52 protein-coding genes (1 of these 52 running past the window's edge) are annotated in these 57671 nt (G+C 31.1%); 26 read left to right on the top strand and 26 right to left on the bottom strand.

Annotated features, from left to right (window positions below; translation table 11 throughout):
- Positions 1-693: 693 nt before the first annotated feature.
- The 9 genes from ppnP to BUB70_RS00045 form a co-directional block, all read right to left on the bottom strand.
- Entirely contained in the window at positions 694-975 is a 282-nt protein-coding gene (gene ppnP / locus BUB70_RS00005; protein WP_073117640.1) for a pyrimidine/purine nucleoside phosphorylase, read from the bottom strand.
- A gap of 170 nt (positions 976-1145) precedes the next feature.
- Positions 1146-2921, bottom strand: coding sequence for a cytochrome c oxidase subunit I (locus BUB70_RS00010; protein WP_073117641.1), 1776 nt, complete (start codon positions 2919-2921; stop codon positions 1146-1148).
- Positions 2922-2963: 42 nt separating this feature from the next.
- Positions 2964-4022: a cytochrome c oxidase subunit II gene (locus tag BUB70_RS00015; protein WP_073117642.1), complete on the bottom strand. Its 1059-nt coding sequence runs from the start codon at positions 4020-4022 to the stop codon at positions 2964-2966.
- Positions 4023-4061: 39 nt separating this feature from the next.
- Complete coding sequence (locus BUB70_RS00020; protein WP_073117643.1) at positions 4062-5462, bottom strand: DUF4779 domain-containing protein; 1401 nt, start codon at positions 5460-5462, stop codon at positions 4062-4064.
- A gap of 23 nt (positions 5463-5485) precedes the next feature.
- On the bottom strand, positions 5486-6037 hold the full coding sequence (locus tag BUB70_RS00025; RefSeq protein WP_073117644.1) for a c-type cytochrome: 552 nt from the start codon (positions 6035-6037) through the stop codon (positions 5486-5488).
- Positions 6038-6043: 6 nt separating this feature from the next.
- On the bottom strand, positions 6044-6571 hold the full coding sequence (locus BUB70_RS00030; RefSeq protein ID WP_073117645.1) for a DUF3341 domain-containing protein: 528 nt from the start codon (positions 6569-6571) through the stop codon (positions 6044-6046).
- Positions 6561-7961: an NrfD/PsrC family molybdoenzyme membrane anchor subunit gene (gene nrfD, locus BUB70_RS00035; protein WP_073117646.1), complete on the bottom strand. Its 1401-nt coding sequence runs from the start codon at positions 7959-7961 to the stop codon at positions 6561-6563. Before nrfD ends, BUB70_RS00030 begins: the two co-directional genes overlap by 11 nt.
- A gap of 31 nt (positions 7962-7992) precedes the next feature.
- A complete protein-coding gene (locus BUB70_RS00040) occupies positions 7993-11046 on the bottom strand; it encodes a TAT-variant-translocated molybdopterin oxidoreductase (protein WP_073117647.1) in 3054 nt (1017 codons plus the stop codon).
- Positions 11047-11107: 61 nt separating this feature from the next.
- Positions 11108-12313, bottom strand: a complete 1206-nt coding sequence (locus BUB70_RS00045; RefSeq protein ID WP_073117648.1) for a c-type cytochrome — start codon at positions 12311-12313, stop codon at positions 11108-11110.
- Between the two features lie 209 nt (positions 12314-12522).
- Between BUB70_RS00045 and BUB70_RS00050 the strand changes: the two genes are divergently transcribed.
- Together BUB70_RS00050 and BUB70_RS00055 are read left to right on the top strand one after the other, a co-directional pair.
- Positions 12523-12870, top strand: coding sequence for a hypothetical protein (locus tag BUB70_RS00050; RefSeq protein ID WP_143155204.1), 348 nt, complete (start codon positions 12523-12525; stop codon positions 12868-12870).
- A gap of 2 nt (positions 12871-12872) precedes the next feature.
- Positions 12873-13649 (top strand): helix-turn-helix domain-containing protein, encoded by a 777-nt coding sequence (locus BUB70_RS00055; protein WP_073117650.1) that lies wholly within the window; start codon positions 12873-12875, stop codon positions 13647-13649.
- Positions 13650-14037: 388 nt separating this feature from the next.
- Here the strand turns inward: BUB70_RS00055 and ettA are convergent, their stop codons facing one another.
- From ettA to BUB70_RS00110, 11 genes are all read right to left on the bottom strand, one after another.
- Positions 14038-15729, bottom strand: coding sequence for an energy-dependent translational throttle protein EttA (gene ettA / locus BUB70_RS00060; protein WP_073117651.1), 1692 nt, complete (start codon positions 15727-15729; stop codon positions 14038-14040).
- 208 nt (positions 15730-15937) lie between these two features.
- Positions 15938-17968 carry an esterase/lipase family protein gene (locus BUB70_RS00065; protein WP_073117652.1) on the bottom strand — a complete coding sequence of 677 codons (2031 nt, stop codon included), beginning with the start codon at positions 17966-17968 and terminating at the stop codon, positions 15938-15940.
- A gap of 2 nt (positions 17969-17970) precedes the next feature.
- Positions 17971-18873, bottom strand: a complete 903-nt coding sequence (locus BUB70_RS00070; RefSeq protein ID WP_143155205.1) for a hypothetical protein — start codon at positions 18871-18873, stop codon at positions 17971-17973.
- A 405-nt stretch (positions 18874-19278) separates the two neighbouring features.
- Positions 19279-19719: a MarR family winged helix-turn-helix transcriptional regulator gene (locus tag BUB70_RS00075; RefSeq protein WP_073117654.1), complete on the bottom strand. Its 441-nt coding sequence runs from the start codon at positions 19717-19719 to the stop codon at positions 19279-19281.
- Between the two features lie 4 nt (positions 19720-19723).
- Complete coding sequence (locus BUB70_RS00080) at positions 19724-20263, bottom strand: NADPH-dependent FMN reductase (RefSeq protein WP_073117655.1); 540 nt, start codon at positions 20261-20263, stop codon at positions 19724-19726.
- A 122-nt stretch (positions 20264-20385) separates the two neighbouring features.
- Positions 20386-22362 carry a TlpA family protein disulfide reductase gene (locus tag BUB70_RS00085; RefSeq protein ID WP_073117656.1) on the bottom strand — a complete coding sequence of 659 codons (1977 nt, stop codon included), beginning with the start codon at positions 22360-22362 and terminating at the stop codon, positions 20386-20388.
- A 66-nt stretch (positions 22363-22428) separates the two neighbouring features.
- Positions 22429-23235, bottom strand: coding sequence for a hypothetical protein (locus tag BUB70_RS00090; RefSeq protein WP_073117657.1), 807 nt, complete (start codon positions 23233-23235; stop codon positions 22429-22431).
- A 142-nt stretch (positions 23236-23377) separates the two neighbouring features.
- On the bottom strand, positions 23378-24139 hold the full coding sequence (locus tag BUB70_RS00095; RefSeq protein ID WP_073117658.1) for a LytR/AlgR family response regulator transcription factor: 762 nt from the start codon (positions 24137-24139) through the stop codon (positions 23378-23380).
- A gap of 4 nt (positions 24140-24143) precedes the next feature.
- Positions 24144-26159: a sensor histidine kinase gene (locus BUB70_RS00100; protein WP_073117659.1), complete on the bottom strand. Its 2016-nt coding sequence runs from the start codon at positions 26157-26159 to the stop codon at positions 24144-24146.
- Between the two features lie 121 nt (positions 26160-26280).
- A complete protein-coding gene (locus tag BUB70_RS00105; RefSeq protein WP_073117660.1) occupies positions 26281-27042 on the bottom strand; it encodes a LytR/AlgR family response regulator transcription factor in 762 nt (253 codons plus the stop codon).
- A 2-nt stretch (positions 27043-27044) separates the two neighbouring features.
- A complete protein-coding gene (locus BUB70_RS00110; RefSeq protein ID WP_073117661.1) occupies positions 27045-28925 on the bottom strand; it encodes a sensor histidine kinase in 1881 nt (626 codons plus the stop codon).
- A 226-nt stretch (positions 28926-29151) separates the two neighbouring features.
- Between BUB70_RS00110 and BUB70_RS00115 the strand changes: the two genes are divergently transcribed.
- From BUB70_RS00115 to BUB70_RS00145, 7 genes are all read left to right on the top strand, one after another.
- Positions 29152-30780 (top strand): acyl-CoA carboxylase subunit beta, encoded by a 1629-nt coding sequence (locus tag BUB70_RS00115; RefSeq protein ID WP_073117662.1) that lies wholly within the window; start codon positions 29152-29154, stop codon positions 30778-30780.
- 65 nt (positions 30781-30845) lie between these two features.
- A complete protein-coding gene (locus BUB70_RS00120; RefSeq protein ID WP_073117663.1) occupies positions 30846-31559 on the top strand; it encodes a YebC/PmpR family DNA-binding transcriptional regulator in 714 nt (237 codons plus the stop codon).
- Positions 31560-31643: 84 nt separating this feature from the next.
- Positions 31644-32432: a DNA/RNA non-specific endonuclease gene (locus BUB70_RS00125; protein ID WP_073117664.1), complete on the top strand. Its 789-nt coding sequence runs from the start codon at positions 31644-31646 to the stop codon at positions 32430-32432.
- A 30-nt stretch (positions 32433-32462) separates the two neighbouring features.
- Entirely contained in the window at positions 32463-32750 is a 288-nt protein-coding gene (locus BUB70_RS00130; protein WP_073117665.1) for a hypothetical protein, read from the top strand.
- Positions 32743-33108: a hypothetical protein gene (locus BUB70_RS00135; RefSeq protein ID WP_073117666.1), complete on the top strand. Its 366-nt coding sequence runs from the start codon at positions 32743-32745 to the stop codon at positions 33106-33108. The genes BUB70_RS00130 and BUB70_RS00135 overlap by 8 nt, the downstream gene beginning before the upstream one ends.
- A 17-nt stretch (positions 33109-33125) precedes the next feature.
- Entirely contained in the window at positions 33126-33458 is a 333-nt protein-coding gene (locus BUB70_RS00140; protein ID WP_073117667.1) for a hypothetical protein, read from the top strand.
- 11 nt (positions 33459-33469) lie between these two features.
- Positions 33470-33847, top strand: a complete 378-nt coding sequence (locus BUB70_RS00145; RefSeq protein ID WP_073117668.1) for a nuclear transport factor 2 family protein — start codon at positions 33470-33472, stop codon at positions 33845-33847.
- Here BUB70_RS00145 and BUB70_RS00150 read toward each other — a convergent pair.
- From BUB70_RS00150 to alaS, 3 genes are all read right to left on the bottom strand, one after another.
- A complete protein-coding gene (locus BUB70_RS00150) occupies positions 33834-34943 on the bottom strand; it encodes an AMP-binding protein (RefSeq protein ID WP_073117669.1) in 1110 nt (369 codons plus the stop codon). The two genes, BUB70_RS00145 and BUB70_RS00150, sit on opposite strands and share 14 nt — an antisense overlap.
- Positions 34936-35886 carry a GSCFA domain-containing protein gene (locus BUB70_RS00155; protein WP_073117670.1) on the bottom strand — a complete coding sequence of 317 codons (951 nt, stop codon included), beginning with the start codon at positions 35884-35886 and terminating at the stop codon, positions 34936-34938. Before BUB70_RS00155 ends, BUB70_RS00150 begins: the two co-directional genes overlap by 8 nt.
- Before the next feature lie 93 nt (positions 35887-35979).
- The gene (gene alaS / locus BUB70_RS00160; RefSeq protein ID WP_073117671.1) at positions 35980-38589 is read right to left on the bottom strand and encodes an alanine--tRNA ligase; all 2610 of its coding nucleotides are present in this window, start codon (positions 38587-38589) and stop codon (positions 35980-35982) included.
- A 125-nt stretch (positions 38590-38714) separates the two neighbouring features.
- On the opposite strand from alaS, the gene BUB70_RS00165 reads away from it, so the two are divergent.
- The 9 genes from BUB70_RS00165 to BUB70_RS00205 all read left to right on the top strand — a co-directional run bounded on the left by BUB70_RS00165 (position 38715) and on the right by BUB70_RS00205 (position 45531).
- Positions 38715-39686, top strand: a complete 972-nt coding sequence (locus BUB70_RS00165; protein ID WP_073117672.1) for a M23 family metallopeptidase — start codon at positions 38715-38717, stop codon at positions 39684-39686.
- Positions 39686-40015, top strand: coding sequence for a MerR family transcriptional regulator (locus BUB70_RS00170; protein ID WP_073117673.1), 330 nt, complete (start codon positions 39686-39688; stop codon positions 40013-40015). The genes BUB70_RS00165 and BUB70_RS00170 overlap by 1 nt, the downstream gene beginning before the upstream one ends.
- Before the next feature lie 72 nt (positions 40016-40087).
- Positions 40088-40666, top strand: coding sequence for a LemA family protein (locus BUB70_RS00175; RefSeq protein ID WP_073117674.1), 579 nt, complete (start codon positions 40088-40090; stop codon positions 40664-40666).
- A 2-nt stretch (positions 40667-40668) separates the two neighbouring features.
- Positions 40669-41106 (top strand): TPM domain-containing protein, encoded by a 438-nt coding sequence (locus BUB70_RS00180; protein ID WP_073117675.1) that lies wholly within the window; start codon positions 40669-40671, stop codon positions 41104-41106.
- 5 nt (positions 41107-41111) lie between these two features.
- The gene (locus BUB70_RS00185) at positions 41112-41822 is read left to right on the top strand and encodes a Bax inhibitor-1/YccA family protein (protein ID WP_073117676.1); all 711 of its coding nucleotides are present in this window, start codon (positions 41112-41114) and stop codon (positions 41820-41822) included.
- 6 nt (positions 41823-41828) lie between these two features.
- Entirely contained in the window at positions 41829-42635 is an 807-nt protein-coding gene (locus tag BUB70_RS00190) for a TPM domain-containing protein (protein ID WP_073117677.1), read from the top strand.
- Positions 42636-42818: 183 nt separating this feature from the next.
- Positions 42819-44483 (top strand): sensor histidine kinase, encoded by a 1665-nt coding sequence (locus tag BUB70_RS00195; protein WP_073117678.1) that lies wholly within the window; start codon positions 42819-42821, stop codon positions 44481-44483.
- Positions 44476-45105, top strand: a complete 630-nt coding sequence (locus BUB70_RS00200; RefSeq protein WP_073117679.1) for a response regulator — start codon at positions 44476-44478, stop codon at positions 45103-45105. Before BUB70_RS00195 ends, BUB70_RS00200 begins: the two co-directional genes overlap by 8 nt.
- 132 nt (positions 45106-45237) lie before the next feature.
- Positions 45238-45531 carry a hypothetical protein gene (locus tag BUB70_RS00205; protein WP_073118530.1) on the top strand — a complete coding sequence of 98 codons (294 nt, stop codon included), beginning with the start codon at positions 45238-45240 and terminating at the stop codon, positions 45529-45531.
- Positions 45532-45626: 95 nt separating this feature from the next.
- Here the strand turns inward: BUB70_RS00205 and BUB70_RS00210 are convergent, their stop codons facing one another.
- A complete protein-coding gene (locus tag BUB70_RS00210) occupies positions 45627-45917 on the bottom strand; it encodes a rhodanese-like domain-containing protein (protein WP_073118531.1) in 291 nt (96 codons plus the stop codon).
- A 213-nt stretch (positions 45918-46130) separates the two neighbouring features.
- Here BUB70_RS00210 and BUB70_RS00215 point away from each other — a divergent pair, with 213 nt between their 5' ends.
- The 4 genes from BUB70_RS00215 (at position 46131) to BUB70_RS00230 (ending at position 49490) form a co-directional block, all read left to right on the top strand.
- Entirely contained in the window at positions 46131-47234 is a 1104-nt protein-coding gene (locus BUB70_RS00215; RefSeq protein WP_073117680.1) for a PAS domain-containing sensor histidine kinase, read from the top strand.
- A gap of 44 nt (positions 47235-47278) precedes the next feature.
- The gene (locus tag BUB70_RS00220) at positions 47279-48136 is read left to right on the top strand and encodes an AraC family transcriptional regulator (protein WP_229742997.1); all 858 of its coding nucleotides are present in this window, start codon (positions 47279-47281) and stop codon (positions 48134-48136) included.
- 103 nt (positions 48137-48239) lie between these two features.
- Entirely contained in the window at positions 48240-48953 is a 714-nt protein-coding gene (locus BUB70_RS00225) for a pirin family protein (RefSeq protein WP_073117681.1), read from the top strand.
- An 18-nt stretch (positions 48954-48971) separates the two neighbouring features.
- Entirely contained in the window at positions 48972-49490 is a 519-nt protein-coding gene (locus BUB70_RS00230) for a YceI family protein (RefSeq protein ID WP_073117682.1), read from the top strand.
- A 72-nt stretch (positions 49491-49562) separates the two neighbouring features.
- On the opposite strand, the gene BUB70_RS00235 is transcribed toward BUB70_RS00230, so the two are convergent.
- Together BUB70_RS00235 and BUB70_RS00240 are read right to left on the bottom strand one after the other, a co-directional pair.
- Positions 49563-50066 (bottom strand): DUF6702 family protein, encoded by a 504-nt coding sequence (locus BUB70_RS00235; protein ID WP_143155207.1) that lies wholly within the window; start codon positions 50064-50066, stop codon positions 49563-49565.
- 5 nt (positions 50067-50071) lie between these two features.
- Positions 50072-50656, bottom strand: coding sequence for a HupE/UreJ family protein (locus BUB70_RS00240; RefSeq protein WP_073117684.1), 585 nt, complete (start codon positions 50654-50656; stop codon positions 50072-50074).
- A 101-nt stretch (positions 50657-50757) separates the two neighbouring features.
- Here BUB70_RS00240 and BUB70_RS00245 point away from each other — a divergent pair, with 101 nt between their 5' ends.
- The 4 genes from BUB70_RS00245 to BUB70_RS00260 all read left to right on the top strand — a co-directional run.
- Positions 50758-51897, top strand: a complete 1140-nt coding sequence (locus BUB70_RS00245) for a hypothetical protein (protein ID WP_073117685.1) — start codon at positions 50758-50760, stop codon at positions 51895-51897.
- A gap of 171 nt (positions 51898-52068) precedes the next feature.
- The gene (locus BUB70_RS00250; RefSeq protein ID WP_073117686.1) at positions 52069-53373 is read left to right on the top strand and encodes a rhamnogalacturonan acetylesterase; all 1305 of its coding nucleotides are present in this window, start codon (positions 52069-52071) and stop codon (positions 53371-53373) included.
- 43 nt (positions 53374-53416) lie between these two features.
- On the top strand, positions 53417-56248 hold the full coding sequence (locus tag BUB70_RS00255) for a glycoside hydrolase family 2 protein (RefSeq protein WP_073118534.1): 2832 nt from the start codon (positions 53417-53419) through the stop codon (positions 56246-56248).
- A gap of 15 nt (positions 56249-56263) precedes the next feature.
- Positions 56264-57671 carry the 5' portion of a rhamnogalacturonan acetylesterase gene (locus BUB70_RS00260; protein ID WP_073117687.1) on the top strand. It continues 113 nt past the right edge of the window, so the window shows 1408 of its 1521 coding nt (coding positions 1-1408); it begins with the start codon at positions 56264-56266; its stop codon lies beyond the right edge, outside the window.

Genomic DNA, 57671 nt, shown 5'->3' on the forward strand with positions numbered 1-57671 from the left:
ACTTCACGCATCGCGTGTCTTGTTTTCACTAACTCAGTTATGAGTTAACAACCTAGCTGCTTCGCTAAGCGGATGCAAATATAAGAACTTTATTTCTTCTAAAACAAATAAAATTTAAAATTTTTTTTAAATCTTTTTTTGCCTTAAATAGTAAACTTAATTACCAATAAAACCCCTAATGTATCTGAACTTTTTCGCTCCTTTAAACAGTTACCTGATCGCCGTTGCGGGTGCAAAGATACGCACCTTTTAACTTTATCTCCTAATATATCTTTAACTATTTTTTGACTTTTTTTAACCAAGCATCTTAACAACCTTATTTATCGATTATTACATCCTAAATTATTTTTATTATTAGCATCATTTTAGGAATTAAAACCCTTTAATAACTCCTATATATCATACTCAAACTTCTCTTAGTAATCCATAACCTCCTCTGAAGACATTTAATCAGTACCTAAAAACTATATCACTTACTAAATGAAAACTACCATCTTTCTTATAAAAACATCCCTAAAACAAAAAAAGAGACCTATTATAGAAGTCTCTTTTTTTGTTTTAAACCACTGCCTGGCGGATGTAGTCCTCGTATTCATACCAAAATAATTCGAACTCTGGCATCGTACCGTTGAAGAAAAAAGCTCTACTAACAAATTGCTAGCAGAGCTTTTTAAATATTTTGACTTATTTCAATTATTTATATTGACATAAATAAGAAGTTTGTCCAGATACTTTTACTTGAAACTTTTGATTAGCTTCAATTTGGTAAGCTTCACCTGCCTTGTATGTAACCCATTCAGAAGATCCTGGTAATAAAACCGTCATCTCTCCTTCTACTACATTCATTGTTTCATGTAAACTTGTTGCGAACTCATAAGTTCCAGCTTCCATTACTCCTAAGGTAGATTTACCTGTAGCTGATTCATATCCTAAAGATTTAACATTACCGTCAAAGTACTCATTTGCTGATATCATATATTATGTTTTAATTATTTGAATACAAAAATAAGAAATTGTGTAGAGCTGACCATATCAATATATAAGAGCTTTAGAAAAACTGTAAAATAACTTCATTACAGTAAATCCTGTATAAAATAAAAAAGCCTTACTAGTTCTAGTAAGGCTTTTTTATTTTATAATATATATTATGATTCTTGTTCTCCTGCTTTTAAAGGAACTGTTTGCATAATATAGTCTTCTCCAAAAATGTATTCACCATTTTCATCTACTTTACTATAGTCATATGGCCAACGATATACTTCAGGGATTTCTCCTGGCCAGTTACCATGAATGTGCTCTACTGGAGTTGTCCACTCTAGAGTGTTTGAACGCCATGGATTTTGAGATGCAACTTTTCCTTTGTAAATACTCATAAAGAAGTTTACTAAGAAAACAATTTGTGCAGCTCCACCAATTAAAGCAAAAACAGTCATTACTTGGTTTACATTTGCTAAATCATCAAATAATGGGAAGTTTGTGTTTGTATAATATCTACGTGGTAAACCTGCTAAACCGATAAAGTGCATTGGGAAGAAAACTCCGTAAGCAGCAATCGCTGTAATCCAGAAGTGAATGTAACCTAATGTTTTATTCATCATTCTTCCATACATTTTAGGGAACCAGTGATAAATACCTGCATACATACCATAGATAGCAGATACCCCCATTACTAAGTGGAAGTGAGCAACTACAAAGTAAGTATCATGTACGTTAATATCTAATGCAGAATCTCCAAGAACAATCCCTGTTAATCCTCCTGTAATAAACGTAGAAACCAATCCAATAGAGAATAACATTGCAGGGTTAAACTGTAAGTTACCTTTCCATAAAGTAGTAATGTAGTTAAATGCTTTTACAGCAGATGGAATTGCAATTAATAAAGTTGTAAATGTAAATACAGACCCTAAGAATGGATTCATTCCTGAAATGAACATGTGGTGTCCCCAAACGATTGTAGATAAAAATGCAATTGCCATAATAGATCCAATCATTGCACGGTAACCAAAGATAGGTTTACGTGAATTTGTAGAAATAATTTCAGATGTTAATCCTAATGCTGGTAATAATACAATATATACTTCAGGGTGACCCAAGAACCAGAATAAGTGTTCAAATAAAACTGGAGATCCTCCTTGATAGTTTAATACTTCTCCCCCAATAAAAATATCAGATAAGTAGAAAGAGGTACCAAAACTTCTATCAAAGATTAATAACAATGCAGCTGAAAACAATACTGGGAAAGATACAACACCAATAATAGCTGTAATAAATAAAGCCCACATAGTTAATGGCAATCTAGTCATTGTCATTCCTTTTGTTCTTAAGTTCAAAATTGTAACAATATAGTTTAACGAACCTATTAAAGATTGTGCAATAAATATAGCCATAGAAACTAGCCATAATGTCATTCCTGTTCCTGAACCTGGAATTGCTTGTGGTAATGCAGATAATGGAGGGTAAATTGTCCATCCTGCAGAAGCTGGTCCTGCTTGAACAAATAAAGAAATAACCATAATTACTGATGATATAAAAAACAACCAGTAAGAAAGACAGTTCATAAATCCTGAAGCCATATCACGAGCTCCAATTTGCAATGGAATTAATAAGTTAGAGAAAGTACCACTTAAACCTGCTGTTAATACAAAGAATACCATAATAGTACCGTGAATAGTAACCAAGGCTAAGTAAATATCTGGTTTCATAACTCCTGCTTCAGATTGAAAACGCTCTGGCAAGAAAGCCTCAATAATAGAGAAAGAATGCTCTGGCCATGCTATTTGTAATCTAAATAACAAAGACATTAATACTCCAATAACTCCCATGATCATACCAGTTACTAAAAACTGCTTTGAAATCATTTTATGATCTAAACTAAAAATATATTTAGTTACGAATGTTTCTTTATGGTGGTGTGCTGACATAATAAATTTTATCTTTTTATGATTCTAAAACGGTTTTAATAACTAAAATAATTCTTTAGCCGTCTTTTGTTGGTTTAACCAAATCAAGTAATCCTTCTCTGATTCAACAACAATTTTCATTTGCATATTATAATGAGATGGTCCACAAATTTTATTACATAATAATAAGTAATCAAATTCATAAGGTTCTTCTCCATTAGCTTCTCTTGCAGCATTTACACTTGCTACTTTTAGAATTACATCTTCTTGTTGACGCATTTCTTCAGTAGTATATTTTGGAGTAAATCCAAATTCTGTAACCATTCCTGGTACACAGTTCATTTGTGCTCTAAAGTGAGGCATATATGCTGAGTGTAATACATCTTGAGAACGGAATTTGAATACTACTTTTTTACCAACTGGTAAGTGTAATTCTCTAACAGGAATATCATCAGCTGCATGTTCATCGCTCATGTCAATTCCCATGGTATTAGCTCCACTAATGTTTCTTACGTTTCCACGTCCTAATTCATTATCTCTACCTGCATATCTTGCTTCCCAAGCAAATTGTTTTGCATATACTTCTACAACAATGGCTTCATCTCCTTCTAAATCAGTTACATCATTCCATATTGACAATCCATATAAGATTAATACAGCCAAAACAACTGTAGGAATAGTTGTCCAGATTAATTCCAATTTATGAGAATCTGCAAAGAAAGTAGCTTTTCTTCCTTTAATTCCTCTGTATTTATATGAGAAAAAGTATAATAATGCTTGAGTGATAAATTGTACGATTCCAATTAACCAAAAGGTTATAATATATAAGTTATCATAATCTTCACCTTCAATTGATGCCGCATCTGGTAGCATCAAATCATGTAAGTAAATTAAACAATATCCCATAAAAAGGTAAAAACCTACTAAGAATATTAAAAATAATTTACCTTGAATATCATTGTCTTTTTCAGTAGCGATAGGGTTATTATCGTTTTCAAAAGTAATGATCTTTTTTCCATCTTTAATTTCTTTAAAGATTACTCTGTAAGTAAGTAGTTTGTTTACTTGCCAAACTCCAATGGCAAACGCAACAGCTACGAAAAAATAAAATAATGCTAACATAATTTTGTTTTAAATTTTTTGCAAATGTAATGATATATATTAATAATGGAAATGTTCACTTTCGTGTAAGAAAGGGTTTCCTTTTGCAATTAATGGAGCTTTACTAATAGTGGTAAATACTGCATAAATAAACAATCCTAAAAAGAATAAAACACTTCCTATTTCACCCCATCCAAATCCCCATTGATCACCAACTGTTGCTGGCATAATCATTACGAAAACATCAATATAGTGACCTATTAAGATAATAGTTCCTGCTCCTAATACAATTTGAGGAATACGCTTAAAGTCACTGTTAACTAACATTAAGATTGGTAAAATAAAGTTCAAAGGAATCATTCCTAAGAATAAGAATTTATATTCATCAAAACGCTGTACAAAATATGTAGTTTCTTCTGGCATATCTGCATACCAAATTAACATAAACTGTGCGAACCATAAATAAGTCCAAAAAATAGAGAAACCAAACATAAATTTAGCTAAATCATGTAAATGGCTATTATTTACTATTTCTAAGTATCCTTTAGATTTTAAATAAACAGTTACCATTGCAATTACTGTTAAAGCAGAAACTACTCCCGTTGCAAATACATACCATCCAAATAAAGTAGAGAACCAGTGCGGATCTAATCCCATAATCCAGTCCCAAACAGACATAGATTCTGTAAAAATAAAGAATGCTAAAAAGGCAACTCCTAATTTATAGTTTTTATAGTAGTGTTTTAAATCTGATGCATTGTCTTGTAAAACAGAGTTTTTTCTATTTAAGTAAACAAAAACATTCCACCCCACTAAATAGATAATACTACAAATTAACCATCTTGGTACGTTTAACCATCCTGATTTGTTAGCGATGATTGGATCAAAGTTTGGTGATGAAGGATCTACTGTTCCTTCTGCCATCCATACAAACAAGTGATTTCCATGAAAAGCAGTTATTACGATGAATGCTAAAAATATTACAGATACATATGGTAAAAATCCTGAGATTCCTTCCATAACTCTAAACAAAACAATTGACCAACCTGCTTGAGCAACTCTTTGAATGTTTAAGAAAGCAAAAACAACAACTGTTACAAAAGTAAAGAAGAATAATGCAACATAAAATGCCGCCCATGGTCTGTTTTGTAATTGATGAAAAACATGTGCTAAATGACCACTATCATGTCCTTCTTCTGCATGATGATCTGCATGTTTTTCGTGAGTAGTGTCTACGTGATGAGCGTCTTTATCTGCATGTTCATGAGTTTCATCATGAGCAATTGTTTTTGTTGCGTGAGCTTCACCATGAGCACCGTGTGCAGCTTCTTGGTGAGCTAATATTTCAGCAGCTTCAGCCTCTGTACTTGGAGCAGATGCAAAACTGATGATAATACCTATTAAACCAATTACCATTAAGGCAATAGCTCCTATTTTTAATTTACTTGAAAATTGATACATAATTTATCTAAGTGTTTTGGTAATTATTTTAACAAGTTGTTTCTTAATTCCTGAACGTGTTTAGTAATTAACCAACGTTCTTTCTCAGTTAATTGAGAGGCATGAGAACCCATCATGTTTTTACCATACATAATTACATGGTAAATACTTCCTTCTGTAATATCTCTATCCTTGTAATTTGGAATTCCTAAAAACTTCTCTCTTTTAACTAACTCACCTTGTCCATCACCTTTTTTACCGTGACATACTGCACAATAGATATCAAATAATTGAGCTTCTTTGTTACTATCAAAGTCCTCAGCTGTTAAAGGAGATTTTAAATTCATCTTAGCCTCTTCATAACCTTCATTCGTATCAGGATATTCATAAGGAATGTGTCCTCTTGAAATTGATCCTGTTACAGGTTGTTGTGCTTCTATTCCGTTTGGAAATACATTACTCTCTTCATAAGGCTCCCCTGAAACTGACTGATACATATCTGGCATGTATTGTAAGTTACGTTTGGTTTTGTCGCATGAAGTAAAGACTAATGTTACTATTGCTATAACTGTTGTTATTTTAAATAATCTACTCATGAGTTCTTAGTGCTTTTCAATTACTTTAATCTCAACAGCATTAGTTGTATTTAACAAAGCTGTTAATTCTTCTTCATTATCTTCAACAGGAATTTCCATTAAGAAAATATCATCTGTAGTTCTTGGATCAGGATTTTCTGCTTCTTTAAAAGGCCATAATCTACTTCTCATGTAAAAAGTAATTACCATTAAGTGAGCTGCAAAAAATACTGTTAATTCAAACATAATTGGCACAAAGGCTGGCATGTTGTAAATCCAAGCAAAGTTAGGTTTACCTCCAATATCTTGTGGCCAATCTTCAATCATCATATAGTTAGTCATCCAAATTGCGAATGATAAACCACATAATCCATATATGAAAGCACAAATAGCTAAACGCGTATGTGGCAATCCTAATAATTTATCTAAACCGTGAACTGGAAACGGTGTAAAAACTTCTTCAATATGATGATTTGCTTCTTTTACTGTTTTAACGGCATCCATTAAAACATCATCATCATTATATAATGCGTGTATAACTTTATTAGTGCTCATTTTTTCCGTCTCTTAATTGTTTATAATGTTCTCCTGAAGATTTCAAAATTGTTTTTACTTCTGCCTGAGCAATTACAGGGAAAGTTCTAGCATATAACAAGAACAATACAAAGAAGAATCCTATTGTTCCAACAAATACACCAACATCAACAAACGTAGGTTCAAAACGAGTCCAAGTTGATGGTAAGTGACCTTTACTTAATACAATAGCAATAATGTCAAAACGCTCAAACCACATTCCTATGTTAATTGCAATAGAAATAATGAAAGACCAAATAAAACTTCTTCTAACTTTAGTAATCCACAATAATTGAGGTATTGCAATGTTGAACAAGATTAATGACCAGAATGCCCATCCATAAGGTCCTGTTGCAGCACCTACAGACATATAAGTATAGTTTTCGTAAGGAGAACCTGTGTACCATGCAATAAAGAATTCAGAAGCATATGCAACTGCTACAATACCTCCTGTAACAATAATTACAATGTTCATGTATTCAACATGTAAACGAGTGATGTAGTTTTCTAAATTTGATACTTTTCTCATAATTCCTAATAACGTTTGTACCATTGCAAATCCTGAGAAGATTGCCCCAGCAACGAAATAAGGGGGGAAAATTGTTGAGTGCCAACCTGGGTTAATAGAAGTAGCAAAGTCCATAGATACAATTGTGTGTACAGAAAGTACTAATGGAGTAGCCAAACCAGCTAATACTAAAGAAACTTCTTCAAAACGTTGCCAATCTTTTGCTCTACCAGACCATCCGAAAGATAACAAAGCGTATATCTTTTTTTGGAAAGGCTTTACAGCTCTATCTCTAATCATTGCAAAGTCAGGTAATAAACCAGTCCACCAGAAAACTAATGATACTGATAAATACGTTGAGATTGCAAATACATCCCATAATAAAGGTGAGTTAAAGTTTACCCATAAAGATCCAAATTGGTTTGGAATAGGTAAAACCCAGTAACCATTCCAAGGACGTCCCATGTGAATTAATGGAAACAAACCTGCTTGGAAAACAGCAAAGATTGTCATTGCTTCTGCAGAACGGTTAATCGCCATTCTCCATTTTTGACGGAATAACAATAATACTGCTGAAATTAAGGTACCAGCGTGACCAATACCTACCCACCATACAAAGTTGGTAATATCCCAAGCCCATCCAATGTTCTTGTTTAATCCCCAAACTCCAATTCCTGTTCCGATGGTATATAGAATACATCCAACTCCCCATAAAAAGGCAGTTAATGCAATTCCAAATGCGATATACCAATTTTTATTTGCCTTACCCTCTATTGGTTTTACGATATCCATTGTGATATCGTGGTAACTCTTTTCCCCTAAAACTAAAGGTTCTCTGATGGGTGCTTCGTAATGAGACGACATATAATCAATTTTAAATTTTAGTTATTCCTTTTTAAGCTTCGTTTGTGTTTCTGATTTTAGTTTGATAAACAACATTGTTATCAGTTCCAATGAACTCTAATAATCTGTATGCACGTTTATCTTTACGTAAAGCAGTTACTTCATCTTCTGGGTTATTGATATCTCCAAACTTGATAGAACCTGTAGCACAAGCACTAGAACAAGCAGTAGTGAACTCATTAACATCAACTGGTCTACCCTCTTTCTTAGCATCAAGAATAGTTTTTTGAGTCATTTGAATACACATAGAACATTTTTCCATAACTCCACGAGAACGTACTACTACATCTGGGTTTAATACCATTTTACCAAAGTCATCATTCATATGGAAATCAAACTCATCATTGCTATTGTATTTAAACCAGTTGAAACGACGAACTCTATAAGGACAGTTGTTAGCACAGTAACGAGTACCAACACATCTGTTGTAAGCCATTTGGTTTTGACCTTGACGACCATGAGAAGTTGCAGCCACAGGACAAACTGTTTCACAAGGTGCGTGATTACAGTGTTGACACATAATAGGTTGGAAAGCAACTTGTGGGTTTACTGATTCTACTGTTTCTAAAGATTCGTAGAATCCAGCATTATCATGTGTAGTTGGAGCTGTGTTAGATTTTTTAGTTTCTAAAGTAGCATCTCCTTCTGATGTATAATATCTATCAATACGCAACCAGTGCATATCTCTACCTACACGAACTTCATGTTTACCAACAACAGGAACATTGTTTTCAGAGTGACATGCAATTACACATGATCCACATCCTGTACAAGAAGTTAAATCGATAGATAAGTTAAAGTGATGTCCTATAGAACGATCTTGATCCTCCCATAAGTCAACAGTTGTAACATCAACTTCTTGGTGTTTTAATGAAACTTCTGGTCTAGCATTCCACTCTTCTACTTTACCGTGAGTATACTCATGTAAACTAGTTTCTTTTAAAATATCGTGACGACCAGCAATAGTATGTTGTAATTGTTCACAAGCAAATAAATGCTCACCTCCAGCGTTAGTTACCGAAGCAATTTGAGAACCTCCAAAAGCAACCGCATAAGCATTTACCCCTACAAGCATTTCTTTTTTCATTGCTTTGGTTTTACCATATCCGTAAGATAATGCTAAAGTACCTTGAGCTTGACCTGGTTGAATTAAAACCGGTACATTTTCAATAGTAGCTCCATTAACAGTAATAGTAGCATACTGTCCATTAATAGCTCCGTTATCTTGAACTGGGTTGGTAAATCCTAATGTATTTGCATCTGCTTGAGAGATTAACAAATAGTTATCCCAAGATGCTCTTGTTAATGGATCTGGTAACTCTTGTAACCATGGGTTATTTGCTTGTTGACCATCACCTAAAGCAACTGAAGAATATAATGTTAATTCAAACTCTCCTGTTTTTGTATTTCCTTTTAAAGCTTTTGCAGCAGCACTAACATCAATTGAGTTTCCTGTTAATGCAGATGCATTTACTAAAGCAAAACCATCATGTAAAGCTTTGTTCCAAGAACCTCCATTTAAAATTGTTGATTTAGCAAAAGAAGTTAAATAGTCATAGTAAGAAACTGAAGAACCAGTCCACGCTAACAAACAGTCTTGAAATTGCTTAGTATCAAATAAAGGTTTGATTGTTGGCTGTGTTAAACTATATTGATTTGCAGTGATTTTAACATCTCCCCAAGCTTCTAAATAACTTGGAGTTGCTAATGCATATTGCATCTCGCTTAACGTTTCATCTTCTTTAGAAGAGAATCCAACAGTTAATTTTGTTTTAGCCAATCCTGCTTTAAAATCTGCAGCATTTGCTAAAGTATAAACTGGGTTAGTGTTGTAAGTAATTAAAGCACCTACTTTACCAGCTTTTAATTCTTTAACCAATCCTGCAACCTCAGCATCATTTCCTCCACGTACATACTTTACGTTTGTAGTATCTAAAATTTCTGAGTTTAAGTAGTTGTTGATTGCTAAAGCAATTAATTGAGCATTTTTATCTTGAATTCCAGTAACGACAACCGCTTTGCTTCCAGCTTTTTTCAATTGAGCAGCAGCTTGTTTGATAGCAGCATCTCCTGGAGTTTTCTTAGAAGTTAAGTTTTGACCAGTAATAGCATTGTATAAATTGATCAAAGCAAAAGCTTGTTCAGATGGTTTTAATACCACACGCTTATCAGCATTTGCTCCTGTTAAAGAGTAATTCGCTTCAAATTGAATGTGACGAGAAAACTTTCCAGCTTTTACATCTCTACCAGCAGCATAAGCAGCTTCAAAACCACCACCTTGCCAATCACCTAAAAAGTCTGCACCAATAGATACAATTGTTTTAGCTTCAGATAAATTATAGTTAGGTAAAGCTCTTTCTCCATAAGCCTCTTCAAATGCATCTAATGCAGCAGATTCTGAAACAGCATCGTAAACTACGTGAGATACATTGTTATATTTTTTTGAGAAATCAGCAATAAGAGCATCCGTAGATGGACTTGCCATAGTTCCTGTTAAGAAAACTATTTTCTCACCAGCATTAGAAAGTTGTTCTAATTGTGCTGTAATTTTTGAATTTACATCTGACCAAGAAGCTGTATTTCCTTTTACTTTAGGACCTCTTAATCTTAAACTATCATATAAAGACAACACAGATGCGTTTACACGAGCATTTGTAGTTCCTTTAGCCTCTTTGTTTGGTAAAATAAAAACAGGACGTCCTTCTTTTGTTTTTACCAATACGTTTGCAAAGTCAAATCCATCTGCAATTGTAGATGCATAATAATTTGCAATACCTGGAGTTACCTCCTCTGGTTTTACAACGTAAGGAATCGATTTGATTACCGGACCTTCACATGCCGCTAAAGATGCAGCTGCTGTTGTAAACCCAACATATTTTAAGAAATCACGTCTTGTTGTACTAGACGCTTCTAAAGTTTCTTTATCACCTAAAAACGATTCAGGAGATTGTCCTTCATTGAATTCGTTTTGTTCAAGCGAAGCAACAATAGAACTATTTTCATTTAGTTCCTCAACACTTTTCCAGTATTTTTTGTTTGATGCCATGGTTAATTTTGTTTTATCTATAATTGATGCTAACTATAACTTAGCTTAAAATCCTTTACTCTTAGTAGTGACACTTACCACACTCTTTACCTCCTAATTGAGCGATGGTAACTTTATCCACCCCGTATTTTTGAGATAATTGTTCGTGTATTTTTTTGTAGTATCCATTACCTGCAATGTTCACTTCAGTTTCTTTGTGACATTCAATACACCAACCCATTGTTAATGGAGCATATTGATATAACTCATCCATCTCTTCAACTGGACCATGACATTTTTGACACTTTACTCCTGCAACTGTTACGTGTTGTGAATGATTGAAATAAGCAAAGTCTGGTAAATTATGAATACGAACCCATTTTACTGGTTTTGTTTCACCTGTATACTTTAAGTTTTCTGAATCCCATCCAGCAGCCTCGTATACTTTTTGAATTTCTTTATCTAAATATGCTTTTCCTTTAGTATCTATTTTAGTATCATCAGCAACTTCAGAAATATTTTTATGACAGTTCATACAAACATTTACAGAAGGAATTCCTGATGTTTTAGAATGTTTAGCTGACGAGTGACAGTATTGACAATCTATCTTATTATCTCCTGCATGTATTTTATGAGAAAAAGCAATAGGCTGTACTGGCTGATAACCTTCATCAACCCCCACAGACATTAAAGCTGTAAATCCAAAATAAACACCTAAGAAAACTAAAACAATCGTAGATACTATCTTTAAGAAACCATTGTTACTTTTTAAGAAAACCCACCCTATTAAGGCTAATAAAACCAACGTTACCACTACTGTAGCAATCATAGGTAATACTTGACTTGGAGTTGATTCTGCCTCTACCGCTTGAACTGCCGTAGCTGCTCCTGCTTTTTTAACGTCACCAACAGTTGTATAAGCAATAATATCTTCTATCTGCTCATCAGATAAAAACTCAAAAACACTCATCGCAACACCACCATATTCTTCATAAATTGCTTTTGCATCAGCATCTCCAGAAGCTCTTAATTTGTTGTTGTTTTTGATCCATGCTTTAAGCCAATCCATATCTCGGCGTTCTGCTACACCTGACAATGCAGGACCTGTTGATTTTTTGTCTAACTTGTGACAAGAGGCACAATGCATGTTAAACAATGCTTTTCCTGCTTTTACCTGCTCATCTGACGGCTTATCTTGTGCAGATAAACTTAAAGAAAAAGAGAAGAAAAGCGCTAGACTTAACTTTAAAACACTAGATAATTTTCTGTGTAATTTCACAATTTTCATACAGTTGTATAATAAGTTTTAAATATATTCTAAACGTGAATTTATAAGACATGATAAAAATCACTTAAATTTCACGTTAGGCAAAAGTAATATTATGCATTCAATTGGAGAACAGATATAGCGTCTAAAAGTTAATTTATAGATATTCTAAATAAGGTTTTTTTAGGATTACTTTTATTATATTTGTATCTATTTTAAACAAGTTATTCATGCATAATAAAATATTTTTTATTTTTACCTTAACAATAAGCATGTGCTTTACAAAGTTGATGTATTCACAAGAAAACAAAACTTCTTTGGAACATTTTATAGAAAAAAAACGTAACTATAACAAAACCAGTAAAAAAGGTTATAGTGTTTTACTTTACAACGGTAACGAAGAGCAAGCTTTAAGCATTTATAGTTCATTTGAAGAAGATTATAAAGACATAAAAATTAAGCTAACCTATGTGAGTCCTGACTGGAAAGTGATTACAAAAGCATATGGTACAAAAATTGAGGCTGAACGTATATATTTAATTCTTAAAGAGAAGCACCCAAACGCAAAAATTTTATAAAATTGAATGATCAACAAAACATAGACATTTATCAAGAAGTATTTAATACGATTAAAGACTACAATAAAGGAATTGTAGATACTCATATCAAAAAACTTAAAGATTTAGATGCTTTTTTGTTACCTACACAGTCATTTTTTATACTAACAAACACCATTAACAACACTTACGAATTCATTAGTAAAAACTTTGAACAAACACTAGGTCTTAGTATTGATAAAATGATGAGTGAAGGAGTTCCTTATTGGTTTGATCATCACCATCCTAAAGATTTAGAAATTTGGTTAAATATTTTAAACGAATTGATGTCTTTTACCATGGCTGAAATACCAGTTGAAGATAGAAAAAAACTATCATACACCTGGAACCTAAGAATTAAAAACGCTAAAGGAGTTTATGTTAACTTACACAAACATCAAACCCCAATTGCATTTGATGAAAGTGGAAAACCTATTGTAGGAATTAGTCACAATACTATCACTTCAGAAAATGTTGAACTTCCAATTATTGCCTCAATAAAAATGTTGAATGACAATGATGAATACGAAACATTGTTTTACAAAAACTACAGTCAAAGCTTACTTACAGATGGTTTATCTAATAGAGAAAAAGACGTTCTTCGATTGTTAGCCTTAAATCATACTAGTAAAGAAATAGGTGAGAAACTTTTTATTAGTCCGCATACTGTTGATGGACACAGAAGAAAAATCATAAAAAAAACTGGCTTAAATTCTACTGGAGAAATTATTCAATATTGTAAATCACAACAATTGTTTTAAACATTTTAAAAAAGCATATTACACAAAGTTGTAATATGCTTTTTTGCTTTATTACAAATCCCATAAACACTCAGATTGAGTGTTTCATAAAACACAGAAGTAACCTATTTTTGCACTACATTAAAAACTTCTTCATGTTTTTTTCATGAAAAAGAAAGTTTCTATTTAATGATAACTAAAAAAAGTAACTGAGTGTATTTCAAAACACTCAATTTGAGTGTTTTGAAATACACTCATGTTTACTAAATTTATGATGCTAAAAATATAAGAATATTAAAAACTTAATATATACAAGAGAGTTTAATCGTTGAAAAGGAAATAGTTGTTAAAAAAAAGACGTTACTTGCTATGGTAACGTCTTTTTATTTTTATTTATAAAATCAATTATTTATCTAATTAACTTTTTATACTTAATTCTCTTAGGCATATTATCTCCTCCAAGTCTTTTAATTTTATTTTCTTCATATTCAGAAAAAGATCCCTCAAAGAAATATACTTGACTATCTCCTTCAAATGCTAAGATATGAGTACAAACCCTATCTAAAAACCATCTATCGTGAGAAATTACTACTGCACATCCTGCAAAATTATCAAGCCCTTCTTCTAAAGCTCTTAATGTATTTACATCTAAATCGTTAGTAGGTTCATCTAATAACAACACGTTTCCTTCTTCACGCAAAGTCATTGCTAAATGTAAACGGTTACGTTCACCACCTGATAAAGTAGATACTTTTTTATTTTGCTCTGATCCAGAAAAATTAAAACGAGATAAATAAGCTCTTGAATTTACCATTCTCCCTCCCATCATAATCAACTCTTGACCTTCAGAAAAATTTTCCCATATAGATTTATCAGCATCAATATTAGAGTGTGTTTGATCTACATATGCAATTTTAGCAGTGTCTCCAACCACAAACTCTCCTCCGTCAGGAGTTTGTTCTCCCATGATCATTCTAAAAATAGTTGATTTACCAGCTCCGTTAGGCCCAATAATTCCAACAATTCCATTTTGAGGTAAATTAAATTCTAAATTATCATATAATAATTTATCTCCAAAAGCTTTTGAAACTCCTTTAGCTTCAATTACATTAGTTCCCAAACGAGGTCCATTAGGAATGTAAATCTCTAATTTTTCTTCAACTTGTTTTTGGTCTTGGTTCATCAACTTGTCATAGTTCTTTAAACGAGCTTTTGATTTTGCTTGACGACCTTTAGCTCCTTGACGAACCCATTCTAATTCTCTCTCTAACGTTTTTTGACGTTTAGAAGCGGTCTTTTCTTCTTTTGCCAAACGTTGCCCTTTTTGATCTAACCAAGAAGAATAGTTTCCTTTCCAAGGAATCCCTTCTCCTCTATCTAACTCTAAAATCCAACCTGCAACATTGTCTAAGAAATACCTATCGTGCGTAATAGCAATTACTGTTCCTTTGTATTGTGCCAAGTGATGTTCTAACCAATGTACAGATTCAGCATCTAAGTGGTTCGTAGGTTCATCTAATAATAATACATCTGGTTCTTGTAACAACAATCTACACAATGCTACTCTTCTTCTTTCCCCTCCTGATAAGTTCTTTATTGGCGTATCTCCTTCTGGAGTACGTAAAGCATCCATGGCAATTTCTAACTTGGTATCTAATTCCCATGCATTAGATGCATCTATTTGATCTTGTAATTCAGCTTGACGAGCCATTAACTGATCCATTTTATCTGCATCAGAATACACCTCTTCTAAACCAAACATATCGTTAATTTTGTTGTACTCTTCTAAAATAGCAACTGTTTCTGCAGCACCTTCTTTTACAACATCCATTACCGTTTTATCATCATCTAATTGAGGTTCTTGCTCTAAATAACCTACTGAATATCCTGGCAAAAAAGTTATATCCCCTTGATAGTTTTTTTCTACTCCAGCTATAATCTTCATTAAAGTAGATTTACCTGAACCATTTAAACCTAAAATTCCAATTTTAGCTCCGTAAAAAAAACTTAAATGAATATTTTTTAATACTTGTTTTCCTGTTGATTGGTAAGTTTTACTCAATCCAGACATGGAAAAAATTACTTTCTTATCGTCTGACATATTTTTTTTAATTTTTTGATGATTACAAAAATACTTCTTTTTTAACAAAGCATTACATAAAAAAGCCAGTTGAAATTTCAACTGGCTTTAAACTAACTAAACTTAATATACTAAATTTCAAACTTGTTGAAAAAAGATTCTTAATTTCTAATTATATCTAAAAAATACTCCTTATATTTTATTTAAAACACCAACTAATATTCTAAAATTAATTAATAATTAGTATTGCAAAACTGCAACTATAAACCCCATTAATATCAAAAGACATATAAACAGGCTGTGAATAATTTAAACTTCCTTTGTTAATTATTAACGATTCATTATTTGTATAAGTCTTTGAAATAGTATTATTATTAATATCTACAACAGACAGATTTAAGTTTTCATACTCAATATCAACATTAAAATTAATATGTAAGTCACCACCTATAATATCCACATATAAACTATTCTTAAACGCTTCGTCTACATCAATTTCTAATACAACTTCTTCATCTTCATCGAAAGTTTTATAACTAACAGATGAGTTTTCTAATTCAGTAACATTATCAGCTATGACATGTGGATTATATTCTGATTTTTGTTTAATAAACCCTGTTGATTTTATTTTTGCTGAAAATTCTCCACCTTGAGCTACACTAAATCCGTTTTTAAGAGTAATACTATTACCAGATGTTACTCTTTTTGCTCCATTTATAATTACATCGCCAATTATTGTGACATTCTCTTTGGCTACAAAAACACTACTGTTTTCAAAATCAATATTACTAAGTATCAAATTATCATTTACATACCTATCTACAATTACATTATTGTTATTAATATTACTCATTATAAAATCAACTTGTGAATTATAAATATTATTATGCTCTCCATTAAATTCATTTAATATAAAATCATCAAAAGATGATCTTTCGTGAAATAATTCTCTGGAAACCCCTGTATAAAACTCTGAAGGATCAATTGTATAATCTAATGAACTAATTGTTGGAATAAAACAAAAATCTTCACCTATTGTATACTCAAAATCATCTAGTACATTTAATTTGGTTTCTAAATTACTTAAGAGAAAACTTGTAGACCCTGCAACATTATCATAACTTAAATTTTCATCCGAGAAGAAAACATCCTCACCTCCTTTAATAATACCTTTATACATATTAATACTATACGATGATAAAAATTCATCTGAAACAAAGCCCTTATTAACACTCCCTAAAACGGTATCATCAACCCAATAAAACGTCTTGGTGCAGCCTTTAAATTTATACCACGCTGGACATCCTGACCATCCCTTACTTACTACCCAAGGAAACCTCTCAGTCGTCGGAGTATTTTCTTTTCTATACTCTATACTAAATACCTCTTCTCCTTCGCTTCCAACTTTAAGTTGACTAGAACCATTCGATAACGCAATTTTATAAGGTATAGATGGAAAACCATTATTATTTGGGTTTAAATTATACATTTCTTCAAAAAAATCATGTTTTAATAGTGAAGGCATAGCAACTCCATTAAGAGATGCTTTTTCTGAATAAACAAGCAATTGTTCAAAAGCAGGAAAGGATTTATAAACACTTAACAAAGCTAATGACAAAGGAAAACTTGCTAAACCTGATTTTGTACTAACTGAACGAATAAGATGTTGAATTCCTAAAGGAACATTGGCTCCTTTGTGAGGAGCATCATGAGAAACATATAACCTTGTATGGTGATTTATGTTATTTTTTTCCATCCAAGTCAATCCATATCTAGTAACAAGTCCTCCCATACTGTACCCCATGACTACGGTATTGTTTTCATTAGGATTTTCTTTTAAGTTATTAACTGTAGTTAAAAGTTCTGTAAAAAGTCTTGCATTTTTTTGAATTTCTATAGTACTTTTATCATAATCTAATATTATGATATCATATCCTAAACTCAATAGTTGATCTATTAAACTATTTTCTTCCCTATCTATACTATTGTTATTGTTATATAATCCAATATGAGTTGGAAACTCTTGATCCTCTTCAAAGTCTATTCCTTCAGCAATTATAAATGGCTTTGTTAACTTAGTATTATTGTCTCCTAAAATCACTAGAAATTCACCTGTTATTAATTCATTTTCATAATTTACTGAAACGGAAAAAACATCACAGGGAGAGCCATTAAAATTAATAGTTCTAATTGAGTTTTGTGCATTAATATTTTGTGAAATAGTCAAGAAAAAAGCCAATAATATTATTAATTTTCTCATAACTACTCTTTATTTAATTGAGCCTTTAAAGACTTAACTTCTTTACTCAACTCTATTAAATACAAAGTCAATTCCTCTATTTTTTCTTGTTGTTTAATGGTTACTTCTTTTAAGTTTACACCTTCTTTTACAATTTCTTTTTCAGATTTAAACCCTTCTAGGTGACCATTACTTTTAATATAATCTTCTACCTGGGACAACGGTTTTAAATTGTAATTTTCTTTAAAAACATAATCAGCAAAAATATTAGTATCTACCAAAACCTCTGTAGCATGTATTTTACCATTTACTGTTAATAGTGAGTCTGGATTAAGTGTTCCTATTCCTACCTTCATATTATCTTTAACTATCATTGTAGGTGAAAGAGTCCCTCCTCCAGACCAGCTAGTACCTCCTCCAAAATATAAATTTCCATTTGCTCCATATATAGCTGCAGGATTATTAACCCCACCTCCATTTTGATTACCTAATAAAATAGCACTAGACCCTGAAGCACCTGTTACAGATAGCCTTGCATTTATTCCATAAACAGATAAATTCTCCTTAGGAGTTGTTGTTCCAATACCAACTTTACCACCTTGTGGGTTTATTAAAAAAGTTCTGTTTTGTGAATAATCTATTGGGTTTTTAGCTTGAATATACCCTGCATAATCGTAGATATAATCATTTATAATTCCTGATAAAATCTCAGTACCACCCCATGATCTTTGGATGTATCCAATTCTTAAAAATCCATTTGGCGTGCTTCCAGATGTAGCAGGTAATCCAAAAGAATCAGAAGCTATATCTAATTTAACCGTTGGACTAGTAGTCCCAATACCAACATTACTGCCCGTATCTGTTATTTGAGCATTAAGGCCAAAAGTTATTCCAATAAAAGCAATTAATAAAATTCTTTTTTTCATAATATTTTTTTGTTTAAAATTTTCAGAAAAATACAACTCTTTAGTATATGAAAAAAGTAATTATTTATATTTTTAGCCTGTTACAATTTTTGTAACAAGCTTTTATTAATTGTAAATATCTTTATCAGAAAACACTTTTTATTTTCATTAATTCTTAAAGTATTTAATTTTATTTGTTTGGATTGAACACTTTACTTACTATAGAAAGTCCATAAAAAAAATCGCCATCAAATTGGATTTGTAGACCCTTTATATTTTCTAGAATTTTTAAATCTTATATAGGTAAATCTCCTAGAGATTACAAAAAGAGTCAACAAAAATAAAAGCCAGTTGAAATTTCAACTGGCTTTAACTAACTAAACTTAACTTAATATACTAAATTTCAAACTTGTTGAAAAAAGATTCTTAATTTCTAATTTTATCTAACAGGTAACAAAGTTGACTAGCTTCTTCTTCTGTTAAACGCTCTATTTGCTCCATGGTTTTATTAAAAGATACTTTTTCTAAAAGTTGTAATCCTTTTTCTGTAATGGAAACGTATACCACTCTTCTATCTTCCTTACATCTAACTCTCTCAATAAGTTCTTTATCTAATAACTTATCTGTTAAACGAGTCGTATTAGGTGATTTTTCTATCATTCTCTCTTTGACCAATTTCATTGTAATTGGCTTTTTAGCCCCTCTTAATATTCTAAGAATATTATACTGAGGAGTAGAAATTTGATAAGGCTCCAATTCCTTATTTCCTAAAGCGCTAAAAAAATTGGCTGTATATTTTAAATTCAAAACAGCTTTTAGGTGTTGTGAATCAAAAACAGTATTTACTTCTTTAGAAAATTCAGTCATAGCATTAGGCTTCTAATAATTCTTTATGAAATTTGTTTACCAACTTGGTTAATTCATTATTTAAATCCTCATTCACTATAACTCCATCTTTAAAATTATCCCCAAATGAAGCTAAAGAAAAAGTACCTACAACCATTGCTCCATGATATGGCATTCTACCTGCTGCAATTTCTAATACTGTAATTCCACCTCTTTCTCCAGGAGATGTTGCCATAAAAATTACTGGCTTATCTTTCCAAACATTCCCATCAACTCTAGAAACCCAGTCAAAAATATTTTTAAAAGCTGTTGAATAAACACCATTGTATTCAGCAAAAGAAACGATGAATCCATCAGCAGTAGCCATTTTCGCATCAAAGTCTTTAGCCAATTGAGGGATTCCAGATTCACTTTCTCTATCTAAACTATAAATAGGCATTTCGTAATCGTTCAAATCAAGAGTAGTAATTTTAGCATCGCTTAATTTACTAGCTGCATATTCTGCTAATTGTTGATTGATTGAGTTTTTACTATTACTTGCTCCGAATACTATTACATTTTTCATTTTACTGTCTATATTTTATTTGTTCTTACTGATACAAATGTACAAATAATATTTACCATGGTAAATAAAACCATGTTAATTAATTTATTATTATGTAACAATATTTATTTTATTGAAAAGTTTTATTCTTTTTCTAAATAACTATCTAAAATTGGTTTTAAACTCTCTGGGCTACGTAAATCGCTAGTATTTTGTTTTACAACTTCTCCTTCTTTATTTACCAACAAATAATGAGGAATACCAGAAATATTAAACTTACTTTTTAGGTAATTCCATTCATCTTTAGATACCCTGTAATGCTCTCCTTTAATATCAGGAATCATGTTGTTATAAGTAGCTTCTGGAGATGATGGACTTGAAATATATACAAAAACAACCTCTTCATCTTTATACAATTCTTTAAAAGGTTTCATTTTTTTAATTCCACTTCTACATGGACCACACCATGTTGCCCAAAAATCTACAAACACCACTTTGCCTTTATATTTGGAAATAATGGTTTCAAAAATTTTATCAGCTTCTTTATTTGATGTTGTATTGAACACCGCACCCGTCTTTGTTTTATTGGCTTCAATTTTTGCCATCAGTTTATCGTTTTCAATATTTATGACATTGGCTACAAAAGCATTTTTTACTTCTTTTTTTGCCTCTATTAATTCTGATTCTGAAAAAGGAATATAATCATTAATTAATGTTCCTAAAATTTCTTGAGCTATAATAACATCTGTAGAAAAAGTCTCCCCAAGATTTTCTTTATACTTTTCAATTCCTTGTTTATCTAACTCTTTGTGAATATATTTATCTATATAACTTTTATACTTGTCATTAAAAGCTCTATTTTTTTTCTTATTCTCTTCAGAAAAAAATAATTCAGCACGTTTTTTCTCTTCTTTTGTCCATAAATTTTCTGACTCTTTTCGGTATTCTTTTTCAGCTTCTGTAAAAACAATATCTAAATTGTTTTGTTTTATATATTTAGTAATCTCTTCTAAAGAACGATTTTTACCAAAATATTTTTTACGCTCCTCTTCAGACATATTGGTATATAACTCAGTATATTTTTTATTAATATCACTAGCTACTTCTTTATATTTATCATTAAACTCTTTTGATCTTTTTATAGCCTCTGCATTTTCTTTATTATAAGTTTTGTACATTTCTATTAAAGTCATTTCATCATCAGTAAATGTAACTCCCTGATTCTTTATTATATTCGCCAATTCCATAAAGTTAGGATACGTTACACTAATTCCTTCTCTAAAATGCTTCAAAAATTTTAAACGGTTTATAAAAGAAGAGTAACTACTAGTTTCAACTGCCGATTTATTATTTAGAACCTCTGGGGTAATAAACTTAATATACTTTACTGTTACGTTAGCGCTATCTTTATATGAAGCTCCGTTATACATATCGTAACTAAGTATGTTCTCATAACTTCTATAAATTAATTCATTACGCATAATTTCATAAGCTTTTCGGCTTAAAAAACGTCTTCTAGAAATACTATCTAATTTTAGCAACTGCTTTTTTTGTATATTAAAACAAGTAGCTTTGTATGCTTGCGGTGTGATGTTTTTTATGTTATTCCTATTATCAGAATAATCTTGATGATCAAATAACATTCCGTTTAAACTAACAATATCTGTATTTAATTGCTTTAAATCTCCCGCAAAAAAACCTTCACTTCTATTAGAACTATTAACAAAATGCCATGTTGTTTTTCCAGGAGCTACATACAAAGCAGAATAGATTTTGGGAAATTCAACATACACTCTCTCTAAATGGTAACAGGGAAAACTTACAGAAAAAGTCCCATCATGGTTAATATTAATTAAATGAGAATCTTGATCTCCTGTAAAAATATTGTTAACATGAATCATTCCTGTTTTTTCAGTACTTTTTTCATCAAAATTTTTAATGATACCCGAATAAGTTGCTATTCCTGCTTTAAATATTGTTGTATCTAAAACAGAATTTGTATCATCTTCTAAATTAACATTTGGTTTATTCTTTTTTTCTAAGCTGTAAGGTAAAAGTTCTCTTTTTTTAACACCAAAACTAACGGTATTGTCTTTATTTGGTCTTGCAAATATTATCATTTCTTCACCATCTTTCTCCAAACTAATTTTATATTTCCCACCTTTCTTTTTAATAGATTTATAGTTTCATTTTGTTTTATCTAATACAGCAAAATTATAGTATAAGGTATGAGACCATAAATTACTCCCATCTGTTTTTAACCAATTTCCTTGTAATTCTTTTGGAACAATAGTGATTAAATAGGCATCTACATTTTCTGTTCTATTATTTGGATAAGCTTTATTGGCTTTATATAAATCTCCATACTGTCCATGAAAACCTATCTGTATATATCCATCTGTGTACCAATCCTTAAAATAAAACATTTTATAATCAAGCCCATCTTTAACCGTAAACCTAAATTGTTTGGAATCTGTGTAATTTACCACTTGTTCTATTTCATATTTTTTACCATTATAAATAAACTCATCATCTGTTAAAGAAAATTCAATTTTATTATTTCCATTCGTCGTAAACCATGTTTTCTTTAGGAATTCAGGACAGTCTTTTAAGGTTGTATAACTAGATTTCCTTGGAGTTTTTTGCCTAAAAAAAGTTTTAAACCCTTCTCCTCTATCAACAGACAAAGTATCCTGACTAATAACTTTAATTTTAAATTCTTTGGTATCATTATTGTCATTTGTAGCTGTAAATGAATAAAGATTGTCTATTACTTCAAAATCTTTATTATACACATATGCTTGCCAGTAACTTTCTATAAAATGTTTGTGTAGGGTAAATTCTGTAAATCTATTTTTATCGAGAACTGTAGTCCATTCTCCAAAAACAGACTCTGGCAAATCAGTTTTAGTATTACTGATATTTTGTGCAGATATTTGAGTTGCTAAAAGCAACAGAAATAAATAGAAAGATTTAATAATGTTTTGTTTCATTTTCATAGTATTTTTTTTTAAAAATTTTATTTTCTAGTTTACAATTTATTATTTAAAACATACTTACTGCTAATAATTACGTTTTTACGCAGGTAAACCTAAATTAATTTTATAATGCAGCCACATATTTCTTTTTAATTTTTTAAACTCCCATCCATTCTTTTATAGCCTCATGATAACTTCTACCAGTTGTAATACTACTTTTTTTAGAGTTATTTAAAGTGATAACAAACCTACTATTAAAGTATTTTTGAACTTCTTTTATAAAATCCGTATTAATAATAACTCCCCTGTGCACTCGTAAAAAATTATCTGGTAATTTTTCTTCTAACTGAGTTAAAGTGTCTTCTATTAAATAGTTTTCTTCTTTTGAATTAACAGAAACATATCTTTCATCTGCATTAAAATGACTAATCTCTTCTAACTTTAGAAAAATAAGCTTGTCTCCTTTTTTAACTGTTAAAGAAGTCATCTTTTTGATTTCTTTTTTGGATGACAAATCCGTTAACATTTGCATTATATTCTGAGAGGCTTTGTTATCACTAAACAATTTTAATTTATCAACTGATTGTTGCAAACGTTCTAAACCCACTGGTTTTAACAAATAATCTACACTATTGGTTTCAAAAGCTTTTAATGAATATTGATCATATGCCGTACAAAAAATAACTATCGGAATTGTTTTTAACCGTTTTAGCATGTCAAAACCTGATACTTCTGGCATTTCTATATCTAAAAAAATAAGATCTGGATTTAATGTCTCTATTTTTTCTTGTCCTTCCACGCCGTCTTCTGCAACTCCAATGACTTCAAATATATCTGGAAAGTTTCCTAACAACTTCAATAATCTTTCTCTAGCGGGTGGTTCATCATCAATAACAATAGTTTTGTATACTTTATTCATTATTTTAACTTTTTGTAATTAAAATTGAAATCTTCTTCTCCGGAGTATTTTCCCATTTTAAAGAAGCTTTATCTCCATAGCTTAATCTTAGTAAATCATAAACTGTTTGCAAACCATGTCCGCTTACCAAACCATTTGGAAAATTAGGTCCGTTATCACTCACTATTATTAACAGATTAGCTGATTCTTTTTTTATTTCTAAAGTAATCATCCCTTCTCCCCTAACTTCAGAAACACCATGTTTGATAGCATTTTCTACCAGTGGCTGAATTAAGAACATAGGAATCTCTTCATTTTCTAAAGTTTCATCAACTTGCAAAGTGAATTTTAAACGGTCTCCAAAACGTATTTTTTCAATTTCTAAATAATTCTCTACCATTAAAACTTCTTCTTTAACAGTACTCATTTTTTGTCCTTTTTTATTGATGGAATACCTAAATAAGTTAGATAAAGACAAAGCCATTTTTTCTGTTTTATCTGGATTACTATGTGCCAATCCAGCAATAGAGTTTAAGGCATTATATAAAAAATGTGGATTGATATGCGACTGTAATAACTTCAATTCAGATTGTGCATTGGCTTCTTTTAATTTACTTAACTCTACATCTTTTTCTTTTATTAAAGAATCTGAAAAGTGGTTAAGGTATATCAGTATACCTCTGGCTACTGTAAGTCCAATTGTAATAAACAAAAATTGAAAATCATTTAAAGCCCTATTATAACTATTGCTATGAATGATATTTCCACTTTCATTATAAGTAATAATAATATTAGGAAAATATAAAAAGGCAAATGTTAATAATAGTTTGAAGAACAGTTGAAACCCAAAACCACTTTTATTAGGAAGAATTCTTTTTTCTATTTGCCAAAAAACAAAAGATGAAACCAAAGCAATTAAAGATGTAAAAACAAAAGATAGTACAATTCCCAATACTGCATTGTTTACATTATCTATACCAACTAGGTACACATATATTTTCTTTAAAGATGCAAGACTCGTCATATAAATAACTATAGGTAAAAAGTAATTCCAAAAAGAAAGTTTGAATTTTCTGTTCCAAAAAAGACTACAACTTAAAATGAGAATCAAAAAACCCATAAAGACTACTACTGCAATTGCATCTTGTTTTGATTTCTCTTTATCTAAAAAAATGTTTGCATATCTCCAAGGATACGTTTGATACATATAATCTTCAAACTGAGTTTTGAAATCTTTTGAAAACATTTTTTCTATCAAGAACTGATGATCTTGAATAACACCACGAAAGTCATTATGAATAATAGAAGATGAATGTTTAGAATATTCCACATCCATGGTTAAAACTCTTCTTATGAATGGATCTATAGCTGTTTTCGTTTCAATATTCTTATAATAAGATTTCCAAAAAAGTTTAAAAAACCCTTCATTTATATAAACTTGTCTTTTAGCTACAGAAACATCATCTTCAAAATCAAAAACAAGATTTGTTATGTTATAAAGTATATTCCAGCTATTTTTATTTCGGAGTTGCCCATAATCTTGCGAAAGATCTTTGATATTAAAAGCAACACTTCTATGTTGGGTATATTGTAGTTTTTCAAATGAAATATGAGTAGTGTAAGACTGAATTTCATCAAAAGACTTATTCACCAATGCAGATGTTGGTTTTCTCTCTTTAGTATAAGATGTAAAATCTTTTCCTACATAATCAGAAAAATAAGCTACTTCTTTTAAAGGAAAAATCCTTCTCAATTCTTTTATTAAACCTTCAATAGCTATACTATCTTTAGGAGTTGCATTTGTTACATTAATTAAAATAGGCTCTTTAAACTTCTCAGCATAATTAACATTCAAATCAATCTTTCCTTCTTCAAACTCATCCTTTACAAATTCCCACAAAGAGTCTTTGGGTTGCTTGCTATAGTTTTCATGCTCAACCCTCTTTAACAATGGTTTTTTATTGCTTTCAGAAATAGCCAAAACAAATGGAATAAGGATAACAATTACAAGCAGCACAATTTTTAAAACATCTTTTTTCATCATAGTAAATTTAATTATTTATACCACAAAAGAAGTTTAAAAGCTATTTAGGTAAAATGAGTTTCGGTTAAACTGCAATATGGATGTAATGAGTTGCATTTTTTTAAATAAAGTCATTTTATTAAATATTCATCCATTCTTTTATAGCCTGATTATAACTTCTCCCAGTGGTAAGACTACTCTTTTTAGGGTTGTTTAAAGTGATGACAAACCTACTGTTAAAATATTTTTGAACATCGTTAACAAAATCTGTATTAATAATTACAGCACGATGAACACGCAAAAAGTTATCTGGTAATTTTTGTTCTAATTGGGTTAAAGATTGTTCGCTTAGATGGATTTCATTATTGGTATGTACATTTACATATTTATCTCCTGCCTCAAAATGTGAAACATCTTCTAATTTTACAAAAACAAGCTTATCCCCTTTTTTAACCGTAATAGAGGTCATTTTTTTAGCTTCTTTTTGAAATGACACTTGTTTTAAAAAACTAGAAAAATTTTGAGTTGAAAAATGCCTATCCAGTAATTTTAACTTTCCAATTGTTTTTTCTAAACGCTCTAAACGGACAGGTTTCACTAAATAATCAATACTATTGGTCTCAAAGGCTTTTAGAGAATATTCGTCATATGCCGTGCAAAATATTACAATAGGAATCGTTTCCAATGCTTCTAACAGTTCAAAACCAGTAAGCCCTGGCATTTCTATGTCTAAAAAAATGAGATTGGGTTTTAAATCTTCTATTTTTTGTTTGGCTTCTCGTCCGTTTTTAGCGGTATCTAAAACATTAAAAGTTTCAGGAAAATTCCCTAATAATTTTAACAAACGATCTCTTGCTGGCGGCTCGTCATCTATAATAATAGTGCTGTATTTTGTACTCATTTTTAAGCTGTTTTATCAATTAAAATACAAATGCTTTTTTGTGGTGTGTTTTGCCATTTTAAAGCTGCTTTGTCTCCATAACTCAAGCGCAATAAATCATATACTGTTTGCAAACCATGACCACTCACCAAACCTTCAGGAAAATCTGGTCCATTATCTGTCACTTCAATCTCTAAATTTTTATCCGTTTTTATAATATTAAGTTTTATAACGCCTTTATCTTCAATTTTAGACACACCATGTTTTACCGCATTTTCCACCAAAGGTTGTAATAAAAACATAGGAATTTCTTCTTGTAACACCTCGTCTTCAACATCTATGACAAACTCTAAACGATCGCCAAAACGGGTTTGCTCTATCTCTAAATAACTACGCACCATTTCTAATTCTTCATTTACGGTACTTATTTTTTTATCTTTTCTGTTGATGGTATATTTAAACAAATCTGATAACGACAAGGCCATTTTTTCTGTTTTATCGGCATTGGTATGTGCCAAACTTGCAATAGAGTTTAAGGCATTGTATAAAAAATGTGGATTGATTTGTGATTGTAAGGATTTTAATTCTGATTGTGCATATGCTTCTTGTAAACGACTTAATTCTACATCTTTTTCTTTTACTAAAGAATCTGAGAAATGATTAAGATAAATAAGTAGTCCTCTACCTACAGATAGAAATATTGAAATGAGAAACCATGGATGGTAAAAATCTGAAAATCCTGATAGCGAAGAATATATTATAGCCACTACAAAATATGGCGTGTTAAAAGCTAAAAAAGTAAGAGATGTTTTTGAAACTAATTGAAAACTAAAGTTTTTAATTAGTTTGATAATCATTTTTTCTCCAAAATAAAGAACTACTGAAACAACTACTCCTAACAACACACAAACTGTCCAACCAAATTTTATATTTTTTTCCCAATCTATAAAACCACCACTAAAATCTGTTAAATAAATATATATCCATGAAAGATTAAGCCCCTGAAATAAGACGAGTAAAATTGGAAACAAATAATTTAAATAAGTATATCTAAACTTTCTGTTTTGAAAAAAACTAAAGAGTAAAAGGAATACTAAAACTCCAAGAATACTGATAAAAGAAGTTGCCAAAAATTTCATTTTTTCTTTACTCAAAAAAGAATACGCATAACGCCATGGATAATAAGTATATAGGTAATCTTCAAGCTGATCTTCGAAATCTTCAGCATATACTTTTTTTAATAAAAATTTATCTGACTCTTCTAAATAAACAGGATTAATAAAAAGCCAAGGTCTGAAATTAAAAATTCCTGAAGGGAATTGATCATCATATTTTTTATTAGTTGATTTTGTAGAAAAAACAGCTCTTAGCAGTTCCTGTCTTAAATATAACTTTCTATGTTTATCTTCAATGTCTTTTTCAAAATCAAAATATAATCCTGTGTAGCTGTTTTTACCAGAAGCGAATGTGAATTTTTCTTTATTTCTATAAATCATTGCCCTGAATAAGCCATCTCTTGTTTCTGTATGTTCTTTAAATAAGGATGGATTTTTACCAAAACTTAGATTCACATAATGAAATGGAGTTTTTGTTTTTTCATCAAATTCAAAACCAATCTTAATTGATGGTACTATATTTTTAATTTTCTTTATAATATCAACAACAATTAAGCTGTCTTTTAAAGAGCTATTTTCTAATGTAATTAAAACAGGTTTGTTATATCCTTTAACTAAAACCTCATTTTTATCAAATGCTCTGGCTTTTACATATTCCCAATTGGCAGTTTTTGGGTTTTTTGAGTTCGCTTCCTCTATTTTAGTAACCTTTTCTGTTATAGGTTCGTTAGAAACCACAAAAAATGGTGTAATTATTAAAATTAGAATAAGTACTATTAGTTTTTTCATCACAGTAAATTTAATTATTTATACCACAAAAGAACTTTATTAGTCTCTTTGGTAAAATACTTTTCTGACAAACGGCACTATAAACAATTAAACTGCTTTTATTCTTTTCAAAAAATACATTCTTATAAACAAAAACAACAAAACGAATTCCTAAAATCATCTTAGCTCTTTATTAAACAAAAAAATGTGATCGTTTTTGTACATTTGACACTGCAAAAAATAGACTATGAACATCAATTTTAATAAAAACGAAGACCATAACAAATTAGCTTTATCAGACTTAAGATCTAGATTTACTAAAGTTGCTTTGGGTGGTGGTTTAAAAAGAATAGAAAAGCTACACCAAAAAGGCAAATTGACTGCTAGGGAACGAATTGATTACTTATTTGATGAAAACAAAAAATCAATTGAAATAGGGGCTTTTGTTGGTGATGAAATGTATCAGGAACATGGTAGATGTCCTTCTGGTGGTGTGATTGTTAAAATAGGATATGTTAGCGGAAAACAATGTATTGTAGTTGCTAATGATGCTACAGTAAAAGCAGGAGCTTGGTTTCCTATTACCGCTAAAAAAAATTTAAGAGCACAAGAAATTGCCATGGAAAACAGAATTCCAATTATCTACTTGGTAGATAGTGCTGGGGTTTATTTGCCTATGCAAGATGAGATTTTTCCTGACAAAGAACATTTTGGTAGAATATTTAGAAACAATGCCCAAATGAGTAGTATGGGAATTACTCAAATTTCTGCTGTGATGGGAAGTTGTGTTGCTGGTGGTGCTTACTTGCCTATTATGAGCGATGAAGCCTTAATTGTAGACAAAACAGGAAGTATTTTCTTAGCAGGTAGTTATTTAGTTAAAGCAGCTATTGGAGAAAGTATTGATAATGAAACTTTAGGAGGAGCTACCACTCATTGTGAAATTTCTGGAGTCACAGATTATAAGTCTAAAGATGATAAAGATTGTTTAGACACTATTAAAAACATCATGGATAAAATTGGTGATTTTGACAAAGCTGGTTACAGTAAAAAAGAAGCCTTACCACCAAAAGAAAACCCTAAAGAAATTTTTGGAATTTTACCTAAATCTCGTTCGGATCAATATGACATGAACGAAATCATCAAACGTTTGGTTGACAATTCTGATTTTGAAGCTTATAAAGATGGCTACGGAGAAAGCATTATTTGTGGCTATGCTCGCATAGAAGGTTGGGCAGTAGGTATTGTAGCCAATCAACGTAAAGTCATCAAAAACAAAAAAGGAGAAATGCAATTTGGTGGAGTGATTTATTCAGACTCTGCTGACAAAGCTACTCGTTTTATTGCCAATTGTAATCAAAAGAAAATTCCTTTGGTCTTTTTACAAGATGTAACCGGATTTATGGTAGGAAGTAAAAGTGAACATGGTGGAATTATAAAAGATGGTGCCAAATTGGTAAACGCTGTTTCCAATTCTGTCGTTCCTAAATTTACCGTTATCGTAGGAAACTCTTACGGAGCAGGAAACTATGCCATGTGTGGAAAAGCATTTGATCCTAGATTGATTTTTGCGTGGCCATCAGCAAGATTAGCGGTCATGGGTGGTGCTCAAGCAGCAAAAGTATTGGCACAAATAGAAGAAGCTACTTTACAACGTAAAGGAGAAGAAATTACGCCAGAAAGACATGCCGAAATTTTAAAAAATATTGAAGAACGTTACGACAAACAAACCTCTCCATACTATGCAGCGGCAAGATTATGGACAGATGCAGTGATAGACCCTTTAGAAACACGTACTTGGATTGGCATGGGAATAGAAGCTGCTAACCACGCTCCTATCGAAAAACCTTTTAATTTAGGAGTCATTCAAGTTTGATAAAAACACTTGGAGCAGAATATAAAAAATAATAATTTTACGGCAATTTAATAATATACATAGAAATGGGTAGAGCATTTGAATTTAGAAAAGCTAGAAAGATGAAACGTTGGTCTGCAATGGCAAAGACGTTTACAAGAATCGGTAAAGACATTGTCATGGCGGTGAAAGAAGGAGGACCAAATCCTGATGCTAATGCTAGACTTCGTGCTGTTATTCAAAACGCCAAGGCAGCTAACATGCCTAAAGACAATGTAGAAAGAGCCATTAAAAAAGCAACTGATAAAGACACTGCTAACTATAAAGAAACTTTGTTTGAAGGATATGCTCCACATGGTATTGCTGTGGTGGTAGAAACAGCTACAGACAACAATAACAGAACGGTAGCCAATGTTCGTGCTGCTTTTAACAAGTGTAATGGAAACTTAGGAACTTCTGGTTCAGTAGTTTTTATGTTTGATCATACTTGTAATTTCCGCATCAATGCAGAAGGAAAAGAAGTTGATTTAGAAGAATTAGAACTTGATTTAATGGACTTTGAAGTGGAAGAAGTTTTTAAAGATGAAGACGGAATTTTAATCTACGGTCCTTTTAATCAATTTGGAGCGATTCAATCTTATTTAGAAGAAAATGAATTTGAAATTTTATCTTCTGGGTTTGAAAGAATTCCAACAACTACGACAGAGTTAACTGAAGAACAACAAGCAGATGTTGAAAAATTATTAGAAAAATTAGAAGATGACGATGATGTACAAAACGTATATCACTCAATGGCATAATTTTAATTACTAACATAATTTACAAACCCTCTGCAATTTTTGTAGAGGGTTTTTATTTATCATTATCTATCTAACTCAATAGCTATGAAAAAAAATCAAAAAATAATTTTACTACTATTTTTAGCAATTTGTGTCATTATTGCTTGTAGTACCCTTATTCAAAAAAATCAATCTGTCCCAAAAGTTGATCCTGTAAATCAAACAAATAAAACTTATAACTTTCAGAAGTTTTTACCGACTGCAAACAATAAAATCTACCATCATACTTATTATTCATTGTCTTATAATGAAAAACACGAACAAGCAGATTGGGTATATTACCTATTAACCAAAGATTTTGTTAATGGAACAGCTAAAAGAAAAGATAATTTTAGAGAAGATGATATAATTACTACCAAATCTGCTTCTTTAAAGGATTACAAAAACAGCGGATATGATAGAGGTCATTTATGTGCTGCTGCCGACATGAAATTAAATGAAATCGCTATGTCCGAAACCTTTTTCATGTCTAATATGTCACCTCAACTTCCTGGTTTTAACAGAGGAGAATGGAAAAAATTAGAAGCCAAAGTAAGAGATTGGGTCATTCAGGAAGATTCTATTATAGTGGTAACGGGACCTATTTTTAAAAACAACATCGAAAACATTGGAGAAAATAAGGTTACCGTTCCTGGATATTATTACAAAGTAATTTACGATGTAACCAAACCACAAAAAATGATAGCTTTTATTTTGCCTCATCTATCAAAACCGGAACCTTTTACAGATTATCAAACTTCTGTTAACGAAGTAGAAAAACAAACGGGTATTGATTTTTTCTCCATTTTAGATGATGAATTTGAAGAGCAACTAGAAGCAAATCAAAATTGGTAATTAGTATCTTTGCAAAAACAAATAGTATACATGACTGTACAACAATTTAGAGAACAATACATTTTAGGTTTTGGTTATGAAAAAGGAGCCAAAAGCAAAAGATTCCGATTAATGGTTTTAGATCGCAACAGCATGCAAGTAATGAATGAAGTTTTAGAAAATGAAAACAATACTTGCTTTAAACAATTTTTGGAAGGAAAAGACCTTAACAAAGCCATTTTAAAATTTAAGATTGATGCTTTAGAAGAAGTATTACAAGTTCACAATGTAACAGACATAAATTTATCAGAAAACGAAATCAACAAATATTTTGAGTAATCACGAACATCACCACCACGATCACGATCATGACCACAAACATGACGAGCATCATCACCATCATCACGATGATGAAGGAATTATGACTATTGAAGAATATCATAAAGCCAATATGATGTTATTCAACATTAAAGATTTAAGGACTACCGATACTGTACTTTGTACTTTAACATCAATTGATAGAATGAGTTTTTTACCCAATGGCATTGAACATCATGAATGCAAAAGATCAGAATTAACAGAACATTTTACCGAAGTGATCAAAAGAAACCTTATTTTGGCCTTCTTTGAAAAAATAGAAATAGAAGAATTTGATGTTTTAGATATAAATACCAACATCGACTTTTTATTTGAATAACCTAAAAAACAACATACATGGATATTAAAGAGTTTAACAAAAAATTTATCTTAAATTTTAACGTAAACGAATCTCACCCAGAGAATATAGAATTTACTTTAGAAACTATAGATAGAACTACTTTACAACCTACTTTAGACTTTAAAAGATTAAAAAATGAAACGCCTGTAGAGTGGTTATCTGACAAAATTGGAGAAGAAATTTTAGCCGGTAGAAGTCCTGCTCAGTTTCAAACTAGTTTTTACGAAAATGTAAAGCGTAAGTTGATTAACACCTTAATTATTAAAAATAATATTAAAGGATTTAATGCTTTAGATACTGAAGCTTCTGTTGATTTTTTATTTAGATAAAACATCATGTTATGACAATGATTATCTCAAATCCCAATTGTGGAAATTCTCCAAAAATGGCCTTTTTAAAAGATTTTAATATTGCATTCGCTAAGAACGATATTCCATTTCTTCTTAAAAGTGTAACAGATGATATTGTTTGGAATATGATAGGTAAACAAAAAATTACTGGAAAAGAAAATTTTGCTACGGCCTTGGAACAAATGAAAGATTCTAAAGCCAAAGAATTAGTTCTTGAGCAAATATTATCGCACGGAAAAGAAGGAGCTGCTAACGGAATTTTTAAAATGACTGATGGAAAAAACTATGCTTTTTCTGATTTTTATCTTTTTAAAAGTGCAAAAGGAAATCAAATAAAACAAATTACCTCTTATCTTATTGAAGTTTAACATCTATCAAATCCAACGTTTTTTTTCGTTGGATTTTTTTTGTTTCCGTTTCTACAAACTGTTCAACAAAATAAGTTTGCTTAGGAGTTTGATATTTTGATAATGCTAAAGAACTAAAATCATATGCTCTATTTTCTCCCTCAATTAGCAATATTAATTTTTCACCTAAAATTTCATCAGGGATTCCTGCTACAAAAAAACGTTCTGAAATAATTTTTGAAAGCTCTTTTTCTATGGCTTCGGGGTGTAATTTTACTCCTCCTGAATTGATCACATTATCAACACGACCTAACCATTCAAACTCGTTATCAGAAAGAATGGAAACCACATCGTTTGTCACCACTTTTTCTTCAGACAACAAAGGAGCGTCAATTACCAAACAATCTCTATCATCTTTAGAAATGGAAATGTTAGGCAACAGCTTGTAATAACTTCTCGACTCCACTTCGACTCCGCTCAGTGACCACGCTCTAAGACTTTTTTTCTCATCACTACTCGTAACTACATCTTGACTATGCTCGGTTACCGAGTTTAATTTTTTAACCGCAATATGACTCACGGTTTCCGTCATTCCATAAGAGGCATAACATTCCGTAGACAAGTCTTGTAAGCTCTCTTGTAAATTTTGCGACACCACACCTCCACCAATCAATAACTTTTTTACCAAATACAAATTCAATAAACTAGCCTGTACTTGCATAGGTACCATGGCACAAAAATCATATTCTTTAAAAGTATTTTCTAACGGATTGCTAACTGGTTCTGACACATCCAATTCCCATCCCAAAGTTAAGGCACGAATCACCATCATTTTACCAGCAATGTAGTTTATAGACAAACAACACAAAGCTTTGGTTCCCGCTCCTAAATCAAAAAAAGCACCGGTAGCTTTTGCTGAGTTTTGCATCAGCTCTTTTTTTATTGATATTAATTTTGGAACTCCTGTAGAGCCTGATGTTTGTACTATTAAGGTTTCTGCATCAGAAAACCATTCTTGTAAAAACCAATACAATTCATCTGACACCGTTTTAGAAAACGAAATTAACGCTAACGGATCTTGGAATGATTGTCCTTGAAGTTTAAAACTTTTATGCATCAAAACGGATGTTTAATTCTTGCTCTAACTGTGCTTGTTTTAGCTTTAATTTTTCTAAAAAATCTTGATGTGATTCTGAATCAGGCTGAAATGGTTTGTGCAATTTACTTTGCTGTACAGAAGCTATTCTTTTAAAATAACTTTGTGAGTTTTCACTAACCCAAACCTTGGAGAATTGTTCCCAAATATAATCGATAGCAACTTGATTTGGATGAATCATGTCCGATTCATAAAATCGATAATCACGTAAATCATCCATCATCATTTCATAACTTCCAAAATAGGTGGTATCGCCACCATTAGTTATTTTTCCAACAGCACTCAATAACTGTGCTTTGCTTAGAGAATTTTCTATCATGCCATCTTTAAGATGTCTTACAGGACTTACCGTAAAAATAATTTGAGCAGATGAATTTACTTTTCTAATATTTTTAATAATTTCTTCTAAAGCAACTTCAATTTCTTGAATAGTCAACATTCTTTTATCAAATTCTGTTTGTGGAATTTTATGACAATTAGCCACCAACTGATTGGTTAAAACATGTCCATACACCCAAGAAGTTCCTAAAGTTATAATTACATGAGTAGCTGATACTAATTGGTTCAAACACTTTTGCTGAGCTTGATGAATATTTTCGATAACTTCAGCTGTTTCAATTCCCGATAAATCAGAATGATGATGTAAAGAATGAAAAAACTCTCCTTGTTTTACCAAGTCACTAGCTGAATGTTTTTTTTCATACACAGTATCTTCTAAAACTTTAGCAATGGCAGTTGGACTAAACAGAGTCCCAAAAGGATTTATCAAAGTATCAAATTGATAGAAAGAAAGTTTATTTCCAATATTTCCAGAAAAACAAGATCCCAACAACAAAATCTTAGACTTGTAATCTATTTGATTTTGTTGTTGGGATCCTAATTTTATTTCTGTTCTAAATTTCAAATTATTGGTTTTTGGTTCATGGTTTTTAGTTTTTGGTCACTCTATACTGTTAAAAAAACAACCAATAACTAAGCACTAAAAACCAACAACTAACTATAAATATTCTTTTACTTTTTCAATAGCTTCAGATAAACCTGCTGGATTTTTACCTCCTGCAGTAGCAAAGAACTTTTGTCCACCACCACCTCCTTGGATGTATTTTCCTAACTCCCGAACAATTTTACCAGCATCATATCCTTTTTCTTCTACCAAGTTTTTAGCAATGTATGAAGTTAAAGTTGCTTTACCCTCATTTTCAGCTCCTGCAAAAAAGAATAAATTTTCTACCTCACCTCCTAATTCGTGAGCAATATCTTTAATAGCACCAGCATTCATATCAATTCTAGTCGCTAAGAAATTGATTCCATTTACTTCTTTGATACTTGCTTTTAAATCACCCTTAATATTTTTGGCTTTTTCTTTTAATAAAGATTCTATTTCTTTCTTTAAAGCTGCATTTTCATCTTGTAAACTTACAATAGCTTTCAAAGGATCTTTTGCGTTTTTTAAAGCTTGCTTAACTTCAACCAAAGCTTTGTCTTGTTTGGTAAAGAAGTCTTTAGCTACATCCCCTGTAATCGCTTCAATTCTTCTTACTCCAGCCGCTACTGCACTTTCGCTAGTAATTTTTAAATGCCAAATGTTTCCTGTATTGGCAACGTGTGTACCACCACATAATTCTTTTGAGTTTCCAAACTGAATTAAACGAACGGTATCTCCATATTTTTCTCCAAACAAAGCCATTGCTCCTTTATCAATAGCTTCTTGCATTGGAATATTTCTAAACTCTTGCAAGTCTAATTTTTCACGAATACGAGCATTTACAAAAGCTTCTATTTCTTCTATTTCTTCATTAGTTACCTTTGCAAAGTGAGAAAAGTCAAAACGTAAATGTTTCGCATTCACCAAAGATCCTTTTTGCTCAACATGCGTTCCTAAAACAGCTCTTAATGCTTGATGCAATAAATGCGTTGCTGAGTGATTATTGTTAGATAACTCTCTGTTTTTAGCATCTACCACCGCTTTAAAACTATCAGAAGGATTGGTTGGTAAATCTTTAGCAATGTGCATTACTAAATTATTTTCCTTTTTAGTATCTATAATATGTAACACATCACCATTACTAGCTTCTAAAAATCCTCTATCTCCAACTTGACCTCCTCCTTCAGGATAAAACGGCGTTAAGTTAAATACCAATTGATATAACTCCCCATCTTTTTTAGAAGTCACTTTACGATATCTTGTAATTTTCACGTTGGTTTCCAAATAATCATAACCTACAAACTCTTGTTGATTATCATCTTTTAAAATTACCCAATCATCCATATCCATTTCTGCAGCAGCTCTAGATCTATTTTTTTGTTTTTCTAAAGCAGCTTCAAATTCAGCTTCATTTAAAGAAAATCCTTTTTCACTTAAAATTAATGCTGTTAAATCGATAGGAAAACCAAAAGTATCATACAATTCAAAAGCTTTGTCTCCAGAAACTTCTTCCCCTTTGGTTTCAGCAATCACATTGTCTAACAATCCTAATCCTTGTCCTAAAGTTCTTAAAAATGACGATTCCTCTTCTTTAATTACATTCATCACCAATTGTTTCTGAGCAGTAATTTCTGGGAAAAATGCTCCCATTTGATTACTCAACACTTCTACTAATTGATAAATAAATGCTTCTTTTTGATTTAAAAACGTAAACCCATAACGAATAGCACGTCTTAAAATTCTACGAATTACATATCCTGCTCCTGTGCTAGATGGCAGCTGACCATCAGCAATAGCAAATGCAACAGCTCTTACGTGATCTGAAATAACACGAATAGCAATATCTATTTCTTCTTTTTTTCCGTATTCAAATCCTGTCTTAGATTCTAACTCATGGATTAACGGTGTAAATACGTCAGTATCATAATTAGATTGAACTCCTTGTAAAACCATACAAAGACGCTCAAATCCCATTCCCGTATCAATGTGTTGGTTTGGTAAATTCTCTAAAGAACCATCTGCCTTTCTATTGAACTGCATAAATACCAAGTTCCAGATTTCTACTACCTGAGGGTGATCCATATTCACCAACTCTGCTCCAGGGGTTTTTGCCTTTTCTGCTGCTGAACGAATATCTACATGAATTTCTGAACAAGGTCCACAAGGTCCTTGCGCTCCCATTTCCCAGAAATTATCTTTTTTATTTCCCAATAAAATTCTGTCTTCAGGTACGTGTTTCTTCCACATATCATATGCTTCCATATCTTTTGCTAAGCCTTCAGAATCATCACCTTCAAAAATAGTCACATATAAAATGTCTTTGTCTATTTTAAAAACTTCAGTTAACAATTCCCATGACCAATCAATCGCCTCTTGCTTAAAGTAATCTCCAAAAGACCAGTTTCCTAACATTTCAAATAAAGTATGGTGATAAGTATCAATTCCTACCTCTTCTAAATCATTGTGTTTTCCTGAAACTCTTAAACATTTTTGTGAATCTGCTACTCTAGTATTTACAACTTTACGTTGACCTAAAAAGAATTCTTTAAAAGGAACCATACCTGCATTTACAAACATCAGCGTAGGATCATCCTTTAAAACCATGGGTGCAGATGGTACCGCTTTATGTTGCTTAGATTCAAAAAATTCTAAAAATGTCTTTCTAATATCCTGAGATTTCATATAATAAATTGGGTTAAGTAATCATCAATAGTTACGTTAGTAAAACATTTTGTAATTTTGTACGTTAGTAACATCAATTAAATTACTTTATTTAATTAGGTCACAAAAATAGTTATTTTAGATTCATGGCGAAAGCAAAATTTTATTACGATTCTGACACTCTTTCTTATCAACCGATAGAGAAGAATACTAAAATAGTTTTAAGAAACACCATTCTATATACTTTTGCTATTTTTTTAGTGGGACTAATTGGTTTTGTGGCGTTTAGTGCTATTTTAAAATCCCCTTCTGAAAGAGCTACTTTAAAAGAATTAAACAATTTAAAGTTTAATTATGAACTGTTAGAAAAAAGAATGGAAGAGTCTGATGCTATTCTACAAGAAATTCAACAAAGAGATAATAACGTATATAGAGTCATTTTTGAAGCCAAACCTATTTCTGATGATGAACGTAGTGCAGGTTTTGGTGGAGTGAACAGATACAAAAACTTGGATGGATTTAAAAATAGTGAACTTGTAAAAGAAGCTACTAAAAAAATGGATGTTTTAGCAAAACGTTTGGTAATTCAATCTAAATCTTTAGATGAAATTGTAAAACTGGCAAAAAACAAATCAGAAATGCTGGCTTCTATTCCTGCCATTCAGCCCGTAGCGAATAAAGATTTAAAAAGAATGGCTTCTGGGTACGGAATTAGAATTCACCCTATTTATAAAACCAGAAGAATGCACTGGGGAATGGATTTTTCTGCTCCGCAAGGAACTAATATTTATGCGACTGGTGATGGAGTGGTTAAAACAGCTAAAAAATCTAGAAAAGGTTTTGGAAATCATGTAGTCATTAATCATGGGTTTGGATACGAAACTACCTACGGACATATGAGTACTTTTTATGTACGTGTAGGTCAAAAAGTTAAACGTGGAGATTTAATTGGTTTGGTAGGTTCTACAGGATCTTCTACAGCTCCTCACTTACATTATGAAGTTAAAAAAGGAAATCAAAAATTAAATCCTGTTTATTTTTATCATAATGATTTAACTCCAGAAGAATACGAAGCTATGTTGGTATTATCTTCACAAGAAAATCAATCATTAGACTAATGCATGTAGAACTTCCTAAAAAAAGGTATTATAAAATAGGTGAAGTAGCCAATGCTTTTGGTGTTACTTCTTCTATGATACGTTATTGGGAGCAGGAATTTGATATGATTAAGCCTAAAAAAAACAGTAAAGGTGATAGAATGTTTACCCAAACTGATATTGAAAATTTTAAGCTTATTTATCACCTGGCCAAAGAACAAGGGTATTCTTTAGAAGGAGTTCGTAAAAAATTGCGAGAAAAACCCAAGGAAACCATTACCAATGCTAAAATTATTAGTAGGTTAGAAAGTATCAAAACCGAATTAATTAAAATTAAAAATCAACTATAAAAGACATTCTGTCATATTAGGATATTGGTATAATTTATGCTTCATTTTAAACTATAATTCATAAATTAGAGCATGAAAAAAATTGTAAAATATTTAGTGATCTGTGTCGCTGCAATCTCTTTGAGTTCTTGCGGATACAATAGTATGGTTAGCGCTCAAGAAGCAGCTACAGGACAATGGGCAAACGTAGAAAGTTCTTACCAACGTAGAGCTGATTTAATTCCAAATTTAGTGGCAACAGTTAAAGGATATGCAAGTCATGAGGAAGAGACCTTGACCAGTGTTATTGAAGCAAGAGCCAAAGCAACATCTGTAACCATTGATGCTAATAACTTATCGGCTGCAAACATTGCAAAATACCAAGAAGCACAACAAGGATTAAGTGGTGCTTTAAATAAATTAATGGTTGTCTCGGAAAGATATCCAGATTTAAAAGCAAGTCAACAATTTATTGGTTTGCAATCTCAGTTAGAAGGAACTGAAAACAGAATTAACGTAGAGCGTAACCGTTTTAACAACATGGTGATTAGCTACAATACTATGATTAGAAAGTTTCCTAAAAACATTACCGCAAATCTTTTTGGATTTGACAAAATGGAATACTTTAAAGCAGATCCAGCAGCTAGTAAAGCTCCTGAAGTAAAATTTTAAAAATGAGTAAAACCAAACCGTTTTTTACCGAAACCGAAGAACAACAAATTGTCACTGCCATTCAGAAAGCAGAAAAAAACACCTCTGGTGAAATTAGAGTTCATATAGAACCTACTTTTGAAGGAGATGCTATGGATAGAGCTATTGCTGTTTTTAACGATCTAAAAATGTTTGAAACAGAAGCTAGAAATGGTGTTTTGTTTTATGTAGCTACAGAGGCCAAACAATTTGTAATTTTAGGAGATGATGGTATAAACGAAGTTGTACCCGATTTATTTTGGGAAACCACCAAAGACAAAGTTATTAATCAATTTAAACAAGGACAATTTGCTCAAGGACTAATCGATGGTATTGAAGAGGCGGGTAATCAATTAAAAACCTACTTTAAATACCAAAGTGACGACACCAACGAATTGTCAGACGAAATATCAAAAGGATAATTATTATGAACCCATTTTCTATTGACAGCAGCTCGGTTAAAGAAGCTGCATTTATGAACAAAGTATATGCTTGGATGAGTGGAGCTTTGTTAATTACTGCATTTGTATCGTGGTGGGCAGCCACTACTCCTGCATTTTTTCAACTTTTTTACGGTATTACCCCTGAAGGAAGAATGTCTCCCAATATGTTATTTTTTGGAATAATAATAGCAGAGTTAGGTTTGGTAGTATGGCTGTCTGCTAGAATTCAACAAATGACAGCAGAAAGAGCTAGTTTATTATTTGTATTGTATTCAATTTTGAATGGTATAACCATGTCGTTTATTTTTATGATTTACACCTCTAGCTCAATTGCCTCTACATTTTTTATTACGGCAGGTACTTTTGGAGCCATGAGTTTATATGGATACACTACTAAAAAAGATTTAACAAGCTGGGGAAATCTACTATTTATGGCTTTAATAGGTGTTATTATTGCCACAGTAGTTAATATGTTTTTACAATCTGCAGCTTTATACTGGATTTTAAACTATGTAGGAGTTGCGGTATTTGTAGGCTTAACCGCTTATGATACTCAAAAAATTAAAAAAATGGCCAACCATTTAGATTCTGAAGAGAATGCTAAAAAAGGAGCTGTTATGGGAGCTTTAACGCTTTATTTAGATTTCATCAACCTATTTTTATACTTACTACGTTTGTTTGGAGATAGAAAATAAAATTATATGTTAAAACACATCACAAAGCTAGTCCTGGGACTGGCTTTTTTTTCAACAGTACTTACGCAAGCACAAGAACCTTTAGCGAAAAAAGAAACTACTTTTAAAGGAGTTTATGATTATGCTAAGATTTTATCAAGTCAAGAGGCACAGGCATTATCACAAAAATTAATTCGTTACAGCGATACTACTTCTACACAAATAGTAATTGCTACCATTGAAAGTTTAAACGGAAATGATATTGCCATGCTGGCAACAGAAAAAGCCCATGACTGGGGAGTTGGTCAAAAAGGTAAAGACAATGGTGTTTTTATTTTAATTGCTCCCAACGAAAGAAAAATTCATATTGCTACTGGTTATGGTGTTGAGCATTTACTTACAGACTATTTAAGTAAGCAAATTATAGATGATATTATTACGCCTAATTTTAAAAAACAACAATATTACAATGGCTTAAACCAAGCTACGGATGTTATTATTAAAATATTGGCTGGAGAATACAAAGCGGATAAACAAAAATCTACAAAAAACAGAAAAGGGAGCATTATTGTCCTAATTCTTATTGTAGGAGCTGTACTCTTTTTTATGAGTAGAGGAAATAATTCTGGCAAAGGAAACGGAGGTTCTAATAACCGAGGTGGTGGATTAGATTCTTCTGACATTTTTACTGCTATCTTATTAGGTAGTTTAGGAAGCAGTAGAGGTTACCGAGGAGGATCTTCTGGTGGCTTTGGAGGCGGTGGAGGTTTTTCTGGCGGTGGTGGCTTCGGAGGCGGAGGCTTCGGAGGTGGTGGAGCCAGCGGAGGTTGGTAATATCAAACATCAAAAAAGCATTAATTTAAAAGCTCTTTAACCTAAAAGTTAAAGAGCCTTTTAAATTATACAACACATTTTAACTTGTAAAATTCCTAAGTTTTGAACAAAGGGATTCTTTGGTAAATATTAAATTTACGTACATTCGTAAAGTTGTTTATTTACCTTACAATACATTCAATAATGAACATTAGAACTTGGATTATCATCATTATAAATTCACTACTTTTTGTAGTTGTAATTTCTTTATCCACATCATTTTACAATCAGTTTGAAAAGACTTTAGATGAGAAAATTTTATCTCAACTTAGTTCTATTGAACGATTAAAAAGAGTTCAAATTGAAAAATATTTAGATTCTGAATGGTATCATTTTACTGAAATACAAGAGGATTCCTTACATAATATTGACCTTAGTGATTTAAAAAAACTTCCTTTTTCTATAGACAAAACAGGGATGTATGATTTTACATCTATTTCTAAAAACGGAACTTTAACCATTGGATTTGTAAAAATAAAAAATGGTGCTATTACTAGTTTAAAAATCATTCCTGGTGATAATATTCAACAAATTTTATTAGAAAGAACTGGAATGGGTAAAAGTGGTGAAACCTATTTAGTTGGACCTGATTCTAAATTAAGATCTGCTTCTAGATTTTTTCCAAACAAAGCTCCTTATCATATTGAAGCGAATACTAAAAGTGTTAAAAATGCCTTTAATAATATTTTAAAAAATGGAATTTACAAAGATTATAGAAATATTCCTGTTTATAGCGCTTATCATCGCATTGATATTTCTAATATCCACTGGGCTATTTTATCCGAAATGGATGTGGCAGAAGTAATGTTACCATTACAAGATATGAAAATGAAATTGTTATTTATTGCATGTTCTATTCTTATTATTGCGCTATTACTTGGAATTTATTTCACTCAATTTATATCAAGACCTTTAAAAACCATGGAAACTCAATTGTTGGCCATGACAGAAGGAAATTACAATGTTAGTATTGGTAAAAAAACTCACTTTAAAGAAATCAATGATATTTTAAAAGCCTTAAATTCTTTAAAAGAATCTTTAACCAGAGCCATTACTTTTTCTCAAGAAGTTGGTGAAATGAAATTGGACAGCACGTATAAGCCAAAATCTGATGCAGATGTCCTTGGTAATTCACTAGTTAAAATGAAAGATAAATTAGTAGAGTATCAAACCAAAGTAGCACAAGCAAATACCAATAAAAAGAGAATTTTAATTGAAGGACAAGAAACAGAAAGAAAAAGATTGGCTCAAGAGTTACATGATGGTATTGGTCCATTATTAACCAGTCTTAGGTTTTTTGTAGAGAACATGAAGATTGATGTTGAGGAAAAAGAAAAAATGAAATCTTTAATTGATCATACGATTGCTGAAATTAGAAGAATGACCTATGCTTTAATGCCTCCTTCTTTGATTGATTTTGGGGTTGGAGAAACTCTAAAAACATTTGTAAAACTAATTAAGAACACAACCAATATTGATATAGATTTTAACAATTCTATTAAAACAAAACACTCTAAGATAAACACCAATATTGCTATTTCTATTTTTAGAATTAGTCAAGAATTAATCAATAACAGTGTAAAACATGCAAATGCAGAAAAAATTAGAATTTCTATCACTGAATTTGATGATTACCTATCTATTTTCTATTTTGATGACGGTATTGGTTACAATACAGAAACCGTTAACTTAGGCTCTGGTATTATAAATATAAAAGAAAGAGTAGAAATTCTAAATGGTTCTATAAGTTTTGAATGCGAACCACAAAATTCTAATGTAGAAATTGAAATTCCGTTGACTCATGAATAAAATCAATCTTATTGTTGCAGACGATCATCAATTGTTTAGAGATGGATTAACTGCTTTGTTAAACAAACACGACTTTTTAAATGTATTAACCAATGTAGAAGATGGTTTAGAATTGATTAATGTATTAAAAGAAGGAATGATTCCTGATATTATTCTGTTAGATCTTTCTATGCCAAACATGAATGGATTTGAAGTTTTAAAAACATTAAGAAAGAAATATAAAGACATTAAAGCCATCGCTATTTCTATGCATGATGACGGTAATTACATTGCCAAATGTGCACAAAATGGTGCCTATGGTTATTTACTAAAAAACACCGATGAAGAAGAAGTTTTAGACGCTATAAAACAAGTATACAACGGGCATAAATACTACAATCAAGAATTGTCTAAAAAAATGATTGACAGTATGGCTGAAGTAAAAAGCATTAAAAAACTGACTAAAAAAGAGTCCGAAATTTTAGAATTATTATCAAAAGGATTAACAACCAAAGAAATAGCATCAAAATTATACATCAGTACAAGAACAGTAGAAACTCATAGATCTAATATGCTTAAAAAACTAGAAGTTAAAAACACTGTTGAATTAATTAACAAGGCCAGTAGTTTAAACCTTATATAACAAAAAGTAAGTATAAACACGTATATATTTACACGTATAAACACCATAAAAAAATACCGCTTTTCTCATATTTCAAAATCCTTAATTTGCTTGTATTTTTATCATAGATAAATCATTAAAATGATAGTGTTTATGAAGAATTTAGTATGGATTTTAGCAGTTATGATTGGTAGTAGTGTATACGCTCAAAAACAAAATGAATTGAAAGGACCAGAGGCTAAAAACTACAAGCCTTGGAAGTACGAAACTGAAGCTACAGTTGTTGTAAATAAAAGTTCTAAAAAAGATTTAAAAGGACCTGAAGCTAAAAACTTTAAGCCTTGGAAAAATGAAAAAAGTTCCGAGACAATAGCAATTGTTACAGATAACAAAAGAAGAAAACTTCAAGGACCAGAGGCAAAAAATTACAAACCTTGGAGAGATTAGTATTTTTTTTTATAATTAGTAAACGTTAGTTTAGTTCGCTAAAAAGCTCTTTGATTTTATGTCAAAGAGCTTTTTTTATATATAACCGTTATTTTTTATTTAACATATTGATCTACGTTTTCCCAAGGACCTCCATTAATAATATCTATACCGTGTTGCTTTAAAAAATCTGTAGCTTGTTGGCTTCTTGCCCCACTCCTACACACAGCAATTACAGGTTTTGCATAATCTTTAACAATATTTACTTTTCCTGGTAAAGTTTGTAATACAATGTGTTCTGAACCTGGCACATGTCCTTCTGCATACTCCTCATCAGTTCTTACATCTAACACTACTGCTCCTCCTTTTAAATATTCTTGAATTTTTTCGTTATCAAATTGGCTCATTTTCTTATTATTTTTAATTCTATAAACAAATTTAACAATTGTTTTAGTATAAACACCATGTAATTCCATACATTACAAGTAGATTTGCACATCATACATATATATAACGATCAATCTTATCAAAATAATTAGTAACTTATGTTATTATTTATTCATACATAAAAAAATATCTTTTTGTGTATAAATTGTTTCAGTAATTAATATTTACCATGAATGGATAGTAGTCAAGACATATCTTTATTCAAATTAAAATCTAAACAAGATTTTAATCTTGAACGCTTTTTCAACATCACTCCAGATATTCTCTGCATTGCAACTTATGATGGATACTTAAAGAAAGTGAATCCTGCTTTTTCTAATTTATTAGGCTATAGCACGGAAGAAATGATGCAACATCCTGTAACTAATTTTGTACATCCTGAAGACAGAAAAAAAACTTTAAAATTCAGAAAAAGTCTTAGTGAAAAAGATCCTATACTAAACTTTGAAAATAGATATTTAACTAAAAATGGAAATGTTGTATGGCTGTCTTGGACATCTATATCAGAACCTGAAGACGAATTGATATATGCTGTAGCAAAAGACATTACACATATTAAAGAATTAGAAGAAAAAAGAAATTCTTTACTGATAGAACTTACGAGATTAAATACTGAGTTGAAACAATTTGCTTACACAACTTCACATGATTTAAGATCTCCCATAGACAATATTATTTCTTTGTTTGGCTTGATGAACTTTCCTAAAATTGAAGACAAACAAACTCTTAAATACATTGAAGTTTTTTACACTTCTGTTTTGAATTTAAAACAGACTTTAAACAAGCATATAGAAACTTTAAATACAGAGAAAAAAATTAACATAGATTTACAAAAACTAAACCTAAACAACACCTTAAATATTGTTAAAGAATCTATTAGTGAATCTATAAAAAACTCGAAAGCAAAATTACTTGTTGATTTTTCAGAAGTTCCTAGCATTACTTTTAGTTCATTTTATTTACAAAGCATCTTTTTAAATCTCCTCTCAAATGCTATTAAATATGCCGATATTGAGAGAAAACCTATCATATCTATTACTTCTAAAAAAGTAAAAGGTAGAACACAAATTATTTTTTCTGATAACGGTATTGGTTTTGACATGGACAAAGTAAAGGGAGATATTTTTAAATTACATCAAACCTTTCATAACCATCATGATAGTAAAGGAATTGGATTATTTTTAGTCAAAAGTCACATAGAAAGTTTAGGTGGTACAATTGAAGTAGAAAGTAAAGTAAATATAGGAACTACTTTTATCTTAACTTTTAAAGAATAAAATGCTACGCTTTTCCATATATTTATACAACTAATTGTTCTCATTTGGATCACGTAAAAACATATAAACAAGTAAATAAAGAAGATGAACACTTAAGTTTTGGGATTTCCAAAATGGAAGATATTTACATCAAAAGAAACGGAGAACCAGACACACCACACAGACATAATTATTATACAGTCATTATAACCAACAAAGCTAGTGGTAAACATTACATAGATTTTAACGAGTTTTCCTTAGAGTCCAACCAAGTTTATTTTGTTGCTCCAGGCCAGGTTCATCAAATTATAGAAACTTCACAATCTTATGGCTATGCTTTGGTTTTTTCAAATCAATTTTTAATAGAGAATAATATTCCACTTTCTTTCATAGAAGATTTAAATCTTTTTAACGACTTTGGATCAAGTCCTCCTTTGATTTTAACTGATGACATTCATCAAAAAATAAATATTTATTTAGAGGAAATTTTCAACAAATACAATTCGCAATTAGATTATAAAAATGAGGCCATTGGTTCTTTGCTAAAGTTAATTTTAATAGAGTGTAATAATACCTGTTCTTTACCACCTCATTTTTACGAAAGTATAGATTCTACTATGCGTAAGTTTAAAAACTTAATCAATCAGCATTACAAAAAATGGCATGCTACTACAGATTATGCCAATCAGCTAAATATTACTCCAGATCATTTAAACAGATTGGTAAAAACACAAACAGGAAAAACAGCAAAAGAACACATTCAAAGTAGAATTATAGTAGCTGCAAAACGTTTGATCTATTTTACGGATCTATCTAACAAAGAAATCGGTTTTGAATTGGGTTTCTCTGAACCAGCTCATTTCAGTGCATTTTTTAAACATCAAGTAGGTATTTCTCCTTCAAAATTCAAGGAAAATCATTAAATATCGGATTTTCATAAGTCCTTCCCGTTTTTTTACATCTCTTAAACTATATAGTTTCTAGATCTTTGTGATATCAAATTACAAGAGTTAAAAACATATAGTTATGAATACTATCTTACATAAATCTGGTACAAGAGGACATGCCAACCATGGTTGGTTAAACTCATACCATACTTTCAGTTTTGCAAATTATCGCAATCCAGAAAGAATGAATTTTGGAGTGCTCAGGGTCTTAAATGATGATCATGTAGCCAAAGGAATGGGATTTGGAACACATCCACATGACAATATGGAAATTATTTCTATTCCTTTAGAAGGTGACTTAGAACACAAAGATAGCATTGGAAACACTACTGTTATTAAAGAAGGTGATGTACAAGTAATGAGTGCTGGAACTGGGGTTTTTCATAGCGAATACAACAAAAGCAAAGAAAAAGATGTCAAGTTTTTACAAATATGGGTTTTCCCAAACAAACAACAAGTAACGCCACGTTACGATCAAATATCTACCAAAGATTTAGAAAAAGTAAATGAATTTTATCAAATACTTTCTCCAAATAAAAACGATAAAGGAGTTTGGTTGCATCAAGATGCTTGGTTTAGTATTGGAAAATTTAATAAACACACGAGTACCGAATATACAATACACAAACAAAAAAATGGTGTTTATTTTTTTGTGTTAGAAGGAACTGCCAATATTGAAGGACAAGAACTTGAAACAAGAGATGGTTTTGGAATATGGAATACCAAGGTCATTAAAATAAAGGCTGCAAAAAGTGCCAAAATATTATTAATGGAAGTACCAATGAATATTTAATCATAAAAAAAAAGTAAAATGGAAAAATTAACAAAATGGGCTATTGACCCAACACATTCAGAAGTTGCATTTAAAGTAAAACACATGATGATCTCAACAGTTACAGGTCATTTTGAAAATTTTAGTGCTAATTTAGAAACAGAAAATGAAGATTTTAAAGGAGCTAGTTTTGATTTTACAGCTCAAATAGATTCTATCAATACAAAAAATAAAGACAGAGATGCTCACTTAAAATCTGATGATTTTTTTAACGCAGAATCATATCCTGAAATGACTTTTAAATCTAAATCTTTTGACGGAGAAACATTAATTGGTGACTTAACTATTAGAGACATTACCAAAGAAATTTCTCTAGCTGTAGAGCTTAACGGAGTTGCTGTAGACCCTTATGGACAAACTAAAGCTGGTTTTGAAATTGTTGGAGAAATTAATAGAAAAGATTTTAACCTTACATGGAGTGCAGTTACAGAAGCTGGAAGTGTGGTGGTTTCTGACAAAGTAAAACTTGTAATTGATGCCCAATTTATTAAACAATAATTGGCATACAAACATAAAAAACGGTGTTAGCAAAAATGTTATCACCGTTTTTTATTTAAATAATATTTTAGTCTAAATTCTTTCGGTTCTTACAGGCACCCCCGCAAAGAATCTAAAAATTTGTTTTTTTTCTCCATCTACGTAAAAATGTAAAATATTTGATTGCTTATCAAAAGAAGAAAACAACAATGTGTTCTTAACAGTAACAATATCAATTTTTTGATTCTTATCTAATTCTCCATTAAAAACCACTTGACAAACATTATCTTCAGTTTTATGAATTGAAATTAAAGTTAAGTTTACCAACATCTCATTAAGTTCAATATTTAAATTACTTAAAACATAACTTTCAATGGTTTCTTGCATTTGACTATTTGGAGTTTTATAGTCAAATGGAGGTTGCGGATACATTTTGATTAATTCACTTTCAAAATCATCAATAAAAAAATTCAGAGTGAGTTCACAGATATTTTCTTTAGTATTTATATTCAGTTTACCCGTCGTCATTTTTATGGCATGAGCCCATAAACTACAAGTGGTAAAAAAAAACAAAAATGTAATAAGAATCTTTTTCAAAACTTTTATATAAAATGTTTAAGAATCATGGTAAGTGCAATCCCTCCTCCTGCTCCAGAAATAACTAAATTCCAATCTCTGTGCTTCACAGAAAAGATAGTGGTTAAAATAACATTAATTAACAACAAACAAGCCACAATAACCAATTGCCCAAATTCTATTCCAACATTAAAAGAAAACAAAGGAAAAATAATAGATTCATCATCTATTCCCATCATCATAGATCGAAAAAAATTTGAAAACCCCATTCCATGTATAAATCCAAAAAACAGAGCTAATAAATAATTGAACTGAATTCCTCCTTTAGCAGTATCAGTCTTTTTTACAATATTGTAAATAGCCGTTAATAATATGGTTACTGGTATTAAAGTTTCTACCAATTGTTGGTTCACAGAAATAAGTTTCAATCCAGAAAGCGCTAAAGTTACCGTATGCCCAATGGTAAATGCAGTTACCAAAACAAGAATTTGTTTCCATTGCTTTATTTTATACACAGCACAAAGTGTAATAATAAAGGCCATGTGGTCTATTCCTTCTAAATCTGTAATATGATTTACTCCTTGTTTTAAATAAAAGACAAATCCATCCATTTAATTACGAATATTTTAATTAATTTGGCGGGCAAATTACTCTTTTTTTACCCCAAAAAAAACTCTATTTCAATTTATAAATCTAAACGATTATATCAAAAATGAAAAACGCCATTATTGGAATCATGTTTTTTCTATGCATTAACAATATTTATGCTCACCGAGAAAAAACATATTATTTACTAGGAAAAGTTGGGGAAACAGAACTTGCCATTAAAATAGATGAATACGGAAATGACTGCATTGCAAGTTACTTTACACAAAGCGATTTATACAATCATTTACTAGAAGGAATTATTCTAGAAAACGGCCAAATTAATTTGATATCAAAATATTGGGATCCTATATCAAAACAAAATATTACCAAAGACTCTGTACAATTAATTGAAAAAGAAAAAAACTTTTGGACAGGAACATGGACTTATGAAAATAAAGAAAAAGTTACTTTTACCTTAAAACCAATTGATATTAAAGAACTAGATCACCCTTTTACAGAAGTGATTAACCAGTACGAAATAGATCCTTTTACTGCATACAGAACAAAAGACGTTAAGTTTAAAAAAGATAAAAAAGAAAAAATATCAAAAGGAGCTCGTATTCGAAAAATGACAGACCCCGTAACTGGAATTTCTTTTTTTAGAATTATAAATAGTCGTAAATATAAAATTCAGGCTGATAGTATTAATAACAAATTAATTGCCATCCACTTAAGAATGATTGATGCAAAGTATTCTTGTGTATATGCCGGAAACAAAGGTGAGTATTCGGTTGATTATAAAGTTACTTTTTTAAACCCCAACTTTATTAGTTTTACAACCAATACAAATAGATCTTGCTATGGCTCTAAAGGAAGTAACGCTGTAGAGTACCATACATTTAAATTGATTGATGGAATAGCACCAAAACTAGAAGATTTATTTTGGTTTGGTGAACAACCTCAACCTAAATTGTCTACTGGAGAATACAAATGGATGCAATACCGATATAAAGTTTTTGGACCTAAGATATTAGAAATTTTAACAAGTCTTTATCCTGAAAAAATAAACGATATAGAAACTAAACAATGTAATTACAACAGCATTAAAGCTTGGCAATTTCCTCTATGGAAACTAACTAGTAAAGGGCTTTATTTAGAAAGTAAAACGCTAACTAATAAAAAATGTAATGAAACTCCTTGGTCAATTATTCCATTTGAAGCATTAAAAGATTTTACAAACCCTAGCTACAATTTTTCTAAATAAACTATTTAGTTTTACGATATAAAGATTGAAATGGTAATAAAAACAGGAGTCTTATGTTCCTGTTTTATTACTATATTTAACATAAGATTCTGGTAAAAAAGACTTTAAAATAGCATCATAGTACAGGATAGATTTTTACAACATTAACACTAGTTTGCTAAAAAAACTTTAATGAAATATTTTAAACATCTTTTTAGTGCCTTTTTATGTTTTTTTCTATTGAATGCTAACGCACAACAAAAAGATCAAAGCCAAGAATTCTATTTTGGTAAAAAAATCAAATCAAATTCTGGAACAATAATTAGTAAACCTATTACCTACAATGAGAAAAAAGGTTATGGATTCGATTATCAATCTTCTGAAAAAGTTAAGTTTGAAAAACAAAACATCTCAGGAAACACCTCTATTTACTTTTCTGTAAAACTCCCTGAAGGAAACTACACTATTGACGTGGTTTTAGGAGGAAAAAAAAGTGCTACTACTTCTGTAAAAGCAGAATCTAGGAGACTGATGCTAAAAGAAGTTAAAACAGATAAAAAAGAATCTATTCGTAAATCATTTACTGTAAATGTTAGAACTCCTAAAATAGACAAACATTCTAATATTTCCATTAAAGCTCGTAACAAAGGCCAATTAAATTGGGACAATAAATTAACCTTAGAGTTTTCTGGACAACCTGCTATTCAAAGCATAAAAATTACTCCAGCTTCTAATGTTATCAATGTGTTTTTAGCTGGAGATTCAACAGTTACAGACCAAGATATGGAGCCATGGGCTTCTTGGGGACAGTTTATTACCAATTATTTTACGTCTGATGTAGTATTTGCTAATTATGCAGAATCTGGAGCTTCTTTACCTTCATTTAAAGGAGGTAGAAGATTAAAGAAAATTCTTGGTTTAATGCAACCTGGTGATTATATCTTTATTGAATTTGGTCACAATGATGAAAAAATAAAAGGAGAAGGGAATGGTGCTTGGGGACTTTACACCAATTTATTAAAAGAATATATTACCCAAGCTAGAGAAAAAGGTGGAATACCTATATTGTGTACTCCAACACAAAGAAGAGCGTTTAACAGTGATGGTACTTTAAAACCTACGCATGGAGATTATCCAGCTGCGATGAGAAAAGTAGCTGATAAATTAAAAGTTCCTTTGATTGACATTACCAAAATGACTACCAAAATGTACGAAGCTTGGGGAGATGAACCTTCTAGAAAAGCGTTTGTACAATATCCTGCAAATACTTTTCCTAGACAAACAAAAGCTTTAGAAGACAATACTCATTTTAACAGTTTTGGAGCCAATGAAATTGCAAAATCTGTAGTCTTAGGCATTCAAGAATTAAATTTAGGACTTGTTAAATACATCAAGCCCAATACACCTAAATACAACCCTGAATATCCAAATCAATTAAATGATTGGACCGTACCAATGAGCACAAGATTTGAAATAGAAACACCTGATGGTAATTAATAATTATATGACTTTTAATAAAACAAAAACAAAGCAGATAGCTATGCTATTTACTTTTGCATTACTTTATTGTATCAATGCTGTAGCCCAAAAATCAGAAAAAATATATTTATCTGGTAAAGATTTTAAAAACCCTGTAAAATGGGAGTTTATGTGTACTGATGGACACAATAGTAACAAGTGGACAACGATTGATGTTCCTTCAAACTGGGAATTACAAGGTTTTGGAACTTATACTTATGGTAGATGGTACAAAGAGTTAAATCAAAAAGAGCCAAGTAAAGAAGAAGGTTTTTATAAATATAAATTCAATATTCCTGCAAATTACAAAGGTAAAAATGTAACCATTGTTTTTGCGGGTGCTATGACCGATACCGAAGTAAAAATCAACGGAAAATCTGCTGGTGATATTCATCAAGGAGGTTTTTATGAATTTAAATATGACATTACATCTTTGTTAAACTACGGTGCTGAAAATCTTTTAGAAGTACATGTTTCTAAACACTCTAACAACAACACTGTAAACAATGCAGAACGTAAAACAGACTGGTGGTTATTTGGTGGAATTTACAGACCAGTTTGGTTAACAGTTTCTCCAAATTCACACATCAAACACGTAGCGGTTGATGCTCAAATGGATGGTTCCTTAACTGCTGATTTAGAATTAGTAAACATTCCTAAAAATAGTACTATTGAAGCAACTATCAATCCTATAGGAGGTGATGAAAAATTCCCTGCTATTACGTTACCTATCAACAGTAAAGAAGATTTACAAACCATTAAAGCTAAATGGGACAATGTAAAAACATGGGATCCTGAATCTCCTAATTTATACACGTTAAGTTTATCTCTTAAAAACAACGGAAAAACACTTCATACTTCTAAAACCAAAATCGGATTTAGAACCATAAAATTCCTTAAAAAGGATGGTATTTACGTAAACGGTAAAAAAATCATTATGAAAGGAATTAACAGACACACCATTTGGCCAGAATCTGGAAGAAGTACCGATAAAATCATTAGTGTTTTAGATGTAAACTTAATTAAAGACATGAATATGAATGCCGTTAGAGGTCACTACCCTCCTGACACACATTTTTTAGAAGCTTGTGACTCTTTAGGTTTATTTGTGCTAAATGAAGTTGCGGGTTGGCAAAACGGATATGATACCAAAACGGGAACTAAAATTATTAAAGAAACGGTTCAGAGAGATGTCAATCATCCATCTGTAATTATTTGGGATCACGGAAATGAAGGAGGATGGAACTACGAAATTGATCACGTTTTCCACCAATACGATCCACAAAATAGAATTGTAATTCACCCATGGTCTGATTTTGATGGTTGGGACACACACCACTATCCTACTTATTTAACAGGAATGCACAGATTTAACAATGGTGAAAATGTGTTTTTCCCTACTGAATTTATGCACGGAACCTATGACAACGGTATTGGAGCTGGTTTAGAAGATTTTTGGAATAGATACAAACAAAGTCCATTATTTGCTGGTGGATTTATGTGGGCTATGTTAGATGAAGCTGTTTTACGTACAGATTGGACTGGAGAACAAAAATTTGATTCAAAAGGAAACCTTGCTGCCGATGGTGTTTTAGGGCCACATAGGGAAAAAGAAGGTAGTTTCTTTACCGTAAAAGAAGTTTGGTCTCCAATTCAGTTTCAACCAAAACAAGTAACCTCTATGTTTGACGGTTCTTTTATGGTGAGTAACGAATACATTTATACAAACCTTGATGAGTGCAAACTTGAATATCGTGTGTTAAAAACTAGTGATGATGTTATTTATAATAATGATAAAGCTGTGATTACTGCTTCTAACACTATTAATTCAGGAAGCATTGAACCAGGAGAAACTAGAAAAATTAAGTTTGATTTACCTGATGATTTTTTTGAAGGAGATTGGTTAGAAATTACTGCAAATGATAAATTTGGTAGAGAAATTTATACATGGTCATGGCCAATACACAAAGCTCCTTATTTTGCTAATAAATTCATCAAAACAGAAAAAGAAAGAAAAAAGGTAAAAGTATCTCAATCTGAAAATGAAGTTACTTTAACTAGTAAAAAAGTGACATTGAAATTAGATACCAAAACTGGTAAAATCATCAGTATTAAAAATGAAAAAGGAGATGTTCCTTTTAACAATGGACCTCGTCCTGTAGGAATGAAATTTAAAGTTGATAAAGTAACTACTAAACAATACAAAGATTCTGCGGTTTGTTATATTAAATATGCTGGAGGTTTAGACAATATTACTTGGACCATGTACAACGATGGTAGAATTAAAATGGATGCTTTAATGTTAAAATACGCTGGTAGAAGTAGTGGTTTCGACGATGCTTTTATTCAAGGATCTATTAGTGAATTTGGACTTACTTTTGATTTTCCAGAAGAAGGTGTAACATCTATAAAATGGATTGGAAACGGACCTTACCATGTTTGGAAAAACAGAATTAAAGGAACCACTATGGGACTTTGGGAAAAAGACTACAATCAAACAATTACTGGAGAAAGTTTTGAGAACTTAGTATATCCTGAGTTTAAAGGATATCATGCCAATATGATTGCTGCAAATCTTAAAACAAAAAACGGAGATGTTCAATTTTTTAGCGAATCTGATAAATTATTTTTAAGATTATTTACGCCAGATTTACCTAAAAAAGCCATTTCAAAAGTATTCCCACAACCTAGATTTCCAGAAGGAAACATTTCTTTTATGTATGAAATTCCTGGAATGAGAGCTTTTAAAAATTTAAGTGATCAAGGTCCAGAAAGTCAACCAACAAATATCAGAATCAAGAGTGGTGATCATGGTATTCCAATGACTTTATGGTTTGATTTTAGAAATAATTAACGATATAAATACAACATGAAAAAATTATTAACAATACTTTGTTTATCAGCTTTATTTACAAATTGTAAATCAACAGAAAAAACAACAGAAATAAAAAACAGTAAACCCACTGTTTATACTGTAGGAGACTCTACCGTAAAAAACGGCAAAGGAGATGGATATAACGGTCTTTGGGGATGGGGTGATTTTATTGGTCAATACCTAGATAAAACCAAAGTTAATGTTGAAAATCATGCCTTAGGAGGAACCAGTAGTAGAACTTTTCAAGCTTTAGGTTTGTGGGATGCTGTAGAATCAAAACTCAAAAAAGGAGATTATGTTTTAATTCAATTTGGACACAATGACAATGGTCCTCTAAACGACAATAAAAGAGCAAGAGGAACCATTAAAGGAATTGCTGATGAGTCTGAAAAGATTGTGAACATGATTACTGGTAAACACGAAACTGTTCACTCATATGGATGGTACATTACCAAAGTAGTTGAAGAGACCAAAGCAAAAGGAGCCATTCCAATTATTATGTCTCCAATTCCAAGAAACGATTGGAAAGATGGTAAAATGCCAAGAAATAATGAATCTTACGGTTTATGGGCAAAACAAGTAGCTGAAAAAACTGGAACTCAATTTATTGAATTGAACGACAATATGGCTTCTCAACTAGAAAAACTGGGAGAAAGTAATGTAACAGGAACTTATTTTTACAAAAGAGATCATACGCATACTTCTGCGAAAGGAGCAGCATTAGCAGCTTCTATTATTGTAGATCAATTAAAAAAGACTGATAATTCTATCAAACAATATTTTCTTGAAAACCCAATCATCAAACTTCCTGAAAAAACGGACATTTATTTAATTGGAGACTCTACAATGGCATCTAGCAGTAATCCTAACACCATTGGTTGGGGAGTTGCTTTTCCTAGTTTGTTAGACACTACCAGAGTAAATGTTTACAACAAAGCAAGAGGTGGTAGAAGTACAAGAACTTTTGAATACGAAGGTTTGTGGGAAGCAGCCAAAAAGCAATTTAAAGCTGGTGATTATGTTTTTATTCAATTTGGACATAATGATGCCGGTAACATTAATAAAAAGAAATACAGAGGTTCTTTAAAAGGAATGGGTAATGAAACTCAAGAAGTAAATAGAGATAGTCTTGTAGAAGTTGTACACACTTATGGTTGGTATCTAAAACACATGATTCGTGAGGTAAAAGCAAAAGGAGCTATTCCAATTGTATTGAGCCTAACACCAAGAAACGAATGGCCTAACGGAAAGGTAGAAAGAAGAAATGATAGCTATGTAGGATGGGCTAAACAAGCTGCTGAAGCTGAAGGTGCTTATTACATTGATTTACACAATTTGGTTGCTGAAGGCTATGAGGATTTAGGAAAAGAAAAAGTTAAAGAATTCTTCCCTCAAGACCATA

Origin of the sequence: Wenyingzhuangia marina, assembly GCF_900130035.1 — a bacterium.
Taxonomy (GTDB): domain Bacteria; phylum Bacteroidota; class Bacteroidia; order Flavobacteriales; family Flavobacteriaceae; genus Wenyingzhuangia; species Wenyingzhuangia marina.

Bases quoted from the DNA above. Each gene is read 5' to 3' on its own strand.
- ppnP (WP_073117640.1), bottom strand. From the start codon at position 975: ATGATATCAGCAAATGAGTACTTTGACGGTAATGTTAAATCTTTAGGA.
- BUB70_RS00010 (WP_073117641.1), bottom strand. From the start codon at position 2,921: ATGTCAGCACACCACCATAAAGAAACATTCGTAACTAAATATATTTTT.
- BUB70_RS00015 (WP_073117642.1), bottom strand. From the start codon at position 4,022: ATGTTAGCATTATTTTATTTTTTCGTAGCTGTTGCGTTTGCCATTGGA.
- BUB70_RS00020 (WP_073117643.1), bottom strand. From the start codon at position 5,462: ATGTATCAATTTTCAAGTAAATTAAAAATAGGAGCTATTGCCTTAATG.
- BUB70_RS00025 (WP_073117644.1), bottom strand. From the start codon at position 6,037: ATGAGTAGATTATTTAAAATAACAACAGTTATAGCAATAGTAACATTA.
- BUB70_RS00030 (WP_073117645.1), bottom strand. From the start codon at position 6,571: ATGAGCACTAATAAAGTTATACACGCATTATATAATGATGATGATGTT.
- nrfD (WP_073117646.1), bottom strand. From the start codon at position 7,961: ATGTCGTCTCATTACGAAGCACCCATCAGAGAACCTTTAGTTTTAGGG.
- BUB70_RS00040 (WP_073117647.1), bottom strand. From the start codon at position 11,046: ATGGCATCAAACAAAAAATACTGGAAAAGTGTTGAGGAACTAAATGAA.
- BUB70_RS00045 (WP_073117648.1), bottom strand. From the start codon at position 12,313: ATGAAAATTGTGAAATTACACAGAAAATTATCTAGTGTTTTAAAGTTA.
- BUB70_RS00050 (WP_143155204.1), top strand. From the start codon at position 12,523: ATGCATAATAAAATATTTTTTATTTTTACCTTAACAATAAGCATGTGC.
- ettA (WP_073117651.1), bottom strand. From the start codon at position 15,729: ATGTCAGACGATAAGAAAGTAATTTTTTCCATGTCTGGATTGAGTAAA.
- BUB70_RS00065 (WP_073117652.1), bottom strand. From the start codon at position 17,968: ATGAGAAAATTAATAATATTATTGGCTTTTTTCTTGACTATTTCACAA.
- BUB70_RS00070 (WP_143155205.1), bottom strand. From the start codon at position 18,873: ATGAAAAAAAGAATTTTATTAATTGCTTTTATTGGAATAACTTTTGGC.
- BUB70_RS00075 (WP_073117654.1), bottom strand. From the start codon at position 19,719: ATGACTGAATTTTCTAAAGAAGTAAATACTGTTTTTGATTCACAACAC.
- BUB70_RS00080 (WP_073117655.1), bottom strand. From the start codon at position 20,263: ATGAAAAATGTAATAGTATTCGGAGCAAGTAATAGTAAAAACTCAATC.
- BUB70_RS00085 (WP_073117656.1), bottom strand. From the start codon at position 22,362: ATGATAATATTTGCAAGACCAAATAAAGACAATACCGTTAGTTTTGGT.
- BUB70_RS00090 (WP_073117657.1), bottom strand. From the start codon at position 23,235: ATGAAACAAAACATTATTAAATCTTTCTATTTATTTCTGTTGCTTTTA.
- BUB70_RS00095 (WP_073117658.1), bottom strand. From the start codon at position 24,139: ATGAATAAAGTATACAAAACTATTGTTATTGATGATGAACCACCCGCT.
- BUB70_RS00100 (WP_073117659.1), bottom strand. From the start codon at position 26,159: ATGAAAAAAGATGTTTTAAAAATTGTGCTGCTTGTAATTGTTATCCTT.
- BUB70_RS00105 (WP_073117660.1), bottom strand. From the start codon at position 27,042: ATGAGTACAAAATACAGCACTATTATTATAGATGACGAGCCGCCAGCA.
- BUB70_RS00110 (WP_073117661.1), bottom strand. From the start codon at position 28,925: ATGAAAAAACTAATAGTACTTATTCTAATTTTAATAATTACACCATTT.
- BUB70_RS00115 (WP_073117662.1), top strand. From the start codon at position 29,152: ATGAACATCAATTTTAATAAAAACGAAGACCATAACAAATTAGCTTTA.
- BUB70_RS00120 (WP_073117663.1), top strand. From the start codon at position 30,846: ATGGGTAGAGCATTTGAATTTAGAAAAGCTAGAAAGATGAAACGTTGG.
- BUB70_RS00125 (WP_073117664.1), top strand. From the start codon at position 31,644: ATGAAAAAAAATCAAAAAATAATTTTACTACTATTTTTAGCAATTTGT.
- BUB70_RS00130 (WP_073117665.1), top strand. From the start codon at position 32,463: ATGACTGTACAACAATTTAGAGAACAATACATTTTAGGTTTTGGTTAT.
- BUB70_RS00140 (WP_073117667.1), top strand. From the start codon at position 33,126: ATGGATATTAAAGAGTTTAACAAAAAATTTATCTTAAATTTTAACGTA.
- BUB70_RS00145 (WP_073117668.1), top strand. From the start codon at position 33,470: ATGACAATGATTATCTCAAATCCCAATTGTGGAAATTCTCCAAAAATG.
- BUB70_RS00150 (WP_073117669.1), bottom strand. From the start codon at position 34,943: ATGCATAAAAGTTTTAAACTTCAAGGACAATCATTCCAAGATCCGTTA.
- alaS (WP_073117671.1), bottom strand. From the start codon at position 38,589: ATGAAATCTCAGGATATTAGAAAGACATTTTTAGAATTTTTTGAATCT.
- BUB70_RS00165 (WP_073117672.1), top strand. From the start codon at position 38,715: ATGGCGAAAGCAAAATTTTATTACGATTCTGACACTCTTTCTTATCAA.
- BUB70_RS00170 (WP_073117673.1), top strand. From the start codon at position 39,686: ATGCATGTAGAACTTCCTAAAAAAAGGTATTATAAAATAGGTGAAGTA.
- BUB70_RS00175 (WP_073117674.1), top strand. From the start codon at position 40,088: ATGAAAAAAATTGTAAAATATTTAGTGATCTGTGTCGCTGCAATCTCT.
- BUB70_RS00180 (WP_073117675.1), top strand. From the start codon at position 40,669: ATGAGTAAAACCAAACCGTTTTTTACCGAAACCGAAGAACAACAAATT.
- BUB70_RS00185 (WP_073117676.1), top strand. From the start codon at position 41,112: ATGAACCCATTTTCTATTGACAGCAGCTCGGTTAAAGAAGCTGCATTT.
- BUB70_RS00190 (WP_073117677.1), top strand. From the start codon at position 41,829: ATGTTAAAACACATCACAAAGCTAGTCCTGGGACTGGCTTTTTTTTCA.
- BUB70_RS00195 (WP_073117678.1), top strand. From the start codon at position 42,819: ATGAACATTAGAACTTGGATTATCATCATTATAAATTCACTACTTTTT.
- BUB70_RS00200 (WP_073117679.1), top strand. From the start codon at position 44,476: ATGAATAAAATCAATCTTATTGTTGCAGACGATCATCAATTGTTTAGA.
- BUB70_RS00205 (WP_073118530.1), top strand. From the start codon at position 45,238: ATGAAGAATTTAGTATGGATTTTAGCAGTTATGATTGGTAGTAGTGTA.
- BUB70_RS00210 (WP_073118531.1), bottom strand. From the start codon at position 45,917: ATGAGCCAATTTGATAACGAAAAAATTCAAGAATATTTAAAAGGAGGA.
- BUB70_RS00215 (WP_073117680.1), top strand. From the start codon at position 46,131: ATGGATAGTAGTCAAGACATATCTTTATTCAAATTAAAATCTAAACAA.
- BUB70_RS00225 (WP_073117681.1), top strand. From the start codon at position 48,240: ATGAATACTATCTTACATAAATCTGGTACAAGAGGACATGCCAACCAT.
- BUB70_RS00230 (WP_073117682.1), top strand. From the start codon at position 48,972: ATGGAAAAATTAACAAAATGGGCTATTGACCCAACACATTCAGAAGTT.
- BUB70_RS00240 (WP_073117684.1), bottom strand. From the start codon at position 50,656: ATGGATGGATTTGTCTTTTATTTAAAACAAGGAGTAAATCATATTACA.
- BUB70_RS00245 (WP_073117685.1), top strand. From the start codon at position 50,758: ATGAAAAACGCCATTATTGGAATCATGTTTTTTCTATGCATTAACAAT.
- BUB70_RS00250 (WP_073117686.1), top strand. From the start codon at position 52,069: ATGAAATATTTTAAACATCTTTTTAGTGCCTTTTTATGTTTTTTTCTA.
- BUB70_RS00255 (WP_073118534.1), top strand. From the start codon at position 53,417: ATGCTATTTACTTTTGCATTACTTTATTGTATCAATGCTGTAGCCCAA.